Source organism: Flavobacterium orientale, assembly GCF_014638005.1.
Classification (GTDB): domain Bacteria; phylum Bacteroidota; class Bacteroidia; order Flavobacteriales; family Flavobacteriaceae; genus Flavobacterium; species Flavobacterium orientale.
The window spans coordinates 115,344-161,735 of record NZ_BMFG01000008.1 but is presented as its reverse complement, the minus strand read 5'-3'; the positions used below and the strand labels follow the sequence as shown (position 1 = coordinate 161,735).

The window sequence follows — 46,392 nt, the reverse complement described above, 5'->3', positions numbered from 1 at the left end:
GTGATGCTATCCCAGCAGCAGTTACTTTAACAGCAACTGACAACTGTGGCGATGCTACTGTAACGTTTAATGAATCAGTAGTAGCAGGACAATGTTTAGGATCATCAGTGATAACTAGAACATGGACGGCAACTGACTCATGTGGAAACATAACAACACACGTTCAAACCATAACAGTAGAAGACACCACTGCACCTGTATTCGTTGGAGATTTACCACAGAATGCAACAGTTCAGTGTGATGCTATCCCAGCAGCAGTTACTTTAACAGCAACTGACAACTGTGGCGATGCTACTGTAACGTTTAATGAATCAGTAGTAGCAGGACAATGTTTAGGATCATCAGTGATAACTAGAACATGGACAGCAACTGACTCATGTGGCAATGCAGTATCTCATGTACAAGTAATAACAGTAGAAGACACCACTGTACCTGTATTCGTTGGAGATTTACCACAGAATGCGACAGTTCAGTGTGATGCTATCCCAGCAGCAGTTACTTTAACAGCAACTGACAACTGTGGCGATGCTACTGTAACGTTTAATGAATCAGTAGTAGCAGGACAATGTTTAGGATCATCAGTGATAACTAGAACATGGACAGCAACTGACTCATGTGGCAATGCAGTATCTCATGTACAAGTAATAACAGTAGAAGACACCACTGCACCTGTATTCGTTGGAGATTTACCAGTTGAAGAATTGACTGTAAGTTGTGATGCCATCCCAACTCCAGAAGTCTTAACAGCAGTTGATTCATGTGGTACAGCAACAGTAACAATTAGTGAGGCTATTCAAGATGGTAAATGTCCTACAACATATACTTTGATAAGAACTTGGACAGCAACAGATGAATGTGGAAATTCAGTTTCTCACACTCAAAGCATAAATGTTTTTGACAATACAGCACCAACTTTTGTTGAAGCTTTACCAGAAAATGAAACAACCGATTGTGATTCAATACCATTACCAGTAGTATTAACTGCAATAGATAATTGTGGAGAAACAAGCGTTTTCTTTGAAGAATCAATTGTAAATGGCTCATGTGAAGGTGAATATCAAATAATCAGAACTTGGTTGGCAATTGATACTTGTGGAAACTCAGTAACACATACTCAAGAGATAACTGTAGAGGACAACTCAGCACCAGTGCCGGTTACTCAGTTTGAGTCTGTAATAAATGTAAGTTGTGATCAAATTCCTGTTATGCCGGAATTAGAGTTCACAGATACATGTTCAACAGAAGTAGATGTAGTGTTTACTGAAGAAACTATCAATCAAACTCAAAATAGTTATACAATTGTTAGAAGTTGGTTAGTTTCTGATTCATGTGGTAATTCTGAAACTTACACGCAAACAGTTAATGTAACAGTAGTTAGTCCTATTGAAACTTTAAACAGCGAACTGTGTATTGAAGATGATGCTATTGACTTATTCTCTTTACTTGAACAAGGCATAGAACAAAACGGAACATGGGTTGATGTTGATGGTTCAGGTGGATTACAAGGAAACATTTTTGATCCTACATTAGTAAGTCAAACAGGAGATTACAAACTACAGTATGTGATTTCAGATAGTGTTTGTCCTAGAATTATTGAGATAACTATGAATGTTAATGATCTTTGTGTAGTTTTACCTTGTCAACCGATTGAAGTATTTAACGCAATGTCTCCAAATGGAGATGGATTAAACGATGTATTCTATATTGAGAACATTGATAATAATGAGTGTTATACAGATAACACTGTGGAAATTTATAACCGTTGGGGCGTGTTAGTGTTTGAAACTCGTGGCTATGATAATACAACCAGAGTTTTCAGAGGAGTATCTGAAGGAAGAGCAACTTTAAATAAGTCTGCTGAATTACCAACAGGAACCTATTTCTATATCATTCAATATAAAACTGTTGAAGGATCAACAGTGAATAAAGAAGGATGGTTATACCTAACTAGATAAATATAATTCCTGAGGGTTGAAAAATACCCTCGGGTTTCTAAAAAATAAATTAAATGAAAACAAAAATTTTATTTTTCGCTTTGATGTTTAGTGGTTTTGTTAGCTTTGCTCAACAAGATGCCCAATACACACAGTACATGTATAATACCATTAATGTCAATCCGGCCTATGCTGGATCGAGAGGAGTAATGAGTATTTTCGGATTACACAGAACGCAATGGGTTGGTTTAGATGGGGCTCCTGTTACAAACGCAGCCTCCTTAAATACACCAATTGGAAATAGTAGACTAGGACTTGGATTATCTTTTGTTAATGACCGCATCGGTCCAACTGATGAAAATACAATTTCTGCGGATGTTTCCTATACAATAAACACATCTGAAACTTTTAAACTGTCTTTTGGATTGAAAGGAACGGCTAATCTTTTTAACTTAGATGTGAATAAACTTAATCCACAAGATCAAGGAGATCCTCAATTTCAAAACTTGAGAAATAACTTTACACCGAATATAGGTGCCGGTGTTTATTTACATTCTGATAAGTTATATTTTGGATTGTCCGTTCCTCATATTTTTGAGATGACAAGATATGATGATAATTCAGTAGCAATTAACAAAGAGAGAAAGAACTTCTATTTAATTGGTGGTTATGTTTTTGATTTGTCACCTGATGTAAAATTTAAACCTGCTTTTTTAACAAAAGCTATTGAAGGTGCACCTCTGCAAGTTGATGTTTCCGGAAACTTCTTAATCAATGAAAAATTTGTTTTAGGAGCAGCTTACAGATGGGATGCCGCTTTCAGTGGGATGGCTGGTTTTCAAGTATCCGACCAAATCTTCATAGGATATGGTTATGATAGAGAAACCACAAGCTTAAGACGTTTTAATTCCGGTTCTCATGAGGTGTTTTTGAGATTTGAATTATTCAAAAATTACAGTAAAATTGTTTCACCTAGATTCTTTTAATACAGCATAGTTATGAAATTAAAACTTACCTATATAGTCCTATTGAGTATTTGCTCAATTAATCTATATGCTCAGCAAAAAGGCAGAATTAACAGAGCCGAAAAGAATTATGAAAAATTTGCCTATATCAACGCAATTAATACGTATGAGCGTATTGTTGAAAAGGGATATACGTCTCCTGATATTCTTAAAAAATTAGGAAACTCTTATTATTTCAATGCTGAATTAGAGCAGTCAGAAAAATGGTACGGACAATTGTTTGCAATGACAGAAGAAGTAGAACCTGAATATTTTTTCAGATATGCTCAATCATTAAAAGCGGTTGGAAATTATACAAAAGCTGATGAGATGATGCTTAAATTTAAAACAGCTAGTGCTGATGATAAAAGAGGTAATCTAGCTAAAGAGCAAAAAAATTATTTAGAGGTTATCAAAAGTAATTCAGGACGTTATAATATTGATAATGCAGGAATCAATTCGGAATATTCTGATTATGGACCAGCTTTCTTTAATGATAAAGTTGTGTTCACTTCGGCTAGAGATACCGGAAACTTTGCAAAAAGAAAACACACTTGGACTGATCAGTACTTTACAAGATTATATGCTGCAGAATTAGGTGAAGATGGTTCTTTATCTGGTGCTGAAAAGTATGCCAATGAATTGCGAACAAAGTTTCATGAATCTACTCCTGTTTTCACAAAAGACAGTAGCACGGTTTATTTCACTAGAAATAATTTTCTAAACGGAAAAAAAGGTTTTGATGGAGATAAAAATACGCTTCTAAAAATTTACAGAGCAACTTTTAAAGATGGAAAATGGTCTGATGTAATTGCTTTACCTTTTAATAGTGATTCTTATCAAACAGCACATCCGGCTCTTAGTCCTGACGAAAAAACATTGTATTTTGCTTCAGATATGCCTGGAACTTTAGGTTTGTCTGATATCTTTAAAGTAGCAATTAATGACGATGGCACTTTTGGTGAACCTGTTAATCTTGGCCCAACTATTAATACAGAAGGTAGAGAGACATTCCCATTTATTTCAGCTAAAAATGAATTATATTTTGCATCTGACGGTCATCCCGGACTTGGAGGTTTAGATATTTTTGCAGCTCGAATTGAAGAAGATAATTCAATAAAATATGTTTTGAATGTTGGTGAACCTGCAAATACTCCAAAAGATGATTTTGCTTATATCATTAATTCTGAAACAAAAAAAGGTTTTCTATCTTCAAACAGACCCGGTGGAGTAGGGAGTGATGATATTTATAAATTCACTGAAACTAAAGAATTGGTATTTGTATGCGAACACTTATTGTCAGGTTTAATTACTGATGAAGAATTAGTAGCTCTTCCAAATACAAAAGTTACTTTACTTGATAATGAATTCAATGTAATGAAAGAAGTAATGAGTGACAGCGAAGGAAAATTTGATTTTGGCGAAGTAGAATGTGATAAAAAATACTATGTCAGAGCAGAAAGTGAAGACTTTGTAACGCAAGAATTACCTGTAACAATTCCAAACGAATCAGGAAAAACTCATGTTGACATCAAGTTAGAAAGAAAAACTTGTATAATGAAAGAGGGTGACGATTTGGCTAATTGTTTTAAAATTAATTTGATTTATTTTGATTTAGACAAATGGAACATTCGTCCAGATGCGGCTGTTGATTTAGCTAAGATATTAGACGTGTTAAACGAAAATCCAACAATGAAAATTGATATTCGTTCACATACAGATAGTCGTGCTTCACACAAGTATAACGAAAAACTTTCAGATCGTAGAGCAAAATCTACTATTGATTGGTTAGTTAAAAACGGAATTGATAAATCACGTTTAACCGGTAAAGGTTATGGTGAAACACAATTAGTAAACAAATGTGCTGATGGTGTAAAATGTTCAGAAGAAGATCACCAAATGAACAGACGAAGCGAATTCATCATTACAGAATTATAAAAGATTTTTAAAATTTATAAAAAAGGTAATCAGAAATGGTTACCTTTTTTTATGTTTATATCAAACAAAGTAACATCATAAAATAACTAAAGAAATCATTATAACAACGTTTTATAGTTTGACGATTTCATATAAACTTTACTTTAAAAAATGCATTACTTGTTTAATAAAAACATAAAGGCTTGTTGCTGAAGAACTATTTTACATTGAAATAACATAGTTAGAATAAATCGATTGATCTATTTATAGGATTTGAATGTTGTATAGAATTATATTTTATAAACCAGAATAGAGTTTAGAATGGTAAGATCATACGGTTCATTTTAAACAATAAAATAAAGAATTATTATCAAAATCAAATTGAAATAATAATGTATGAGAAGATTACTTTGTTTTTTTATACAAAATTATCAAGAGTTATTAATGAGTTGTTGTAGCTTAATCAATATACGAATCATGTATATAAAATAATCATAGAAATAAAAAAGACCACAAATGTGGTCTTTTAGTAGGTTAGGTAAAATCGGGGTAAATTTACCTTTTCATAAAAATATTAGTGTAGTATTTTCTTCCGTTAGCCGGATTAATTTTTATTGAAATTCCAAAGTGAGTATAATCACCTTCAATGTTTTCTTTGTGACCATCACTATTTAACCATGCGTTTAGAGCTGCATTATTAGTGTTATAGTTATAGGCTAAATTTTCACTTACTCTCACTGCTCCTAAAACTTGTTTGATGTTGTTTGAACGTGATTCAAAATAATAATGACCAACAACATCGTTTTCAATCATGTAATCATTGTGCTCTCCAGATTTATAAGAGATATGATCAATTGGTGCCAATTCAGGCAATCCAACACTAGCTCTATAATCATTTATTCGAGCCATCATATCGAGTTCAATATCGTTGTAAGCATAATTTTCAACTTTTAAGTTTTCTGAACTTTCAGCTGAATCTTCAGTTGAACATGACACTAAAGTGAACATAATTGCAATTGGCAACAATGCTCTAAACATTTTTGCTTTCATAGTAGTAGGTTAAGTTTTAAAGTAGATGTGGGGCAAATACCTTTATTGTTATTATATTATGAACGTATTCCTGATTTGGTTGTTCAATATTACCACTATGTCGTTAAAGTGCCAAATAAAATCGATGAAATGCACAAAAAAAATAATTACATAAATTTTTACTTACAAATTAAGGTGCTAAACGATCAATTTTCCAATTAAAATCATTTTGAAGTTGATAACGAATTCTATCATGAAGTCGGTTAGGTCGTCCTTGCCAAAATTCTACTTCTTGAGGACGTACCAAAAAGCCACCCCAATTTTTGGGTCTAACTATTTCATTTATAGTGACTTTGGCTTCTAAATCTTTTAATTGTTCTTCTAAAAATTGTCGTGACGGAATGATTTGACTTTGTGGAGAAACAATAGCACCTAATTTACTTCCAGTCGGACGGCTGTCAAAATAACCATCTGAAATGCTATCGGCTGTTTTTTCAGCAATACCTTTAATTATGACTTGTCTTTCCATGGATGCCCAAAAAAAAGACAGACAAATGTTTGGATTTGAAAGTATGGCTTTTCCCTTTTCTGAATCATAATTGGTATAAAAAATAAAACCTTCTTCATTAAATTTTTTCAGCAAAACCACGCGTGACTTAGGGAAGCCATCCAAACCAATTGTAGCTACTGTCATGGCATTTACTTCTTCTATAGAGCCAAACTCTTCTGTTTCATAAAACCACCTGTGAAACAAGTTTATTGGATCTTCCGGAATCTCGCTTTCAATTAATTGACTTTTCTCGTAGGATTTTCGATAATTGCTTAAATCTTTCATTTTTTATAGCATAAAGTTTCAATTGGCTAAGTTACTAAGATTTCATTTAGATTCTAAATCTTACTTAAATTACGATTTTTGGACCTAATTTAATTGAATCTTAACCTACTGTAAACTATTGTTTCATATTAAAATTTTTTTTGAGAAAATAAAGTGTACCTTTGCACCCTGAAAAAAATACAGATGGAATCAATTAGAAACATTGCAATTATTGCTCACGTTGACCACGGTAAGACTACTTTGGTTGACAAAATTATGTATCACTGTCAACTTTTTCGTGAAAACGAAAACACTGGTGATTTAATATTAGATAACAACGACTTGGAGCGTGAACGTGGAATTACGATTACTTCTAAGAATGTTTCTGTAGTTTATAAAGGTACAAAAATCAACATTATAGACACTCCGGGTCACGCCGATTTTGGTGGTGAAGTAGAGCGTGTATTGAATATGGCAGACGGTGTTTGCTTGTTAGTAGATGCTTTTGAAGGACCAATGCCACAAACGCGTTTTGTATTGCAAAAAGCAATTGACTTAGGATTAAAACCATGTGTGGTTATTAATAAAGTAGATAAAGAAAACTGTACTCCTGAAGAAGTACACGAAAAAGTATTCGACTTAATGTTTGAATTAGGTGCTCAAGAATGGCAGTTGGATTTTCCAACCGTTTATGGTTCAGCTAAGAACAATTGGATGTCTGATCATTGGGAAAATGTAACGGATAATGTTGAAGCATTATTGGATATGGTTGTTGAAAATGTACCGGCTCCTAAAGTATCAGAAGGAACTCCTCAAATGTTAATTACTTCTTTAGATTTCTCTTCATTCACCGGTCGTATCGCGATTGGTCGTTTAGAAAGAGGTGTTTTAAAAGAAGGAATGCCAATTTCTTTGGTAAAAAGAGATGGTAAAGTACTTAAATCCAGAATTAAAGAAATACACACTTTTGAAGGTCTTGGACGTAAAAAAGTAACAGAAGTAATCGCCGGAGATATTTGTGCTATTGTAGGTGTGGAAGGATTTGAAATTGGAGATACTATCGCTGATTTCGAAAATCCGGAAGCGTTGCAAACTATCGCAATCGATGAGCCTACAATGAGTATGTTGTTTACAATTAATGACTCTCCTTTCTTTGGAAAAGAAGGTAAATTTGTAACTTCTCGTCATATTAGAGATCGTTTAACAAAAGAATTAGAGAAAAACTTAGCGATGAAGTTAGGTGAAACTGATTCAGCTGATAAGTTTATGGTTTTTGGTCGTGGAGTACTTCACTTATCTGTTCTTATTGAAACCATGAGGAGAGAAGGGTATGAGTTGCAAATTGGTCAACCACAAGTTATCATCAAAGAAATTGATGGTCAAAAATGTGAGCCAATTGAGGAATTAACAATTGATTTACCGGAAACTCTTTCAGGTAGAGCGGTTGAGTTCGTTACTCAACGTAAAGGTGAAATGCTTTCTATGGAGACAAAAGGTGAGCGTATGATTGTAAAATTCAACATCCCATCACGTGGAATTATTGGATTGCGTAACCAATTGTTAACAGCAACTGCCGGAGAAGCCATTATGGCTCACCGTTTCATTGGATACGAACCTTTCAAAGGAGAAATTGCCGGACGTAACAAAGGTTCGTTAATTTCTATGGAAAAAGGAAAAGCTATTCCTTACTCTATTGATAAATTGCAAGATCGTGGTAAGTTTTTTGTTGAACCAAATACCGAAATTTATGAAGGTCAGGTAATTGGAGAAAACTCTCGTGGTGATGATATGAGTGTAAACGTAACCAAAGAGAAAAAACAATCTAACGTCCGTTCATCCGGAAATGATGAAAAAGCAAGAATTATTCCACCGATTATTTTCTCTTTGGAAGAAGCTTTAGAATACATTCAAAAAGATGAGTATGTTGAGGTTACTCCAAAATCTATTCGTTTAAGAAAAATTTATTTGACAGAAACCGATAGAAAAAGATTTAAAATCTAAGTTAATTTTATAAGATAGTAAAAAGCCCATTCATGAACTGAATGGGCTTTTTTTATTTTCGTAATAAAAAAGTAAACGGATGAATTAGTCGTTCTCGCCAAGCATTTTCAGAATGATCGGCACCTTCAAATTCTAAAGTAATCCAGCTTTCTGTAGTGAAGTTATTAGATAACATCATTTCATCTACTTTCTTTTGTAACGGAGGATAAAGTGCATCTAAAGTTGCTGTGCCATAATCAAAGTAAATTCTATTTTCATTAGGATCAGGAAGCGAATTTTCTAAATAAGCAAATAATGCTTGAGGAACCGGATTGTTTTCCATTCCAAAAATTCCAGGCCAATGCGTCGATATACAAGCAGCCGCTCCAAAAACTTCAGGATATTCACAAATTGCATAAAGTGAAATTAAACCACCCATACTGGAACCGGCAATAAAAGTGTTGTCTTTGTCTTTTAATGTTTTGTATTTAGAATCAATCATTGGTTTTAATTCTGTGACAATAAATTTTAAATAATTATCAGAAACAGGTCTTAAATGATTTTCAATTCTATTATTTTCTCTTAAATTTTGATTTACAATTTCTAACTCTTCCTGTGTCAAATTTTCAAATGGTTTTTGAGGAAAATATTCAGCGTGTCTGTTGGATGTATTCCATATTCCAACAACTATAACTTCTTTGATAAAACCTTCACTAATTAAACTTTCAATAGCTTCATCAACTCCCCATTCTTGTTTGTTCCAAGTTGTTGTGTCATCAAAAAGCATTTGACCATCATGCATATAAAGAACAGCATAGTTTTTTTTAGTGGAGTAATTTTCCGGTAACCAAACATCAATATTTCTTTCAGGAACATATTTTGATTTAAAGTTTTTGATGCGTTCCACTTTTCCAGAGGCTACTTTTACCTCTTGTCCAAATAGACTTGAAAATGCTACTAAAAGCAATAGTAAAATCTTATTTTTCATAACTAACGTTTTAAGCTAAAATGTCCTTTTGCAATTCTGCCATCTTCTAATTCAATAACATACCAATAATCTGTTGAAGGCAAAGGTTGCCCGTTGTAAATACCATCCCAACCTGAACTCAAAGCAGTTAATTGTTTTACTAATTTTCCATAGCGATCATAAATATATAAAATGGAATTTTTATTAAACTGATCGCTAACTCCTTTAATGTTCCATGTATCATTATAACCATCACCATTTGGAGTAAAAAATTTAGGGATTCCAAGAACCGAAATAACTCTTGTCACAATACCACAATCATTTATATCTTTTATAAAAACAGTATAAATGCCTGGTGCAACATTTGTAAATACGTTAGATTCTTGATATGGTCCGTCAATAGAAGTCAGGCTGTATACATAATCACCGGTTCCAGAAACTAATATGGTCACTGAGTTAATATCAACTAAATCTATTATTTGAATTTCTTCGATGATGGCTGGTTCAGACGGTAAAACAATAATATTTCTTTCTTGGATACACCCAAAAGGTGAAGTCACAATTATAGTATAAATTCCGTTTTCAGTTATGTTTAAAGTGGGACGAGTTCCACCAGTAATTGGTGACGTATTATAAAACCATTGGTAGGTAAAACTTTGTGGATTTCCACTAAGTAAACCGGCATTTATAGTTGTTTGTGTATCCTTACATAAGCGTATGGTTGTGTCTGGTGCTAATTGAGGTAATGGATGTACTGTAAACGTAATTGGTGTTGAAGCTGGACAATTTGTGTTTAAAGGATTTGTTACAACAGCAGTAATTGTTTGCGTATTGGTGATAAATGGATTTGGTAGCGGACTCGATAGTGGTTGTCCTGAACTATCAAAATAACTGACATCCATTCCAGTTTGATTTCCTAGTAATGTTGTTTGAATGTTAGTTGTGTTAAATCCAAAAAAACCATCTTCTGTACCATCAGTATCACATGAAGCAGAAATAGTAACCGGAAAAGCAATTGGTCTGATATCAACTGTAAATTGTAATTCTGTTTCGTCAAAACAAGGTCCGTCAGAAGCTTGAGTTGCTGTATTTGTCATTCGAACGGTTACGATTTGACTTGGAGATACAAATGGATTTGGTAATTCATTTAAGTAAGTAGTGCCAAAACTATCAGTAAAAGTAAATGAAATTGAAGCTTGATTTTGACCATTCAAAAGTGATGAATTTAAATTACTTGTGTCGAATGCAAACAAACCATCTTGGTTGTCATCACAAACTTTAAATTCAGGTAGCGTAGGAGCAAGCGGAAGAGCTTCGACCGTTAGTTCGATATATGGCCCTAAACCAAAACAGGCATTATCTAAATTGCTTTCAACACGAACCCAAATTTGCTGAAAGTTCGGAAATCCAATATTTCTGTAATTTGAAGGATCAATTGCTAAATCATCACCATTAGTATTTGTTTCTGCCAATGCATCAGCTAATGTTTTATAATATTTAATGGTAAATGGAGTTGTAGCAGGTAATAATGCTGAAATTTCGGCAGTAACATTACTAAAATCAAACTGAGAAACACCATCTCTATCATCATTTTGAGCATCGATAAAATCATCACATTTTACAAAAGTTCTTAGAAAAGAGGATGGTATTTGTGTTGCTGACACAAAAACATTTAATTGACCAACTCTAAAACACCCGTCTTGATTTACTACTCTTACCCAAACGGTTGAGTTTCCGGTTACATAAGCAATTGGATCGTTTATTAAGAAAGTATTATCATCATTTATTGCAGCAATTTCATTGGTGAAATAAGTAAAAGTTTCATTAGCAAAATTTGATGAAATCTCATTTTCTTTTTGTCTTAAATTCACAGCAGAAATTCCGTCGGTATCATCATCACATTGTACTAAATTGACAGGAGAGTTTATGGTTGGTAATGGATAAATTGTTAGAATACCTCCTTCTGAAATTAATCCACAACTGTTTCCGTTTCTATTTAAAATAATACGATACAAATTGCCATTCATTTCATTGGTCACATTATTGATTTGTAAACTAACAGTTGTTACACCTGAGTAGTTCACATTGTTCGTTAAATCAGTCCATGTAGTTGCATCCGTACTCACTTGCCATTGATAGGAATCAGAGAGTGTGGCTTCGATTGTAAAACTTGTATTTTGCAATTCACAAACAAAAACATCTTGAGGCTGGGTCGTAATTTCTATTGGAGCTCCAATCAAATAATCAGAATTTGGCGATATATAGCCGCCATTGTTTAAAACAACACCATTTGCATTTACTACAATTGGGTTTGTTCCTAATCGGCCATTATTATCAGAATCTAAAAAACCGGCTTCAATAACATCAAAACAAAGATCACCGTCACTGTCTAATGACAAATAGTTCAAAACACCATCATTGTCCGTGTCTTGAGGTGTGTAATTTAAGATGCCACTATCTGCAAAAGTTTCTATTGCATTAAAAAGACCATTGATTCCAAAAGTTGCAGTTAATCCATCAATTCTTCCGTCATTATTCACATCCAATAAAGGTAATCCTGTTTCAACAAGGTCATAAATACCATCATTATCACTATCTAAATCTAAATAATCAGGAACACCGTCACCATCAGAATCTATGGGTAAATTTGCTTCTTCAAAAGCATCGCTCATCCCATTTCCGTTTGTATCTACACCATCATATGGAACAAAGCCAATTCCTTGTGATTCGATAACATCAGGAATACCATCATTATCACTATCTAAATCAATTTGATCTGGAATTCCATCGGCATCAGAATCTTTTGGAACACAAGTTGCAATCAATTGTAGTGTCGATTTTGAAGGTTCATCAGTTAAATTTTTATGCGTAATTGAAATAAACTCGGTCAAATAAGTCTGTATTTTAAAAGTAGCAGTTCCCGGAGTTAAAAAACTTCCACTATTCAATCTAAAACGCAATTCAAAGGTTGAAAATCCGGTCACGTTATTTTCAAAAATTCCATCATAATTGGTATCAATTAATAATTGACCATCCGGATCTAAAACAGTAAGCGTATGATTTGTTGGTACTTGGATTGTATATTCAACATCACTACTGAAAAACGCATTGTTTGTAATCAAATCAGGATATTGTAGAGCTACACTTAAAGGTTGAGCAAAAGTTACATTGTAAGTTACAGAATTCTCTTTTATTGGAGCTGTTTCGGTAGTTATTAATCCATCTGATGTACCTGTAAAAGGTGTAATTGCTGTTTCTGTTCCATTTGTAGTTACAAGTCCATTGTAAGAATTGAAATAGGAATTAACAACAAGAGCATTAGAAGAACTTGTCAAATCTAAACTAGCATCTCCAAAAGATTCAACACAATTTGAAATACCATCATTATCGTTATCAATATCTATATTGTCATTTACACCATCATTATCCATATCATTCGGACAGGCACTGACAGGTATTTTATCAGAAATCAATTCTTCCAAACCACAGTTAGAAATGGCGGCTTTTAAATAATAATAACCTGGTTGAGTAGGTGTATAAGAAGAATTTGTTGCACCATCTATAATTGCATCATTATAATACCATTGGTAACTATCAAAAGGAGAAAGTGAATTTACAGTTAAATTGATGTTTGGAATACAGTTTTCTGCAGCGACACTTAACCTGTTAAATGTGATTTCCGGACGAAAAGTAAATCCTGAATAAAAACCACCATAAGTAGCAGCTCCACTGGAACCATAATATGATAAATAAAGTTCATCAGTTGAAAAAACAGAAACATTACCGCCCAAACCGTTAATTTTATAAGTAACATATTCCGGATTTCCATCTACAAAAAATGGACCTTGAGCAAAAATGCTTTGTGGTAAATTATCGTAGGTGTAAGTAATCCCATTGATAATAAATTCCAATGTAGCACCGGTTTTAGTAACTAAATTTACGCCACTGTTTTCTGTAAAAGACAAGCCACCTATGTTGTCTAAAAATGGAATATTATTTATTATTTTTGGGGTTTGACAACTCAATGGTGGTACAAAATAAAGCTCTTGATTAGCCTGCGTACTTCCTCCAACTCCTTGATATGCAAAAACATTTTTTGAAGTTTGAACATATAGATTATCATTTGCACTAAATGAATTTCCATCTAAAATCAAATAGTCTCCGGCATTGATTATAAAATCGGGAGTTCCAATATTATTATTCAAAAAAACCTGTGTGTTATCTTCATGTGCAACAATTAAAGGTCGTTCTGTTACTGTTTCTCCAAAACCTTTTATAAAAATATATTGATTTCCTGTTCGTTCTGCAGATACAATTTGATCAAAACCTAAATCAATATTGTTGTCATTGTTTCCATTAGTTCCTGCATATGAACCGCAATTAACCGCAATAGGTTTATCAGAACTTACTAAGGAACCAATTAATCCATCCCGATTTGCGTTAGTGGGTCCGTCAACAGCCATTACAAAAGTTTCACCACGATTTAATATAATTGCATTCGGATTGTTACCGGCAAAAGCATTGTTTATTAATGAAACTCCAGGTTTAATATCACTGAAATTTATGGTTGTGTTATTCTCAGTTGCCAAAATGGAAACAAAAGTATAGTGATTTAATGTTATTCCCGAAATTCCAGTATTTACGAAAGCACCTATTCTAAATTGTGTTCCTAAAGCAGCAAGTCCTTTTGAAACCAAACCACCAGCTTGAAAATTTTGTGGAGTAGCAGTTAAACGAACTGCAACATATACTTGATCTTCTGCTTCAATAACATACCCTTTGTTGTCAAGAATAGTATTAACCAACCCTTTACTGACATGAAGCTGAGAATCTGTGCCAAAGCCAATTGATAATATGTATGGATTGTCTCTTGAAACGGTTCCATTAATTGTATTACCACCTAATACTGTAATGGTGAAATTTACAGGAGTTAAGTTAGGACATGAAATATATAAGAATTGATTCTGAGCCGGTTGACCATCAGAACCTGATAATGGTGGGATATAATGCGTTTTGCTAAATTGAGCAAACACAGAAAATCCCATCAAAAGAAAAAGTATAGCAATTTTTTTCATCTTGTTTTTGAAAGGATATCAAAGATACTAAATTATCTTATAAGACTGAAGTGACTTTTTATTAAACCACCATCTTCAAATTGTAAAACAAACCAATAATCAGAGGCGGGAAGTGATTGGCCATTAAAAGTACCATCCCAAAAAGGAATTCTTGTGGTTAATTCTATCAACAACTTTCCATAACGATCAAAAATATAAAGTTTGGATTTATTCAAATCTAAAAATTGTATTTGCCAAATGTCATTGTAACTATCACCGTTTGGAGTAAAGAACTTTGGGTAATCTAAGATTCTAATTTGTTGAAAATCAACGCCACATTCATTTTGGTCTTTAACATAAACAGTGTATAATCCTGGCAATAAATTAGTAAATAGTGAAGAATTTTGATAAATAACTCCATCTAAAGAATAGCTGTCTGTTGTAGCTCCCGAGATAATTTGTAAACTATTATTGCCACCATTGAAATCGTTTACTGTAACACTAATTATTTCAGGTGATTGAGATGCTGTTACTATAAATATTTTATCAGCAGAACATCCACTTGAGTTGGTAATGCTAACTGTATAGCTCCCCGGATTGTTTATTTGTATAGAATTTGTTGTTGCTCCGGTATTCCATAAATAAGTGAAATTGCCGACCGGTGCTGTTAATAGCAAATTTCCACCATCACAAATAGTTTTATCTTCCGAAGCAAAAGCACCTTGAAAAGAAATGATTTGAATGTTAATTGTTACTATATCATAACAGCTTGAACCTGAATTTACTCTAGCATAAATGATTTGATTAAATGGAGTGCTGTTAGTATAATTTGTTGCTAAAGCATTTGTTTGATTTAAAGCATTTGCTATACTATCATAATAAGCCACACTTAATCCTGAAGGTTGTCCATTTAATAGAGTTGGAGTAATTGATGCACCTAAATTGAAAGTGGTAATTCCGTCAGAAGTTCCGTCAGAATCACAAATTGTGAAGGGTTGCGGCGTTGCAATTGAATCTGTAGAAATGTTTAGAGTTATCGGAACTGTAGTTTTACAAGAATAGTTATTAAATACACTAGCATAAATTGTAGTTGCAATGGAATTATAAGCAGAAGTGTTTTGTATACTGTTTGTGAAATTTTGAGCGTCAAGTAGTGAAGGATAAAAAATTGTTACGGCTTGTGGATTGTTATTTGTTATCGTAGGAATTAATTGGTTTAAATTAAATGTGGTAGTTCCATCACCATCGGGATCGCATTCTTGAATTGAAGCAGGATTTGCATCAGGTAAATTTGAATATTCTACAACTACTTCTCCTCTTGCGATACAAGTAGAACTTTGTAAGGTGACTTCAACCGAATAAATTCCGGAATCTGTAACTGTATATAAAGGTTGTGTTGCATTTGCAATCACAATTCCATTTTTAAACCATTGATAGGTGTTGTTTCCTGCTTGAGTACCATCCAATTCATAGGTTTCTCCTGAGCAAACAGGATTTGAAGTGGCAAAAAGGCGATCGGGACCTAAATCAATTTCTACTTTAAAACTTCCACCACCTAAAAAAATAGCAGAATCATAAAATTGATTTCCTTGATCAGCAACAACCAATTTTATATGATATAAAACTCCGGGTGTTACAGTTGCTTCTGCTTTTAAAACTTTGGTTTGCCCGTTGTAATTTGTAGGATGATCTGTGCCGTTAAAGGCATCAAAATATTGTGGATTAGCTTGTGGACAAATAGTTCCCGGTCCTCTGACAGTCGTGATTTTTACAGGAACATTAGTACCCGGAACTACGGCCAAATTTTGATATTGATTTGATGAACCAACTTCTCTCAATAAAAAAGCAAAACCATCTGAGAAATTACACTGATTACTATTTGGGTTTGACAAATATTGCTCTGAAGAGAAAACATATTCAAAACTTACCTTTGTAGCCAATGGAAGAAAATCAAATTCTAAAACCGTTGCGTTTATGGTATTTGATTCTCCAATTGCTTGTTCCAAATCGCCATCACCTAACCATGTTGTGGGACCTTCGCTTAATAAAGAATTATTTGGACCAATTGCCGAAACAGCTCTTCCGGTGGCGAGAATTACACCATTGGCAAATGGAAATGCATTGGAAACATTCGTAAAATAACCATAACTTGTTCCGTTTTGTGAAGTGTCCCATCCAGAAACAGAAATATTGGAAACATTGGCACAAGGACTGTTAATTAAAACATTTTCAACCAATTGGTTGGCAGTATAACTATCATCTACTGTAATAGATTGAGCAAATGAAGTGAGATAACTACCGATAATAAATAGCGATAAATTTATTTTTTTGGATATAATCATAGCATCGGCAAAGATACTATAAATCTCGTTTTTGTAGAATTTTATATGATAAAATTATAAAAATTAAAATCCAAATGGAGACGATGATACAAGGTATAAATTGCACACTATAATCTCTGGAAATTGCTTCTCCACCAACAGTTGTTTCAATATTTTTAATAATGTTCAATCGGGTAAAAGGTTCTCTAATCAAATTACTCATTGACTCCAAAGGCAAAAATTGACTGAATGTCTCTGATTTATTAAGTTTGGCAAAAACATTCCATTTTAAGATGGCTTCAACAATGTTCCAAACAAATAAAAATCCTAAAGCAAATGCAGATCGTTTGACCAAAATTCCTAAGAATAAACAAAAACTAAAAAAACCAACCAATTTTAAAAAATAAGCAACTAAATAGGAGGTGTCTTTAAAAATAATGTCAGCTTCATTGTATGAAGAAAAATTCAAACCTAAAATCAAATTCAAAACAAACATAAAAACAGTGGAAGCTAAAGCAAAAGCAACAACAGTGTAAAATTTGGAAAGAATGAATTCTTTTTTACTCAATCCGTCAATTAAGTTTTGTTTTAAAGTGCCATACGAATATTCGTTGGCCATCATCGAAACAATTACAATAGCAAGAAAAAGTTTTAATATAGAGGCCATGTAAGTATTAAAATGCCAGATAAAAGGAAAATTAAACAAACCCATATCGGCTAATCTGAAATCTATTCCAATAAATTTAAAATTGATAGAAGCAAGTAATGCCACAAAAGAGAGTAATATGAAATAGGCTATAGTTAAAATTCTACTGGCTCTATTTTTCCAAATTTTTTGAAATTCTATATGTAATAATCGTATCATAAGTTGAAATTTTAAAGAGAAAATGAATTGGAATTAGTTTTTTGTTAAGGCTAAAAATTGTTCTTCTAAACTAAATTTTCGTTTAACAAGATGATTCAATACAATTCCTTTTTGAAACAAATACGTGTTTAATTCTGAGGCTTCCATTGGTGTTTTAAGAAAAACTAAAACTTTTCCCTCTTCAATAGTAATTTTTTCAACAGCTGATAATTGTGAAAGTGTCTCTGATAATTGATTTAAATTAGAAGCTTCGAGTTCAAAAAAACCTTCGTTAGACATTATTCCATCAACTTTTCCGGAATAAAGCATTTTTCCTTTTTGTAAAACCAAAACATGCGAACACACTTTTTCTACTTCATCCAATAAATGAGAAGCTAACAAAATAGTTGTGCCATTCGAAGCAATTAATTTGATGATATCTCTAATTTGTCTGATTCCTTGAGGATCTAAACCATTGGTAGGTTCGTCTAAAATGAGAATTTCAGGATCGTTTAATAACGCTGAAGCAATAGCCAAACGTTGTTTCATTCCCAATGAAAAAGTTTTGAATTTGCTATTCTTTCTATCAAGCAAACCAACAACTTCTAATTTTTCATCGATTTTGTTTTCTGAAATTTCCTTGATGTGGCAAACCAATTTTAGGTTTTCATAAGCACTCATGTAAGGGTAAAAATTGGGACGTTCAATTATAGCTCCCACTTTTTTTAAGGCTTCATGTGTTTCAAGTTTGCCACCAAACCATTTGTATTCACCAGAAGTTTTATTGACAACATTGAGGATAATTCCTAATGTGGTAGATTTTCCACTGCCGTTCGGGCCTAAAATTCCATAAACATTTCCTTTTTTTATTTCTAAAGATAAATTGTTTACAGCATGTAAAACACCAAATTTTTTATTGAGATTGGTTATAGTAAGAATCGTTTCCAATAGTATATTTTTTGTAGTTATTAAGTAAGACATCTAAACTACAAAATTGTTACTAAGAAAATGGATTTTTTTAAGAATTGACTAAATGTCTTCGTTGAAATAATAATGACAAAGTAGCATTAATCTCTTTCAATTCTGGAGTAAGTTGAATTAATCGACCTCTCGTATCTTCTGTCATTTGTTTACCACAACATTTACAGGAATATTCACTAAAATGATTAGTCACTTTTCTAGTTTCCTGATAACGATGACCAATTATCGTACAAATGAAATTTTTTGATTGCGTTTGTTGGTTTGTTTGACTAGTTTTCATAATGCTTTATATTTGAGGTGCTTAAAGATATAAAAGCATAGATAAAAAGCATTAAAAAATCGATGAAATACAAAAAATATATAAAAATATAATATAAATCTTATATAATATTAAATCTTGTCCTGCAAACTTTTAATCTCATCCCTAAACTTTGCGGCTTCAATAAAGTTAAGTTCTTTTGCAGCTTTTTCCATCATTTTTCGTAAATCACGAATTTTCTTTTCGATTTCCGGTTTGGTGAGGTATAAATTTTCAGGTTCTGCAGCTTTCAAGATTTTGTCTTCATAATATTGAGTGGAAACCGAATTACCACTCAATGCATTACCCAAACTTTTGTTCAAGGCTTTTGGAAATAAACCATGAAGTGTATTATAAGCAATTTGCTTTTCGCGACGGTAATTGGTTTCATCAATAGTTTTTTGCATACTATTCGTGATTTTATCGGCATACATGATTGCTTTTCCGTTTACGTTTCGTGCAGCTCTACCAACAGTTTGCGTAAGCGAGCGATGACTACGAAGAAAGCCTTCTTTGTCAGCATCCAAAATCGCAACTAAAGAAACTTCGGGTAAGTCCAATCCTTCACGGAGTAAATTCACACCAATTAAAACATCAAACAAACCTTTACGTAAATCTTGCATGATTTCCACGCGTTCGAGGGTGTCAACATCAGAATGAATATAACGGCATCGGATGGAAACTTTGGTTAAATATTTTGTCAGTTCTTCCGCCATTCGTTTGGTTAACGTGGTGACTAGAACACGTTCATCGGCTTCGCAACGAAGTTGGATTTCTTCGATTAAATCGTCAATTTGGTTTAAACTGGGACGAATTTCTATGATGGGATCTAATAAACCGGTTGGACGAATAACTTGTTCTACATAAATTCCTTCGCTTTTCTGTAATTCATAATCAGCCGGAGTTGCAGAAACGTAGATGACTTGGTTTTGCAAGGCTTCAAATTCTTCAAACTTTAACGGACGGTTATCCATTGCAGCAGGTAGTCGGAATCCGAATTCAACGAGGTTTTCTTTACGGCTTCGATCGCCACCATACATGGCATGAACTTGTGAAATGGTAACGTGACTTTCATCAACAACCATTAAAAAATCATCCGGAAAATAATCTAACAAACAGAAAGGACGAGTTCCGGGTTGACGACCGTCTAAATAACGTGAATAATTTTCAATGCCCGAACAATAGCCTAATTCGCGAATCATCTCTAAATCGAAATTCGTTCGTTCTTCCAAACGTTTAGCTTCTAAATGTTTGCCAATCTCTTTGAAATAATCCACTTGTTTGACCAAATCTTGTTGTATTTCCCATATCGCACCTTGCAACACATCAGGAGAAGTCACAAACATATTGGCGGGATAAATATTTAATTTAGAATATCTTTCGATTACTTTGGATGTTTTCGTGTCGAATGCTTCAATTTCTTCTATTTCATCTCCAAAGAAATGTACACGAAACGGATCATCGGCATAACTTGGAAAAATTTCAACAATATCACCTTTGATTCTGAATGTTCCCGGAGTAAATTCAGCTTCAGTTCGTGAATATAAACTTTGAACTAATCGATGCAATAGTTTAGTTCTAGAAATAATTTCACCTCGATCAATCGAAATGACATTTTTTTGAAATTCGACTGGATTTCCGATACCATACAAACACGAAACGGAAGCAACGACCAACACATCTCTGCGACCGGAAAGTAGGGCAGAAGTGGTGCTGAGACGAAGTTTTTCTAATTCTTCGTTGATGGATAAATCTTTTTCTATATACGTTCCCGTAACCGGAATATAGGCTTCAGGTTGATAATAATCATAATACGAAACAAAATACTGCACCGAATTATTCGGAAAAAATTGCTTGAATTCCGAATATAATTGTGCCGCAAGTGTTTTGTTGTGTGCTAAAACTAAGGTTGGTTTTTCAACTTTTTCAATAACGTTGGCAACAGTAAATGTCTTTCCCGAACCGGTAACACCCAATAAGGTTTGGTACTTTTCTCCATTCAAGATGCCGTTGGCTAATTTGTCAATGGCTTGTGGTTGATCGCCGGTAGGTATATAATCTGAGATGACTTGGAATTTCATTGTTGAGTTGCTGAGAGGCTGATTTACTGAGTTGCTAAGTTAAGAAAAGTAAAAATAATATATCATTCAAGCTTATTAAAACTTCCAATCTTTCTGTTGATTTTCGCTTAAAAACGTCCAAGCAACTAGACGACTTATTTTTTGTCCTTGATTCATTTCGATGGTTTTGATGGTGGCTGCTTCTACTTTGTTGAGTGTTTTATAAATGCTTTTTAAATGGTCTTTTTTTGAAACTAAAGTTGTAAACCAAAAACATTGTTTGGGATATTTTACACTTTCATAAATCATTTGGGTGATAAAGGCTAGTTCGCCTCCTTCACACCAAAGTTCATTGCTTTGTCCACCAAAATTCAATATGGGATTTATTGTTTTTTGATTCGTCAAATTAGACACTTTTCGTGTTGCACTTTTTGCAGCTTCTTCTTTAGAATCGTGAAAAGGCGGGTTGCAAATGGTAAACGCAAATTTATCTTCGGGTTGAATAATATCTTTAAAAATAAATCTTGAATTGACTTGTTGTTGTAAGCTGATTACTTCGTTTAAATGCGGATTATTTTCAATAATGGAAATACAATTTTCAAGAGCATTAACATCAATATCTGTTGCTACAAAACTCCAATCATACTCGGCATTCCCTAAAATAGGATAGATGCAGTTGGCTCCAACACCAATATCTAAACCCATAATAGCATTTCCTGTTGGGATACTATTCTGATTGACTTCGGCCAACAAATCAGCAATATGATGAATGTAATCTGCTCTTCCGGGAATTGGCGGACAAAGATAATCTTGGGGCAATTCCCAATCTAAAATGTCGTAATAGGTTTTGAGTAAGGCTTTATTCAATGTTTTAACTGATATCGGATTACTGAAATCTATAGTTTCAATTCCATGCTCGTTGTTAAAAATATATGATTTTAATTCCGGTGTTTTTTGGATTAATACATCAAATTCATAACGAGAACGGTGCTTGTTTCGAGGATGTAACGTTGATTTTTCTGATCTGGAAATATTTTTCAAAATAGGAGTTGGTGTAAAATATAAATTTACACAATTTTAATTAATTTAAGGTTTTTAATCCCAACATTCCATCAAAATCAAATCGCCTTCTTCATGTTCGATTGTGACAATTCCATCTTGGGAAACGTGATTACTGCTACCAGTTCGATAACCAATTGTCAGTGAATCATTTTTTAGAGGATAAAATAAATTTTGAGAATGAATACCATAAACAGCCCCAATTGGAATTAGTGAAATGACCGTATTTTTTGGATACCATTTTTCATATTTTTTGGGAAGAAGAAATATTTTGGAATGATTATCAAATAAAACAATTTTCAACTTATTTCTAAATTTCACTATCGATGTGATATTGGTAATCGTATGATCGGCTCTTTTTCCTGTTGCCCAAACGACATTTACGGCGGGAAAATTTCGTTCAACTAAATAATCAAACGCTTTTTCTAAATCGGTTTTATTCTGGTCGGGTGTGTGGATAATTTCAAGCGGATATTGAATTTGTTTGTAATAATCGGCATCAAAATCTCGATCAAAATCACCTAACAAAACATCTACTTTAATGCCTAATTCAATCACACGGCTAATAGCTGAATCTAGGACAATAACCAATGGCGACCATTCTAATAATTGACCCAATAGTTCTTCGCTACAGGAAGCTCCGTTGGCAATGATTAGTGCAGGTTCCTGATCGTCTTTGATGATGTGGTGTGATGACATGGTTTAATTTATTGAATATTGAAAGATAAAGAACACAGATTTAAAAAATTTAAAAAATCTATAAAATAAAAAACTGATTCATTTTAAAAATTCTTGCCCCTATTTTATTAATTTCTCAAATTTTTAAAATCTGTGTTCTAAAGAGCTATTTGATTTATTAAATAAAACTATTTTAATCACTGAATAACATATTCCTTCACTTCCGTTTCTCCCAATCTAAAATATCCCAAAGCAAAATTTTCAAATTCAGTTTGGTTTACAATATTTCCGCGAACTGTTGAAGTTGGTGTACTAAAAGGTCCAGCACTAGTGGTTCCAACTTGAGCCAACAAAATATTCATATAATTATAATATTGTTGAGAAACACCACTCATCGCAAAAGTAACTGTATCATTTGGTTTAAACTCATCACTAAAATAAAGACCAAACATTTCGTTGTTTTGAAAAAAACGATCTTCCAAAACACCATATTCAGGAATAACTTTATAGGGGTCTAATATACTCAAAAAGTAAAAGTTAGTTTCATCCGGAATGTCATTAAAAAAGAACTTAACTTCTGTTGCGTTTGCTAGAGGTCCTGCATCGTTTTGTTGCTCAATTCGAGTTACAGATGGCGTTGCTAAAAGTCTTTCAGTTGATGTATAAATTTGACCTTCATGTTCAATTGTTAGCGTATAAATTTCATCAACCACCGGGATAAAATTGGTACAAACATAAAGTCCGGGTTGTTCAATTTCTATAAAATTAAAAACAGTCCCTAAACTATTTGTTACCGTAACAAAAGCATTACTAACTGCAGGAATCTCATTGTTGAAATAACCTGTTGTTGTAGAAAGTCGTATTACTTGAATGTTACCGGGTGTTTCTTTAATCCAGTTAATTGAAGCTTCAACAACCAAACGAGGAGGTGCTGTTTGAAGATTTACATCAATCACTTCTTCACAGCTTGAAAAAGCAATCAATAAAAACGAAAAAAGTACTATTTGAATTTTTTTCATAGCTTAAAATTTAAAATTATAAGTAGCACTCGGAACAATTCCAAAAATGGATAATCGGATGGCTTCATTTCTAGCCGTTTCATCATTTTGTCTAAAAGTAATGGAAGCAGCATTTTGACGATTATAAATATTATAAAATCCAAAAACCCATTCACCTTGCCACTTTCTGTTTTTGTTTTTTGAAGGTGTCAAAGTAGCTGAAACATCCAAACGATGATAGGTTGGTAATCTACTGTCATTTCTACTGGTAAAGTTAGGTACTGTAATTCCTAAATATTCATATTGACCATTTGGGAAAGTAACAGGTTGACCGGTTTGTAATGAAAAATTAGCTCCAAAACGCCATTTCTCATTGAGTTTATAGTTTCCAACTACAGAAATATCGTTTAGTTTGTCAAATCCGGTTTTATACCAATCGCCATTATTAATCCCGGTCTCTTCTGGTGTTCTACCAACAACTTGTTGTTCTGTTCTTGCAATGGTATAGGCTAACCATCCGTTGAATCGACCCACATTTTTTCTGAATAAAATTTCCATTCCATAAGCTCGTCCGCGTCCGTTTAAAACGACACGTTCAATAGCTTCGTTGGCAATCAAATTCGCACCATCAATATAATCCACTCTGTCTTTTATATTCTTATAATACGTTTCTACTTCTAAAGAATAGGTGTCGTCTTTAAAATTTTGAAAATAGCCAATTGCATATTGATCCAATAATTGTGGTTTTAAAAAGTTATCGCTTGGAGCCCAAACATCAAGCGGAGTAGGAGATTGCGTATTTGAAATCAGATGCAAATACTGACTCATTCGATTATAACTCGCTTTTACCGATTGATTATCGTTTATGGCATAAGAAATACTGAAACGAGGTTCCCAATTATCAAATTGAGCTATGGTTTGATTCTTACCGTAGGAGATAGTTCCTATAGCTTCTGCACTTTCATAAATTTGAAAAGTAGGGTTGAAGGTAACCGCTTGATTGTTTTCGTAAACATTTAACGTTTGTTCACCTAATCGTAAAAAATTACTGTAACGAATACCATAAGAAACAGCAATTTTTTCTGAAATTTGGTGTTCAGCATCAATGTAAAGTGCTGATTCAAAAGCATATTTTTTATCCAATTGATCTGCATTGATTCCTGAATCAGGACGGCTTGGTTCAATTTTTCCAGGATTGAATGTGTAATAAATAGCATTAGCACCGTAGGTCAATTTTAATTTGTCATTCAAATAATGTTTGAAGTCATATCTAAAATTGTAATTTTTGATACCGCTATTCCATTCAAAACCAACAAAATCTAGTTCCAAACCATAATAATAATCAGAATAAATGAATGACATGTTGCTGAATAATTTATCTGAAAATAAGTGATTCCATCGTAAGTTTAGCACCGCATTACCATAAGTATTTACAAAAGTATTGCTCAAGCTAAACACATCGCGACCAAAATATCCTGAAAAATAAATGTTATTGTTATCATTAATTTTATAACTCAACTTTGTATTCAAATCATAAAAATAAGCTGTATTGTCGATGTCAGTTAATTTTAAAAATAAATGAGCATAGGTGCCTCTTCCTGCAACTAAAAAAGAACCTTTGTCTTTCACTATAGGTCCTTCGGCTAAAATTCTACTGGAAATTAATCCGATTCCACCATTCATGTGAAATTCTTTGCTGTTTCCTTCTTTTTGATAAATATCCAAAACAGAAGAAAGTCTCCCGCCGTATCGAGCCGGAATTCCACCTTTATATAATTTTAAATCTTTAATAGCATCCGGATTAAAAACCGAAAATAAACCAAACAAATGGGATGAATTGTAAATCGTAGCTTCGTCTAACAATATCAAATTTTGGTCAGCTCCACCACCACGAACATTAAAACCGGATTGTCCTTCTCCGGCACTAGTAACACCTGGAAGCGTAAGCAATGACTTCAAAATATCAACTTCACCCATTAAAACCGGCATTTCTTTTATTTCTTGAATGGAAAGTTTGTTGACACTCATTTCTGCTTTCTTGATTTCTGATCTTAATTTTCGGTCAGAAACAATTACTTCATTCAGTTGTTGTGCAGTTTCAATTAATGCAAAATTTTTACGAATATTTTTATCCAAAACCAAAGTTTCTGTAATAGTTTGAAAACCCAAATAACTGATTTGAATCTCATAGGTTCCTGCTGGAAGTGACAAGGAGAAAAAGCCATATTCATTAGTTGTAGCACCTGTTTTGAGATCGGTTACAATTAGGTTAACGCCATACAAAGTTTCATTACTTCGTTGGTCTGTTATTGTTCCACTTAAGGTGAATTTTTCTTGTGCACAAAGTTCAAACAATGTGATAAAAAGAAGCAAAAAAGTCAGACTGATTTTCTTGAGAAACATAAACTACATTTTACAACAAATTTGATGAAATTTTTTCAGAAAATTTATACATCAGTTGTTAAAGTACGGTTAATAAAAAACCTGACAATTTGTGTTAATTGTCAGGTTTTCAGAGTAACCAATTTTTTATTTTACGGTTTCAACCAATCGGATAAACTCGGCTCTATAACCATCTTCATCGTTGGAAAGTCCTTTTTTTGCTAAGGTTTTGATGGCTTCACTTTCTTTGTTTACCACTAATTTTGAATCTCTTAATTTTAATCCAAACCAAGCTACAGCTGATGAAAATTTAAAATCATCTGATGAATTTTCTATTAGAATTGATTTGTTTTCAATCACCTGAACCATTTCAATACTTTTTTCGCCATCCGGTTTTTTGTATCGGAATTTGATGGTGGCTAATTCATTACCAAAAACGGTTGAAGAATTTTCGGTTTTAGAATATTTCAGTTCAATAGGTTCTTTAAAAAAGTCACTTTTCACATTGGTCGGAATAATTTCATACAAAGCCGTAACGGTGTGACCGCTACCTAATTCGCCGGCATCAATGGTATCATTCACAAAATCTTCGTCTTTTAATTTTCGGTTTTCATAACCAATCAATCGATAGGCTTGGACGTGTTGCGGATTGAATTCGATTTGAATTTTCACATCTTTTGCGATGGCAAACATTGACCCTTTGAATTCTTTTCCTAAAAATCGATTGGCTTCTTGAATATTATCGATGTAAGCATAATTTCCGTTTCCTTTGTTGGCAATGGTTTCCATTTTGCTGTCTTTGTAATTACCCATTCCGTAACCCAAACACGTTAGGAAAACACCGCTTTTTCTTTTTTCTTCAATTAAGGTTTGCATGTCTTTATCAGATGAGGCACCTACGTTGAAATCGCCGTCAGTAGCCAAAATTACTCGGTTGTTTCCGCTTTTTACAAAGTTTTCCTGAGCAATTTTATACGCTAATTCAATTCCTGCACCACCAGCAGTACTTCCTCCGGCTTGTAAATTTTCTAATGCATCGATGATGGTCTTTTTATCGTCGCCAGAAGTAGGAGGTAAAACCATTCCGGCTGCTCCGGCATAAACCACGATTGAAACTTTGTCTTTTTTACGAAGTTGTTCTACCAAAATTTTCATTGATTGTTTCAATAATGGCAATTTATTTTGATCGTTCATTGAACCCGAAACATCAATTAGAAAAACTAAGTTGGAAGGCGGTAAATTATCGTTTGGAATATTTCTGCCTTGCAAGCCAACTTTCAATACTTTATGATTACTATTCCAAGGACAATCGCTATATTCCGTATGAATTGAAAACGGATGTTCATTGGTTGGTTCTTTATAATTGTATTTAAAAAAGTTAACCATTTCTTCCACCCGAACAGCATCTTTTGGCACAGTTTGTCCGTTGTTGATAAAACGGCGAATGTTGGTGTACGAAGCATTGTCAACATCAATAGAAAAAGTTGAAAGCGGTGCTGTAGTCGGACTCTCAAAAGCGTTTTCTTCAAAGGATTCATACGATTCGTCTTGCGTTGGATCATTGATTGGCCATTGATTTGGTGCTTGTTTTTGAGCTTCTTCTAATTCTTTTAGTTTCTTTTTGAGTTGCCTTTTGGAGAGTTTTTCGGAATTTCCTTTTTTAGTCTTGATTACTATTACACCATTGTTCCCTCGATTGCCGTAAACTGAGTTGGCTGAAGCGTCTTTTAAAATTGTAATATCTTGTATGTCATTTGGACTAAGCATTTGCATTTCTTTTTGGGAAATGGGTTTACCGTCTAAAATGATTAAGGGTTCAATGTTAGATTTTAAAGAAGGAACTCCTCTTATTCTTATATTATTTTGTGGATTATTTTGAGCAATTTGAACACCACTAACATAACCGGACAATGTTGAACTTGCAGAATTAGAAGGATAAGATTTTTTTTCTTTATTTCTTTTACTGTTTTTAATCATATCGTTTGAGCTTACCGTTGCTATAGAACTTACTGTTGTTGTTTTAGAAGTTGTTCGATAACCAAGTAACGCAACTTCTTGAAGTGATTCAGTATCATCTGCTAACGCAATATTGAAATTAGTAGAAGTATCAATCTTAGCTGTTTGCGTTTTCATTCCAATAAAGCTAAACTCCAATGTTTCACCTTTTTTTGCTTTTATCGCAAATTTGCCATCATAATCGGATTGAGTTCCATTTAAAGTTCCCCTAACCAAAACAGTAACTCCTGGCAATGGAAGATTATAATTATCCATTACAACACCTGTAATCATTAGTTCTCCGGTTAGTTTATTTATTTCTTCACTTGAAATTTTTACGGTTGGAATTTCTTTAGAAACAAGTTTATTTTTTTCTTCATCTAAAGCAATCAAATCATTCAATTTAATCAAGCTATCGTTAAAAACAGAAACCACTTGATGTTCTTTTTTAATAGCGTTTTTTAGGATTGATTCTTTTGAAATTGTTTCAGCATTTGAATTCTTTTCAGATTTAACTTCAGTAGAAACAACCACTTTTTCTTGTGTTTTTTCAATATTTAAAGGAGAAACATTTTGAATTGTATCCTTATTTTCAATCACAATCGGATTCTCATTTTTAATCACTTCTTTATCCGATTTCAAAAATTGATAACCAATAGAAACAAACAATAGGAGTGAAGCGGCAATTGCCCATTTTTTCCAAAGAATGATTACTTTTTTATCTTCTTTTTTATCTAATTTCTCTTCCACACGTGCCCAGACTTTTTCCATTCCAGGAAATGAATTCGATTCGGCATTTTTTGCCGCTTGTTTCATTTTATCGTATAATTTATCTTGATTTTCCATAACTATTTTGCCTTTTGATAATAAAAATTGTTCACTAACTCTTTCAATTTGGTTTTTGAAGCGTTCAATTGTGATTTTGAAGTACCTTCTGAAATGCCTAATTGCAGTGCAATTTCCTTGTGAGAATACCCTTCGATAACAAACAGATTAAAGATGGCTTTGCATCCGTCGGGAATCAATTGAAGCAGGTTGAGTAAGTCTTCTTCTTCCAAATCAGTAATTTCGTCCGTTGTAGGTTGCGAGGATAATTTGACATCATCTAAGTACAAATTAAAATTCACATTTTTCCGCAACGTCAGTAAACACTGATTGACTGTGATTTTTCGAGCCCAAGCTTCAAATGCGTGGTCTTCTTTTAATTGATCAATTTTGGTGAAAATAGTGTAGAATGCATCGGCCAAAGCTTCTTCTATTTCTTCCTCTTTTTTGAGATACCGTTTGCATAACTGATACAATTTGGGTCCCATGTGCTCATACACCTTCCGCTGAGCGTCTCGGTGCATTTTTTTGCAGGCTTGAATGATATTTTTTTCCATCACAATTGGTTTGCTTTCTTATAAAGAGCACAATAGTTGGCAAAAGGTTGGGAAGAACCTAAAACTTTTTTCAATTTTATAAATTTAGGGTTTAAAATGAAACAAAAAAAGACAACCGGTTAGGATTGTCTTTTTATAATGAGAAAATATATTTTTTAATTCAACTTCGCCAAAACTGCATTCAAGGTTGAACTCGGACGCATCGCTTTTTCTAATAATTTAAAATCAGGTTTGTAATAACCACCGATTTCTTGCTTTTTGCCTTGCGAACCAATCAATTCTTCATTGATTTTAGCTTCATTTTCAGTTAATTCTTTAGCAATAGGAGTGAAGAGGTTTTTTAATTCTTCATCTTTATTTTGTTCTGCTAATGCTTGAGCCCAATAGAATGCCAAGTAAAAATGTGAACCTCGATTATCGATTTGACCTACTTTTCGAGCTGGAGATTTATCGGTTTCTAAGAATTTTTCAGTTGCTGCATCTAATGTTTCTGAAAGAACCAACGCTTTTGAATTATTCAACGACTGCCCTAAATGTTCTAACGAAACGCCAAGAGCTAAGAATTCGCCTAATGAATCCCAACGCAAATAACCTTCTTCAATAAATTGTTCTACATGTTTTGGAGCAGAACCACCGGCACCGGTTTCAAATAATCCACCGCCATTCATTAACGGAACAATTGATAACATTTTAGCTGAAGTACCAACCTCTAAAATCGGAAACAAATCAGTTAAGTAATCACGTAAAACGTTTCCGGTTACAGAGATGGTGTCTAATCCTTTGATGATTCTTTCTAAGGTGAAAGTAGTCGCATCAATTGGATTTAGAATACGAATATCTAATCCGCTTGTATCGTGATTTTTTAAATATAAATTTACTCTTTCGATAATTTGTCTGTCGTGAGCTCGGTTTTCATCCAACCAAAAAACAGCCGGAGTGTTGGATAATCTTGAACGGTTTACGGCTAATTTTACCCAATCTTGAATAGGTGCATCTTTCACTTGACACATTCTGAAGATATCGCCTTTTTCGGCTGCTTGTTGCATCAAAACAGCACCTTCACCATTAATCACTTTCACAGTTCCATAATCATCCATTTGGAAGGTTTTGTCGTGCGAACCATATTCTTCCGCAGCTTGTGCCATCAAACCAACATTGGGAACACTTCCCATGGTTTTTGGATCAAAAGCTCCGTGTTTTTTACAAAAATCAATAGTAGCGGTATAAACTCCGGCATAACATCTATCCGGAATAATCGCTTTAGTATCTTGAGATTTTCCTGCGGCATTCCACATTTGTCCGGAAGTTCGAATCATCGCCGGCATTGAAGCATCCACAATCACATCTGAAGGAACGTGAAGATTGGTAATTCCTTTATCAGAATTTACCATTGCAATAGCTGGTCCTTTTGCCATAGCTTCCGTTAAAGCAGCTTCAACTTCCGCTTGTTTTGGATGACCGGAAATTTTATCATACACATCACCCAAACCATTTTTAGTGTTTACGCCTAATTCTTTAAATAAATCGGCAAATTTTTCAAAAACATCTGCAAAGAAAACATCCACAATAGCTCCAAAAATAATGGGGTCGGAAACTTTCATCATTGTAGCTTTTAAATGCACCGAAAACAAAACATTTTTGGCTTTTGCATCTTCAATTTCATTGGCAATGAATTGTTTTAATGATTTCAAGTTCATCACAGAACTATCAATGATTTCACCTGCTTTTAAAGGCGTAGTGTCCTTTAATATTTTAGTTGAACCGTCTTTTGATTCGAAAACAATTTTGAAAGTAGTTGCTTCAGGTATCGAAACCGATTGCTCACTACCATAAAAATCACCACCGGTCATATGAGCAACGTGCGTTTTAGAATCGGCACTCCAAGCCCCCATACTGTGAGGATGTTTACGAGCGTAGTTTTTAACTGCTTTTGGAGCACGACGATCTGAATTTCCTTCACGAAGAACCGGATTTACTGCCGAACCTAATACTTTTGCAAACTTGGCTTTGATGGTTTTCTCTTCTTCAGTTTGTGGGTTTTCAACAAAATCAGGAATGGCATATCCTAATTTTTGTAGTTCAGCAATCGCCTCTTTTAATTGAGGAACAGAAGCGGAAATATTAGGAAGTTTGATAATATTAGCTTCAGGAGTTGTTGCTAGTTGACCTAATTCGGCTAAATCATTATTAATGCGTTGGTCTTGTTTTAAATAGTCAGCAAAATTAGCAATAATTCTTCCGGCTAAAGAAATATCTCGGGTTTCTACTGAAATGGCTGCAGGAGCAGTAAAGGCTTTTACAATAGGTAAAAAAGAATGAGTGGCAAGCATAGGAGCTTCATCCGTAATTGTATAAATAATTTTGGATTTTGACATGATGTGTTTGTTTGTTTTTGTTTGTAAGCTTTTCTGAAAAAATCAGGATTACAAAGATAAGAAAATCATAACTATTTAAAGAATTCTGTTGTTACGAAAACGATTGAATTAAAGATATAATAATCTGAGCCTTAAAAAATAGCAATTTGACAATTTAAACTACTTTTTTTGATAATAGTTAAATTTTTGATTGTTCAAATTAGATTTTAATTTAAGCATTTAAATAAAAAAATCCCGTTAAGAATTTCAAAACGGGATTTTTTATGATTAGAAAGTTGATTATCTTCTTCTTTCTTTGATTTTTGCTTTTTTACCTGTAAGATCTCTGAAGTAGAAAATACGAGCTCTTCTAACTTTACCTCTTTGGTTAACTTCTACTTTTTGAAGTGCAGGCATGTTTACAGGGAAAATTCTTTCCACACCAACAGCTCCTGACATTTTACGGATAGTGAACGTTTCTGTTGCACCTGATCCTCTACGTTGAATTACAACTCCTTTAAAGAACTGGGTTCTAGTTTTTTCACCCTCTTTAATTTCATAATAAACAGTGATAGTATCACCTGCTCCGAATTCCGGAAAGTCTTTTTTTGTAACAAATTCGTCTTGAACGAATTTCATTAAATCTGCCATAACAATTAAGTTAAAATAGTGATTATCAGAGCAACATACACGATTCTCGTCAGAGGTTGGTCCAAATGTGGGTGCAAATTTACAATTTATTTTGAAATCAACATTAAATCGGAAGTTTTTTTAATCAAAATATTTAGGATTGTGTTTTTTAATTATTAAAAGGGATTGAAAATTAACTAAAAAACTTATAGTTTCATTTTGCTTTTTGGTAAATGAATACTATTGAAATAGTTTGATTAAAAAAAATTATTGATATAATTTGAGATATTTGAAGCAGCATTGTCATTAATAAAATTGATAAAACCGCTTCCAATAATAGCTCCTTTTTGATGTTTTGTTGCTTGTTGAAAAGTTTTTTTGTCTGAAATTCCAAATCCAATTATTTGCGAATTTTTTAAATTCATAGAAGCAATTCGTTCGAAATAATCTTCCTGAATTTCATTGAATCCAATTTGATTTCCGGTTACACTTGACGAACTCACCATATAAATAAAACTGTTTGAAATGGCGTCAATTTTTAAAATTCGTTCGTCCGAAGTTTGTGGTGTGATTAAAAAAATGTTCTTTAAGTCGTATGTTTCAAATAGTTCTTTATAATCCGATTCATAGATTTCCAAAGGCAAATCAGGAATAATTAACCCGTCAATCCCAACTTCTTGACATTTTTGACAGAAATTCTCCAATCCAAATTGCATTATCGGATTAAAATAACCCATGATAATAAGCGGAGTTTTAACCTTTTCACGAATTTTTATTAGTTGTTCAAAAAGTAGTTTAGTTGTCATTCCGTTTTGTAATGCTTTTGTGGAACTCGCTTGTATAGTTGGACCATCGGCTATGGGATCACTGAAAGGCAATCCGATTTCAATCATATCAACGCCACTTTTTTCTAATTCAGAAATGATTTTGGTTGTGTCATCTAAATTTGGATAACCCGCTGTAAAATAGATGGATAAGATTTTTTTGTCTTCTTGAAGTTTTGAATTTATTCGATTCATTTCTAGCGTAAATTAAAATAATCAATATAGGTGCTCAAATCTTTATCACCGCGACCGGAAAGATTAATCACCACTATATTATTAGGTTCAAATTGTTTTTTGTTTAAAACGGCAAAGGCGTGAGCGGTTTCAATCGCCGGAATAATGCCTTCTGTTTGTGATAATTCCCAGCCGGACTGCATTGCTTCATCATCGGTTATCGCAATAAATTCGGCTCGTTTTGTTTGATGCAGATGGGAGTGTAGCGGACCAACGCCCGGATAATCCAAACCTGCGGAAATTGAGTAAGGTTCCGTGATTTGTCCATCGTTCGATTGCATCAAAAGTGTTTTGCTACCATGAATGATACCCATTTTTCCTAAAATTGATGTCGCCGCACTTTCACCGGATTCAACTCCTTTTCCGGCTGCTTCAACCGCAATTAGGTTGACATTTTCATCTTCCAAAAAATGGTAAAAAGCTCCGGCAGCGTTGCTTCCGCCACCGACACACGCAATAACGTAGTCGGGAAATTCCGTTCCTTCTTTTTCTTCTAATTGAGCTTTGATTTCCTCAGAAATTACGGCTTGAAAACGTGCCACCATATCCGGATAGGGATGAGGTCCAACCACAGAACCAATAATGTAGTAGGTGTTTTCAGGATTGTTAATCCAATCGCGAATGGCTTCGTTGGTAGCATCTTTCAAGGTTTTTGAACCGGAAGTGGCTGGTCTGACTTCCGCTCCAAGCATTTTCATTCTGGCCACGTTCGGAGCTTGACGTTTAATGTCGATTTCGCCCATATAAATTACACATTCCAAACCCATTAAAGCACAAACAGTGGCTGTGGCAACGCCGTGTTGCCCTGCACCAGTCTCGGCAATGATTCGGGTTTTTCCTAATCGTTTGGCAATCAATATTTGGCCAATCGTATTATTGATTTTATGAGCTCCGGTGTGGCATAGATCTTCTCTTTTCAGATATATTTTAGTGTTGTACTGTTCGGATAAACGCTTGGCAAAATAGAGTGGAGTAGGACGACCTACGTAATCCACCAGCAATTCCATAAATTCTTTTTTAAAGCTTGGTTCTGCAGTGATTTTTAAATAGTTCAATCGAAGTTCTTCGATATTAGGATACAGCATTTCCGGAATAAACGCCCCACCAAATTCGCCATAAAATCCTTTTTCATCTACTTGATAATTCATCGCATTTGATTTAATTTTTCTTGAAATTCTTTAATTTTTTGTTTGTTTTTGATACCGGGTTCCTCTTCAAATTGACTATTAATGTCAATAGCAAAACAATTTTTTGCTGCTTTAGATTGAAGAAATTTTTCCAGTTTTGGCCAATCGTTTAAGCTAATTCCTCCACTTAAAAAGAATGGAATATCTTCGTTATAATCATTTAAAATTTCCCATTCAAATGTTGTTCCGTTGCCGCCAGGAAGTTCACCTTTTGTATCAAAAATAAAATAATCAACACAATCTTTGTTATAATTCAATTCATTAAAATTCAATTCATTGTCTATTTTTATTGATTTAATTACTTTAATATTCGTTTTTCTTATTTCTGTACAGAAATCAGGCGATTCATTACCGTGTAATTGCACAAGGTTTAGTTTATGTGCAATAACTTTATCAACAATATCATTATAATCAGCATCAACAAAAATCCCAACTTTGAGAATATCGTCCGGAATATTTTCAATGATCTCTTCGCAAAAACGTATGGAATCTTTCCAAAAAATAAATCCCAAAAAATCAGGTTGCAATTCACTGATGGAAAGTGTGTTTTCCTGATTGTTCATCCCACAAATTTTTAATTTCATAGCTTCATATTTTTAATAAATTCTTTCATCTCATTTTCAGGATTTTTACTTTTCATAAAATATTCACCCATTAAAAATCCTTTAAATCCGTATTCTTTTAATTCTAAAATCGATTCAGAGGCATCAATTCCACTTTCGGAAATCTTAATAAAATCACTCGGAATATGTTCTGCTAATTGTTTGCTATAATCTAAATCAACTTCAAATGTTTTTAAGTTTCTGTTGTTTACACCAATTAAATCTAAACTTGAAAGGATTGATTTTTGAAGTTCTTCTTGGTTGTGAACTTCTAATAATACTTCTAATTTAAGTGACTTTGCCAATTCAGATAAATTTTTGATTTCCTCTCGAGTTAAAACAGCTGCAATCAACAAAATTACATCTGCTCCAAAAGCTTTGGCTTCAATGATTTGGAATTCATCTACCATAAAATCCTTTCGCAAAAGCGGTAAATTGGTGCTGGCTCTTGCTAAAATTAAATCGTCCAAAGAACCGCCAAAATACTGATTATCAGTTAGAATAGAAATTCCTGATGCACCGCCATTTTCATAACCTTTTACAATTTCTTCTACCGAGTTAGATTGATTGATGACTGATTTGGAAGGTGATCGGCGTTTATGTTCAGCAATTATTCCACTTGAACTATTCGATAAATGATGAACCAACGAACTCGTTTTTCGTTCAAACAAAACCGATTGTTCCAATTGTTTTATTGGAATGATTGATTTTTTCAACGCTACTTCTCGTTTTTTTGAAGCAATTATTTGATCTAAAATGTTCATTATCGACTGAGATTTTGAAGTGTTTTTAATTTTTCTAGAGCTTTTCCGCTTATCAAGCTTTCTTTTGCAATCGCCAAACTTTCATCAAGTGATATTTTCTTCATCATTGAAATTGCCAAGGCAGCATTCGCAAGAACCACATCATTTTGCATTTGAGTTCCGTTTCCGGATAGAATTGTCATGAAAATTTTCGCTGCTTCTTCAACGGTTTCACCACCTTTAATTTGATGCAAAGTGACCGATTTGGTATTAAAATCTTCCGGTTTTAGAATTTTCTCCGATGAATTTGAAATAATTTTGACATTTCCGGTCAGCGAAACTTCATCAAAACCTTCTAGATCGTATAAAATAGAAAAATTGGTTGTAGTATTTTGATACAAATAAGCATACATCCGAGCCAATTCCAAACTAAAAACGCCTACCAATTGATTTTTTGGAAAAGACGGATTTACCATTGGACCGAGCATATTGAAGAATGTTTTTACGCCTAATTCTTTTCGAATTGGCCCTACATTTTTCATCGCCGGATGAAATAACGGAGCGTGAAGAATGGCAATATTGGCTTCTGCCAAGCATTTTTCGAGATAATCTTGCTGATTGCTGAATTTTACACCTAAATTTTCCATCACATTGCTTGAACCGGAAATGGATGAAACACCATAATTTCCGTGCTTTGCGACTTTAATTCCCGCTCCGGCAACTACGAAGGAAGCTAAAGTAGAAATGTTGAACGTATCTTTTCCATCGCCACCGGTTCCGCACAAATCGATGGTTTCATAGTTTGAAAAATCGATTGGAATACAAAGTTCCAATAATGCCTCCCGAAAACCGGTTAACTCTTCGATGGTAATGCTTCGCATCATATAAACTGTCATAAAAGCCGCCATTTGACTCGCATTGTATTGTCCGGACGAAAGGTTAATCAGTACGTTTCTCGCCTCTTCTTTCGTCAGCGTTTTGTGATTGATTAACTGATTGAGTATGTTTTTCATAGTTTTTTAGTGATTAGTGAAAAGTAATTGGTAATTAGTCAAGCTTCAACAGACAACTGAGAACCGACAACAGATGACGGACTAACTCTCCAACCAATTCTCTAATATCTTCTTCCCATTAGGCGTTAAAATGCTTTCCGGATGGTATTGAACCCCTTTTACATCTAATGTTTTATGTCGGATTGACATAATTTCACCGTTTTCATCCACGGAAGTGATTTCTAAATCTTCCGGAAAATCATCGGGATTAATGACCCAAGAATGGTACCGACCTACTTCAAATTCAGTTGGTAAATTATTGAAAAGTGAATCTTCTTTGGTTATTTTTACTTTAGAAGCCACGCCATGATAGACTTTTTCGAGGTTGATTAAACTTCCACCGAAAACTTCGCCAATGGCTTGCTGACCCAAACAAATGCCTAGAATACTTTTGCTTGAAGCATATTTTTTGATAACATTCAATAATAAACCGGCTTCTTCTGGAATTCCGGGACCGGGCGAAAGGAGAATTTTGTCGAATTTTTCCAGTTCATTCAACTCAAATTCATCGTTTCTAAAAACGGTAACTTCGGCATTCAAATCTTCTAAATAGTGCACCAAATTGTAGGTAAAACTATCGTAGTTGTCGATAATGATAATTTTTTTCATCGAAATTATATTTTTTGTGCCATTTCTAAGGCTTTGTTTAACGCATTTAATTTGTTGTAGACTTCTTGCATTTCGTTTTCTTCGGAAGAACTTTCTACAATTCCGGCTCCAGCTTGATAGTGCAATTGATGGTTTTTACTCATAAAAGTTCGAATCAGAATTGCGTGATTGAAATTACCACTAAAATCCATAAAACCAATGGCTCCACCGTAAAAACTTCGGTTGGTGTTTTCGATTTTTTCAATTAGTTGCATCGCTTTATGTTTTGGAGCTCCGGTTAAAGTTCCTGCAGGAAATGTGGAAGCCACTAAATCCATTGTTTTAGCTTCCGGTTTTAGCTTTCCAATGACTTTTGAAACCAAGTGAATGACGTGCGAAAAGAACTGAATTTCTTTGTATTTCTCAATTTTTACTTGATTGCAATTTCGACTTAAATCGTTTCTAGCCAAATCGACTAACATCACGTGTTCACTGTTTTCCTTGACATCTTCGGCTAATTTTTTGGCTTGGATGGCATCGTTTTCATCATTTCCGGTTCTTTTGAAAGTTCCGGCGATGGGATGAATTTCTGCTTCACCGTTTTTTACAATCAAATGAGCTTCGGGCGATGATCCAAATAGTTTAAAATCACCATAATCAAAATAGAATAAATAGGGTGAAGGGTTGATGTTTCGAAGAGCTCGATAGACATTGAATTCATCTCCTTTGAAAACTTGCGAAAATCTTCTCGACAAAACCAACTGAAAAACATCACCACGATGACAGTGTTTTTTGGCTAAAGTAACTTGTTCTTTAAAATTTTCATCGGTTAAATTAGAAACCGTTTCTCCCACTTTCGAAAAGGAAAAAGAAGCAAAATTTTTCACTTGGAGCAATTGCTCCATTTCATCAATATTAGAATAATCAGAAATGCTATGGCAAAAAAGAAACGCTTCGTTGTTAAAATGATTGATAGCGATAACGTTTTGGTAAATAGCATAATACATTTCGGGTATAACAATCGAATCATCCTTTTTTGAAATTTCAATTTTTTCAAAATAACGAATGGCTTCATAACTTGTAAATCCAAATAATCCGTTGTAAGCAAATTTTAAATTCGGACCATTTACTGAAAATTTTTGCATAAAGTTTGAAATTTCATTCGTAATAGAAGTTTCTTTTTTTATAGGATGATTTTCAGAACTTCCATCCGGAAAATGAGTTATAATGACATTATTTTCAACCTTAAAACTCGCAATTGGATTACAACATATATAGGATAAACTATTGTCGCTGGTGTGATAATCGGAACTTTCTAACAATATACTGTTAGGAAATTTATCCCGAATTTTTAAGTAAACACTCACCGGCGTGATGGTGTCGGCTAAAACCGATTTATACGTAGTATTTAAATTGTATTGCTTCATATTTGATTGAATTAAAAAGAAAAAGGGCTTGTCGTGATTGACAAGCCCTTTTAAATATTTTGAAAAATATAACTATAGGTAGCTAGCTCACGACGACTGACGTAAGTTGTTCCACCACCAAGCTGTATTTAAAAATGTGTTCATGTTTTAATTTGAATCACAAATGTAGCGATGTAATTTGAATAACCAAACGATTTGTTTAAAATTATCAATTTTTATGATTTGTTTAGGCAAAAAAAATCCTGACACTTTAGCATCAGGATTTAGCAATTTTTCCCATATGTTTTTTTTTAGAAAAACAAAGTAACAGTCAATTCAAAATCGTCGCTAATAGCTGCATCACCAATTCCGCTGAAGATAGAGCTTGATTTGTATTCAATTCCGTATTTTGTTCTATCCACCATAAATGTAGTTCTAACTCTTTCATCAGTAACAGCCAATTCAAAAGTAATAGGTTGTGTGATGTTTTTAATTGTAAGATCAGCAGTTATGGTATAAGTACCATTTCCTTGATCAGCAATTTTTTTAAACTCCAGTTTTGCTGTTGAATGTTTAGCAACACCAAAGAAATCATCAGCTTTTAAATGACCTTCTAATTTTTCTTTTCCTTTTCCGGCTTCTAAATCTAAAACTGTGATAGAGTTCATATCTACTTCAAAGGAACCACCTTTTAATTTTTTTCCGTCAAAAACTAAAGTTCCTGAATTAAAATTGATTGTACCATTGTGAGCTCCGGTTACTTTTTTACCAACCCAAGCAATATTACTTTTCTCAACGTTGATTTTTTTGTTTTGAGCTGCTACTGTTACAGTAGAAAATACAGCTACTAATGCAATTGCGATAGTTTTTAAATTTTTCATTGTTTATTTAATTTTAGTTTATAGTTTATAATGTTGTAAATAATTCTTCTTTTGGTTTTCTTACTTTGTTGTAATGTTGAGTTGCGTCTTCTTCATGTCTATATCCAATGGTCGCAATCAAAGAAGCATTTAAGCCCATTTCATTGAAACCTAAAAGGTCATTAACTTTTTCAGGTTCAAAACCTTCCATTGGTGTTACATCAATTTTTAATTCAGCTGCGGCATTCAATAAATTTCCTAAAGCTAAATACGTTTGTTTTGATGTCCAATTGTTCCTGTCATCTTCTGCTAAAGCATTGATTTTCATTTTCATAAAATCAGCATAACCTTTTACACTCTCAACAGGAATTCCTCTTGTATTGGCTAAATTAGCGATATAATTATCAATTTCAGCTTCTCCAAAGTTAGTAATATTTGCGAAAACTAACACTTCTGAAGCATCAACAATTTGAGATTGACCCCAAGCTAGTGGTTGAAGTTGTGCTCTAAGTTCAGGGTTTTCAATAATAAAAATTCGGTAAGGCTGTAATCCATAAGAAGATGTGCTCAATTGAATTGCCTCTTTTAAGGTTTCGAAATCTTGTTGAGAAATTTTTTTGGTAGCATCAAATTTTTTGGTAGCATAACGCCATTTTTGGCTTTCTATAAAATTATTCATAGCAATTTTTGGTTATAAAGTTCTGTATTTTTCTAATAATATGTTCAAATTTTCTAATTCAGTTGAAGTCAAATTTTTTGCAAACAAATTTTCATGAGCTTCAATTTTAGGATCTAATTCTGATAAAAGTTGTAGTCCTTTTTCAGTAATAGTGATTTCCATTTTACGACGATTGACTTCGCAAACTTCTCGAATAACTAATCCTTTCAAAAGTAATTTATCTACCAATCGGGTAGTGTTGCTGGTTTTTGCAATCATTCGTTCTTGAATGACACACATGTTTGCAGGTTTCCCTTTTTGACCTCTTAAAATTCGCAATACATTAAATTGTTCTGAAGACAAGTCGGATGATTTCAAAAGTTCATTGAATTTATCTGCAATTACATTTTGTGAATACATAATATTTAACACAGTTCGCTTTTCAATCGAAAGTGCAGAATTTGATTTTATTATTTCTTCTATCTTCATTTGTAATTACAAAATTTGTAGGTACAAATGTATAGTAATATTTTAATTGTATATACAAATGTCTATTAAATTTTTGTTAAAGATTTATTGTTGTGAAATTTTACTACTTATTTTTATAGAAAATTATACTTCATGATACTCAATTTTTATAAGTTTATAGTGCTGTTAGTAACATTACTACTTACAATGTTGGTTTCAGCTCAAAAGGTAGTGAGTAAACCATTACTTACTTATGAAAAAGAAGGAATCAAATTAAACTCTTATAATTATAGTGGTATCGAACATTTGTTTCATCAAAAGAATGACACGACTTATGTTGTCAATTTTTGGGCAACTTGGTGTTTGCCGTGTGTTGAAGAATTGCCTCATTTTGAAAAATTGAATCAAAAATACAAAGACGGAAAATTTAAAATGATTTTAGTGAGTTTGGATTTTCCAAAAATGGCAGAGAGTAGGGTTATTCCATTTATCAAAAGAAAAGATTTAAAAGCAGAAGTGGTTTTGTTAAACGATCCTGACGCAAACAGTTGGATTGAAAAAGTAAACAAAGATTGGTCAGGAGCTATTCCTGCAACAATTATTTTTAGAAATGAAAAGCGAAAGTTTTTTGAAAAAGCATTTACAGAAACGGAATTAGAAAACGAAATTAAATCCTTATTAAATTAAAAAATTATGAAAAAATTAAAATTAGCTTTATTGTTATTTGTGGCTGTTGTGGCAGCTTCGTTTACTCTGGTAACTTCTGAGAAAGGATATGAAATTGGCTCAATTGCTACAGATTTTACTTTGAAAAATATTGATAATCAGATAGTTTCTTTACGAGATATGAAAGATGCTAAAGGTTATATCGTGATTTTTACCTGTAATCATTGCCCGTATGCAGTAGCATATGAAGATAGAATTATTGCATTGGATAAAAAATACAAAAAATTAGGCTATCCTGTGATTGCTATAAATCCTAACAATCCGGAAAAACAAAAAGAAGACAGTTTTGAAAAAATGCAAGTTCGAGCCAAAGAAAAAGGGTTTACTTTTCCTTATTTATTTGATGAAGGTCAGAAAATTTATCCACAATATGGAGCTACGAAAACGCCTCACGTTTATATTTTAGAAAAAACCAATAAAGGAAATGTAGTAAAATACATTGGAGCTATTGATGACAATCACGCTGACGAATCAGCTGTTAAAGAAAAATATGTCGAAAATGCAGTAAATGCTTTGCTAAACAATAAAGAAGTAAGCGTAAAAACAACTAAAGCTATTGGTTGTTCGATAAAAGTTTAATAATTTGCTGAGAGGCTGAGAGGCTGAGTGAATGAGTTTTTCTCAGCTACTCAGCAACTCAGAATCTCAGTAACTCAAAATAATGAATTTACAACAAGAAAAATGGTGGGTAGATGCCCAAAGCGATGATAACGCTATTATTTTAGACGTGAGAACACCTGAAGAATTTGAACGAGGAGTTATTCCAAAAGCAATAAACATTGATATTTACAAAGGTCAGGGTTTTATCTATATGTTAGAAGAATTGGATAAATCAAAATCCTATTATGTGTATTGTCATGCCGGAAGCAGAAGTGCAAAAGCTTGCCAAGTCATGCAACAATTAGGTTTCGAAAAAACATACAACCTTTCAGGAGGCATTTCAGAATGGGATGGGCCGGTCGTTGAACCGAACTAATTGAAATTTTAATCCCACTTTCAATATTTTTTTATTATTTTTAGGCAACTAAAAAACCAAACACTTTTGTAATTATGAAAAAAAATATTGGAAATACGGACCGTTTCGTTAGAATTATTTTTGGTATTATTTTACTGATTCTATTCATGTCAGGAGCTCTAATTGAAAATCAAACTTTAAAATGGATAGTTTTAGCACTAAGCGTAATTTTAATTGTAACCTCTTTCACAACATTTTGTCCGCTTTATGCGTTGCTAGGAAAAAGCACTTGTGAAGTCAAGAAAAAGAAATAAATACAAAGTTAAAAGTAATAAGCCACGTAAAAGCGTGGTTTTTTTATTTCAATTTCGTTCAAAAGATTCATTTCGATTTCCTAATTTAGCGAAACTATTAAACTGCATAAAATGATAAGTGAAATTCAATTTCAAAAGGAATTACTAGGAATTATTGAAAACGGTATACGAGAAGATATTGGAGAAGGCGATCACAGTTCCTTGGCTTGTATTCCTGAAAATGCTTTAGGAAAAGCCAAATTATTAGTAAAAGAAGATGGGATTATTGCCGGTGTTGCATTTGCCAAAATGATTTTTCACTATGTAGATGCTACTTTAGAAATTGAAACTTTTATAGAAGATGGAAATGAAGTAAAATATGGTGATGTTGTTTTTCATGTGAGTGGAAGTTCGCAATCTATTTTGAAAGCAGAGCGTTTGGTTTTAAATTCGATGCAACGCATGAGTGCCATTGCTACAAAAACAAAAAAATATGTTGACTTGTTGCAAGGTACAACTACAAAAATATTGGATACTCGAAAAACGACTCCCGGTTTTAGAGCTGCTGAAAAATGGGCTGTAAAAATTGGAGGTGGCGAAAATCATAGGTTTGCATTGTATGACATGATTATGTTAAAAGACAATCACAATGATTTTGCCGGAGGAATTGCGAAAGCTATTCAAAAAACAAAAGATTATTTAGCGACTAAAAATTTAGAGTTGAAAATTATTGTTGAAGCCAGAAATCTAAAAGAGGTAGAAGAAATTCTTGAAAGTGGAGGCGTTTATAGAATCTTGTTAGATAATTTTGATTTTGAAACGACCAAAAAAGCGGTACAACTTATAGGAAACAAATGCTTAACTGAAAGTTCGGGTAATATCAATGAAAAAACAATTAGAAATTATGCAGCATGTGGCGTAAATTACATTTCTTCGGGAGCCTTGACGCATTCAGTTTATAATATGGACTTGAGTTTAAAAGCAATCTAGTATGTCTATTGAAATTGAAGAAAAACTTGATAAAATACCGGTTTTAAAACACATCGTACGTTTTATTAAAAAGATAAAATTACCGTGGTTAGAGGGTTTGTCTTTTTATGATTTAATGGAATTGTATTTTTTAGGAATTATAAAAGGAGCTTTTTCCTATCGTGCCGGTGCCATTGCTTTTAGTTTTTTCATGGCTTTATTTCCGTTTGCTTTATTCATTTTAAACTTGATTCCTTTTATTCCAATTGAAGGATTTCAAGATGATTTTTTGAAATTTGTTGAAGACGGAGTTCCTCCAAATACCTATGAAGCAATTAAAAGCATAATTGACGATATTTTAAACAACAGTTATCAAGGATTGCTTTCTTCGGGTTTTATATTATCAATTTTTTTAATGTCAAATGGAATTAATGCCATTTTGGGAGGTTTTGAAACATCGTATCATATCACTATTTCCAGAAGTTTTTTTCGTCAATATTTTATAGCTCTTGCCATGTCATTGCTTTTTTCATTACTGCTGATTGTTACAGTGGCAGCAATTTTAATTTCTGAGGTATTCATACAAAGTATTCAATTTCACGAAGTTGTAGAGGGAAATATTTCCTTGATTCAGCTCACTCGTTATGGATTTGTTATTATTATGATTTTAATCACAACCTCATTGTTATACAAATATGGAGCAAAAGAAACATCTAATATATCTTTTATAAGTATTGGCTCAGTTTTTACAACAATATTAATACTTTTATCCTCCTATGTTTTTGGAATTTATGTGGTGAAATTTGCAAAGTATAATGAACTTTATGGATCCATCGGAACCTTGTTAATTTTGATGTTTTATATCTGGATTAACTGCATGATTTTGTTACTTGGATTTGAATTGAATGCTTCTATCAATAAATTAAAGCGAAAAAATCTTTTTGATTAAGCTATAACAATAGTTTATCTGCCCATTAAAAATTGAATTATGCCTTATTATGTTGAAGTCATTCTACCGCTAGCATTAAACAAAACCTTTACCTATTTAGTATCGGAAACAGAATTTCATTTCATACAACCCGGAATGCGAATTGCCGTTCCGTTTGGGAAAAGCAAAATCTTTACAGCTATTGCACTTGAACTTCATCAAAATCCACCATCGTTATATGAAGCAAAAGAAATCCATCAAATTTTAGACGAAAAACCTATTGTAAACCAATGGCAGTTAAAGCATTGGCAATGGATTGCAACCTATTATATGTGTTCGATTGGCGAAGTTTTCAGAGCGGCATTGCCTTCAACATTACTTTTAGAAAGCGAAACAATACTCTCAGCAAAACAAGAGATAGTTGTAGATGATTTATCACTTTCAGATGATGAGTTTCTTATTTTTGAAGCTCTTCAACATCAAAGCTCTTTAAAGATAAATGATGTAATTGCTATTTTAAACAAAAAAAATGTTTTTCCGATTATTCAAAAATTAATCGATAAAAACATATTGTTGCTTCAGGAAGAAATTCAGGAAGTATACAAACCAAAGTTAGTGCGATATATTCGAATACATCAAAATTATGCATCAAATGAAGCTTTGAGCGATTTATTAAATGTTATAAAAGCAAAAAAGCAAAGTGAATTATTATTAGGATTTTTTCAATTGCAAGCAGTAGAAAGAAAGCCGATTTCAGTAAAACAATTACTCGAATTTACTTCAGTTTCTTCAGCGGTTTTGAAAGTTTTGATTGACAAAGCAATTTTTGAAGAATACCATTTGATCGAAGACAGAACAGATTTTAAAACAGATGCAATGGATTCCGAATTAATTTTAAGTGAAGCTCAACAGAAGGCTTTATTGGAAATTAAAAAGCAACTAACTCAAAAAGATATTTGTTTGCTTCATGGCGTCACCTCAAGCGGGAAAACCGAAATTTACAGCAAACTGATTCAAGAATCTTTAGACACCGGCAAGCAAATTTTATTTTTGTTGCCCGAAATTGCATTAACAACTCAATTGCTTTCAAGACTACGAAAGTTTTTCGGAAATAAAGTTGCCGTTTTTCATTCAAAATACAGTAACAATGAAAGGGTGGAGGTTTGGAATCAAGTTTTAGAAAATTCACCAAAAGCCCAAGTTGTGATAGGGGCCCGA

General features: G+C 33.2%; 38 protein-coding genes (1 of these 38 cut by a window edge). 11 read left to right on the top strand and 27 right to left on the bottom strand.

The window, feature by feature from the left end; all coding sequences use genetic code 11:
- From IEV15_RS11280 to IEV15_RS11270, 3 genes are all read left to right on the top strand, one after another.
- Positions 1-1,955: T9SS type B sorting domain-containing protein (locus IEV15_RS11280; protein WP_188362630.1), on the top strand; the 1,955-nt coding region annotated here is incomplete at its 5' end.
- Between the two features lie 53 nt (positions 1,956-2,008).
- Positions 2,009-2,920, top strand: coding sequence for a PorP/SprF family type IX secretion system membrane protein (locus tag IEV15_RS11275; protein ID WP_188362629.1), 912 nt, complete (start codon positions 2,009-2,011; stop codon positions 2,918-2,920).
- 12 nt (positions 2,921-2,932) lie between these two features.
- Positions 2,933-4,876: an OmpA family protein gene (locus IEV15_RS11270; RefSeq protein WP_188362628.1), complete on the top strand. Its 1,944-nt coding sequence runs from the start codon at positions 2,933-2,935 to the stop codon at positions 4,874-4,876.
- A gap of 534 nt (positions 4,877-5,410) precedes the next feature.
- Here the strand turns inward: IEV15_RS11270 and IEV15_RS11265 are convergent.
- On the bottom strand, positions 5,411-5,905 hold the full coding sequence (locus IEV15_RS11265; RefSeq protein WP_188362627.1) for a CAP domain-containing protein: 495 nt from the start codon (positions 5,903-5,905) through the stop codon (positions 5,411-5,413).
- A gap of 169 nt (positions 5,906-6,074) precedes the next feature.
- A complete protein-coding gene (gene pdxH, locus IEV15_RS11260) occupies positions 6,075-6,719 on the bottom strand; it encodes a pyridoxamine 5'-phosphate oxidase (RefSeq protein ID WP_188362626.1) in 645 nt (214 codons plus the stop codon).
- A gap of 183 nt (positions 6,720-6,902) precedes the next feature.
- Between pdxH and typA the strand changes: the two genes are divergently transcribed.
- Entirely contained in the window at positions 6,903-8,699 is a 1,797-nt protein-coding gene (gene typA, locus IEV15_RS11255; RefSeq protein ID WP_188362625.1) for a translational GTPase TypA, read from the top strand.
- A 52-nt stretch (positions 8,700-8,751) separates the two neighbouring features.
- Here typA and IEV15_RS11250 read toward each other — a convergent pair whose 3' ends face one another.
- The 25 genes from IEV15_RS11250 to IEV15_RS11130 form a co-directional block, all read right to left on the bottom strand.
- Positions 8,752-9,666: an alpha/beta hydrolase gene (locus tag IEV15_RS11250; RefSeq protein WP_188362624.1), complete on the bottom strand. Its 915-nt coding sequence runs from the start codon at positions 9,664-9,666 to the stop codon at positions 8,752-8,754.
- 2 nt (positions 9,667-9,668) lie between these two features.
- Positions 9,669-14,720, bottom strand: a complete 5,052-nt coding sequence (locus tag IEV15_RS11245; protein ID WP_188362623.1) for an FIDD domain-containing protein — start codon at positions 14,718-14,720, stop codon at positions 9,669-9,671.
- Positions 14,721-14,752: 32 nt separating this feature from the next.
- Complete coding sequence (locus IEV15_RS11240) at positions 14,753-17,041, bottom strand: T9SS type B sorting domain-containing protein (protein ID WP_188362622.1); 2,289 nt, start codon at positions 17,039-17,041, stop codon at positions 14,753-14,755.
- Positions 17,042-17,057: 16 nt separating this feature from the next.
- Positions 17,058-17,885: an ABC transporter permease gene (locus tag IEV15_RS11235; protein WP_188362621.1), complete on the bottom strand. Its 828-nt coding sequence runs from the start codon at positions 17,883-17,885 to the stop codon at positions 17,058-17,060.
- Positions 17,886-17,918: 33 nt separating this feature from the next.
- Complete coding sequence (locus IEV15_RS11230; protein ID WP_188362620.1) at positions 17,919-18,812, bottom strand: ABC transporter ATP-binding protein; 894 nt, start codon at positions 18,810-18,812, stop codon at positions 17,919-17,921.
- Between the two features lie 70 nt (positions 18,813-18,882).
- Positions 18,883-19,125, bottom strand: a complete 243-nt coding sequence (locus IEV15_RS11225; protein WP_188362619.1) for a DUF1660 family phage protein — start codon at positions 19,123-19,125, stop codon at positions 18,883-18,885.
- Positions 19,126-19,235: 110 nt separating this feature from the next.
- Complete coding sequence (gene uvrB / locus IEV15_RS11220; RefSeq protein WP_188362618.1) at positions 19,236-21,224, bottom strand: excinuclease ABC subunit UvrB; 1,989 nt, start codon at positions 21,222-21,224, stop codon at positions 19,236-19,238.
- A gap of 75 nt (positions 21,225-21,299) precedes the next feature.
- Positions 21,300-22,244 carry a 23S rRNA (adenine(1618)-N(6))-methyltransferase RlmF gene (gene rlmF / locus IEV15_RS11215; protein ID WP_188362617.1) on the bottom strand — a complete coding sequence of 315 codons (945 nt, stop codon included), beginning with the start codon at positions 22,242-22,244 and terminating at the stop codon, positions 21,300-21,302.
- A 54-nt stretch (positions 22,245-22,298) separates the two neighbouring features.
- Positions 22,299-22,961 (bottom strand): thiamine diphosphokinase, encoded by a 663-nt coding sequence (locus IEV15_RS11210; protein WP_188362616.1) that lies wholly within the window; start codon positions 22,959-22,961, stop codon positions 22,299-22,301.
- A gap of 176 nt (positions 22,962-23,137) precedes the next feature.
- Positions 23,138-23,959, bottom strand: coding sequence for a DUF4249 domain-containing protein (locus IEV15_RS11205; RefSeq protein ID WP_188362615.1), 822 nt, complete (start codon positions 23,957-23,959; stop codon positions 23,138-23,140).
- A gap of 3 nt (positions 23,960-23,962) precedes the next feature.
- Entirely contained in the window at positions 23,963-26,341 is a 2,379-nt protein-coding gene (locus tag IEV15_RS11200) for a TonB-dependent receptor (protein ID WP_188362614.1), read from the bottom strand.
- A gap of 126 nt (positions 26,342-26,467) precedes the next feature.
- On the bottom strand, positions 26,468-29,161 hold the full coding sequence (locus IEV15_RS11195) for a VWA domain-containing protein (protein ID WP_308418849.1): 2,694 nt from the start codon (positions 29,159-29,161) through the stop codon (positions 26,468-26,470).
- A gap of 2 nt (positions 29,162-29,163) precedes the next feature.
- Positions 29,164-29,664, bottom strand: a complete 501-nt coding sequence (locus tag IEV15_RS11190; RefSeq protein WP_188362635.1) for an RNA polymerase sigma factor — start codon at positions 29,662-29,664, stop codon at positions 29,164-29,166.
- A 188-nt stretch (positions 29,665-29,852) separates the two neighbouring features.
- A complete protein-coding gene (locus IEV15_RS11185; protein ID WP_188362634.1) occupies positions 29,853-32,075 on the bottom strand; it encodes an NADP-dependent isocitrate dehydrogenase in 2,223 nt (740 codons plus the stop codon).
- Between the two features lie 276 nt (positions 32,076-32,351).
- Complete coding sequence (gene rplS / locus IEV15_RS11180; RefSeq protein WP_188362613.1) at positions 32,352-32,702, bottom strand: 50S ribosomal protein L19; 351 nt, start codon at positions 32,700-32,702, stop codon at positions 32,352-32,354.
- Between the two features lie 236 nt (positions 32,703-32,938).
- On the bottom strand, positions 32,939-33,700 hold the full coding sequence (gene trpA / locus IEV15_RS11175) for a tryptophan synthase subunit alpha (RefSeq protein ID WP_188362612.1): 762 nt from the start codon (positions 33,698-33,700) through the stop codon (positions 32,939-32,941).
- Between the two features lie 2 nt (positions 33,701-33,702).
- Positions 33,703-34,887, bottom strand: a complete 1,185-nt coding sequence (trpB, locus tag IEV15_RS11170) for a tryptophan synthase subunit beta (RefSeq protein ID WP_188362611.1) — start codon at positions 34,885-34,887, stop codon at positions 33,703-33,705.
- Positions 34,884-35,510: a phosphoribosylanthranilate isomerase gene (locus IEV15_RS11165; RefSeq protein WP_229734145.1), complete on the bottom strand. Its 627-nt coding sequence runs from the start codon at positions 35,508-35,510 to the stop codon at positions 34,884-34,886. Before IEV15_RS11165 ends, trpB begins: the two co-directional genes overlap by 4 nt.
- Positions 35,507-36,292 (bottom strand): indole-3-glycerol phosphate synthase TrpC, encoded by a 786-nt coding sequence (gene trpC, locus IEV15_RS11160; RefSeq protein WP_188362610.1) that lies wholly within the window; start codon positions 36,290-36,292, stop codon positions 35,507-35,509. Before trpC ends, IEV15_RS11165 begins: the two co-directional genes overlap by 4 nt.
- Positions 36,292-37,284: an anthranilate phosphoribosyltransferase gene (gene trpD / locus IEV15_RS11155; RefSeq protein WP_188362609.1), complete on the bottom strand. Its 993-nt coding sequence runs from the start codon at positions 37,282-37,284 to the stop codon at positions 36,292-36,294. The genes trpC and trpD overlap by 1 nt, the downstream gene beginning before the upstream one ends.
- Positions 37,285-37,365: 81 nt before the next feature.
- Positions 37,366-37,932 (bottom strand): anthranilate synthase component II, encoded by a 567-nt coding sequence (locus IEV15_RS11150; protein ID WP_188362608.1) that lies wholly within the window; start codon positions 37,930-37,932, stop codon positions 37,366-37,368.
- Positions 37,933-37,937: 5 nt separating this feature from the next.
- Positions 37,938-39,338 carry an anthranilate synthase component I family protein gene (locus IEV15_RS11145; protein ID WP_188362607.1) on the bottom strand — a complete coding sequence of 467 codons (1,401 nt, stop codon included), beginning with the start codon at positions 39,336-39,338 and terminating at the stop codon, positions 37,938-37,940.
- A 290-nt stretch (positions 39,339-39,628) separates the two neighbouring features.
- Entirely contained in the window at positions 39,629-40,198 is a 570-nt protein-coding gene (locus IEV15_RS11140; protein WP_188362606.1) for a YceI family protein, read from the bottom strand.
- Between the two features lie 25 nt (positions 40,199-40,223).
- Positions 40,224-40,856 carry an NAD(P)H-dependent oxidoreductase gene (locus IEV15_RS11135; protein WP_188362605.1) on the bottom strand — a complete coding sequence of 211 codons (633 nt, stop codon included), beginning with the start codon at positions 40,854-40,856 and terminating at the stop codon, positions 40,224-40,226.
- 12 nt (positions 40,857-40,868) lie between these two features.
- Positions 40,869-41,324 (bottom strand): MarR family winged helix-turn-helix transcriptional regulator, encoded by a 456-nt coding sequence (locus IEV15_RS11130; RefSeq protein ID WP_188362604.1) that lies wholly within the window; start codon positions 41,322-41,324, stop codon positions 40,869-40,871.
- A 132-nt stretch (positions 41,325-41,456) separates the two neighbouring features.
- Here IEV15_RS11130 and IEV15_RS11125 point away from each other — a divergent pair, with 132 nt between their 5' ends.
- From IEV15_RS11125 to priA, 7 genes are all read left to right on the top strand, one after another.
- Complete coding sequence (locus tag IEV15_RS11125; protein ID WP_188362603.1) at positions 41,457-41,990, top strand: TlpA disulfide reductase family protein; 534 nt, start codon at positions 41,457-41,459, stop codon at positions 41,988-41,990.
- 6 nt (positions 41,991-41,996) lie between these two features.
- Complete coding sequence (locus tag IEV15_RS11120) at positions 41,997-42,608, top strand: thioredoxin family protein (RefSeq protein ID WP_188362602.1); 612 nt, start codon at positions 41,997-41,999, stop codon at positions 42,606-42,608.
- Positions 42,609-42,690: 82 nt separating this feature from the next.
- The gene (locus IEV15_RS11115) at positions 42,691-43,005 is read left to right on the top strand and encodes a rhodanese-like domain-containing protein (protein ID WP_188362601.1); all 315 of its coding nucleotides are present in this window, start codon (positions 42,691-42,693) and stop codon (positions 43,003-43,005) included.
- Positions 43,006-43,079: 74 nt separating this feature from the next.
- Positions 43,080-43,298, top strand: a complete 219-nt coding sequence (locus IEV15_RS11110; RefSeq protein ID WP_188362600.1) for a YgaP family membrane protein — start codon at positions 43,080-43,082, stop codon at positions 43,296-43,298.
- A gap of 111 nt (positions 43,299-43,409) precedes the next feature.
- Positions 43,410-44,267 carry a carboxylating nicotinate-nucleotide diphosphorylase gene (nadC, locus tag IEV15_RS11105; protein WP_188362599.1) on the top strand — a complete coding sequence of 286 codons (858 nt, stop codon included), beginning with the start codon at positions 43,410-43,412 and terminating at the stop codon, positions 44,265-44,267.
- A gap of 1 nt (position 44,268) precedes the next feature.
- Entirely contained in the window at positions 44,269-45,195 is a 927-nt protein-coding gene (locus IEV15_RS11100; RefSeq protein ID WP_188362598.1) for a YihY/virulence factor BrkB family protein, read from the top strand.
- A gap of 39 nt (positions 45,196-45,234) precedes the next feature.
- Positions 45,235-46,392: the 5' portion of a replication restart helicase PriA gene (gene priA / locus IEV15_RS11095; RefSeq protein WP_188362597.1), read on the top strand. Its footprint extends 1,293 nt past the window's final position; the window shows 1,158 of its 2,451 coding nt (coding positions 1-1,158); its start codon is at positions 45,235-45,237; its stop codon lies off the right edge, out of view.

Excerpts from the sequence above, each read along its gene's own strand:
- trpD (WP_188362609.1), bottom strand. The coding sequence starts at position 37,284 with ATGAAAAACATACTCAATCAGTTAATCAATCACAAAACGCTGACGAAA.
- IEV15_RS11135 (WP_188362605.1), bottom strand. The coding sequence starts at position 40,856 with ATGAATAATTTTATAGAAAGCCAAAAATGGCGTTATGCTACCAAAAAA.
- IEV15_RS11270 (WP_188362628.1), top strand. The coding sequence starts at position 2,933 with ATGAAATTAAAACTTACCTATATAGTCCTATTGAGTATTTGCTCAATT.
- IEV15_RS11210 (WP_188362616.1), bottom strand. The coding sequence starts at position 22,961 with ATGTCATCACACCACATCATCAAAGACGATCAGGAACCTGCACTAATC.
- IEV15_RS11225 (WP_188362619.1), bottom strand. The coding sequence starts at position 19,125 with ATGAAAACTAGTCAAACAAACCAACAAACGCAATCAAAAAATTTCATT.
- IEV15_RS11245 (WP_188362623.1), bottom strand. The coding sequence starts at position 14,720 with ATGAAAAAAATTGCTATACTTTTTCTTTTGATGGGATTTTCTGTGTTT.
- IEV15_RS11145 (WP_188362607.1), bottom strand. The coding sequence starts at position 39,338 with ATGAAGCAATACAATTTAAATACTACGTATAAATCGGTTTTAGCCGAC.
- IEV15_RS11265 (WP_188362627.1), bottom strand. The coding sequence starts at position 5,905 with ATGAAAGCAAAAATGTTTAGAGCATTGTTGCCAATTGCAATTATGTTC.
- trpC (WP_188362610.1), bottom strand. The coding sequence starts at position 36,292 with ATGAACATTTTAGATCAAATAATTGCTTCAAAAAAACGAGAAGTAGCG.
- IEV15_RS11140 (WP_188362606.1), bottom strand. The coding sequence starts at position 40,198 with ATGAAAAATTTAAAAACTATCGCAATTGCATTAGTAGCTGTATTTTCT.
- IEV15_RS11200 (WP_188362614.1), bottom strand. The coding sequence starts at position 26,341 with ATGTTTCTCAAGAAAATCAGTCTGACTTTTTTGCTTCTTTTTATCACA.
- trpA (WP_188362612.1), bottom strand. The coding sequence starts at position 33,700 with ATGAATCGAATAAATTCAAAACTTCAAGAAGACAAAAAAATCTTATCC.
- IEV15_RS11120 (WP_188362602.1), top strand. The coding sequence starts at position 41,997 with ATGAAAAAATTAAAATTAGCTTTATTGTTATTTGTGGCTGTTGTGGCA.
- pdxH (WP_188362626.1), bottom strand. The coding sequence starts at position 6,719 with ATGAAAGATTTAAGCAATTATCGAAAATCCTACGAGAAAAGTCAATTA.
- typA (WP_188362625.1), top strand. The coding sequence starts at position 6,903 with ATGGAATCAATTAGAAACATTGCAATTATTGCTCACGTTGACCACGGT.
- IEV15_RS11110 (WP_188362600.1), top strand. The coding sequence starts at position 43,080 with ATGAAAAAAAATATTGGAAATACGGACCGTTTCGTTAGAATTATTTTT.
- IEV15_RS11165 (WP_229734145.1), bottom strand. The coding sequence starts at position 35,510 with ATGAAATTAAAAATTTGTGGGATGAACAATCAGGAAAACACACTTTCC.
- IEV15_RS11100 (WP_188362598.1), top strand. The coding sequence starts at position 44,269 with ATGTCTATTGAAATTGAAGAAAAACTTGATAAAATACCGGTTTTAAAA.
- IEV15_RS11150 (WP_188362608.1), bottom strand. The coding sequence starts at position 37,932 with ATGAAAAAAATTATCATTATCGACAACTACGATAGTTTTACCTACAAT.
- rplS (WP_188362613.1), bottom strand. The coding sequence starts at position 32,702 with ATGGCAGATTTAATGAAATTCGTTCAAGACGAATTTGTTACAAAAAAA.
- IEV15_RS11205 (WP_188362615.1), bottom strand. The coding sequence starts at position 23,959 with ATGAAAAAAATTCAAATAGTACTTTTTTCGTTTTTATTGATTGCTTTT.
- trpB (WP_188362611.1), bottom strand. The coding sequence starts at position 34,887 with ATGAATTATCAAGTAGATGAAAAAGGATTTTATGGCGAATTTGGTGGG.
- IEV15_RS11115 (WP_188362601.1), top strand. The coding sequence starts at position 42,691 with ATGAATTTACAACAAGAAAAATGGTGGGTAGATGCCCAAAGCGATGAT.
- IEV15_RS11235 (WP_188362621.1), bottom strand. The coding sequence starts at position 17,885 with ATGATACGATTATTACATATAGAATTTCAAAAAATTTGGAAAAATAGA.
- IEV15_RS11130 (WP_188362604.1), bottom strand. The coding sequence starts at position 41,324 with ATGAAGATAGAAGAAATAATAAAATCAAATTCTGCACTTTCGATTGAA.
- IEV15_RS11250 (WP_188362624.1), bottom strand. The coding sequence starts at position 9,666 with ATGAAAAATAAGATTTTACTATTGCTTTTAGTAGCATTTTCAAGTCTA.
- IEV15_RS11275 (WP_188362629.1), top strand. The coding sequence starts at position 2,009 with ATGAAAACAAAAATTTTATTTTTCGCTTTGATGTTTAGTGGTTTTGTT.
- IEV15_RS11240 (WP_188362622.1), bottom strand. The coding sequence starts at position 17,041 with ATGATTATATCCAAAAAAATAAATTTATCGCTATTTATTATCGGTAGT.
- nadC (WP_188362599.1), top strand. The coding sequence starts at position 43,410 with ATGATAAGTGAAATTCAATTTCAAAAGGAATTACTAGGAATTATTGAA.
- IEV15_RS11190 (WP_188362635.1), bottom strand. The coding sequence starts at position 29,664 with ATGCACCGAGACGCTCAGCGGAAGGTGTATGAGCACATGGGACCCAAA.
- IEV15_RS11125 (WP_188362603.1), top strand. The coding sequence starts at position 41,457 with ATGATACTCAATTTTTATAAGTTTATAGTGCTGTTAGTAACATTACTA.
- IEV15_RS11195 (WP_308418849.1), bottom strand. The coding sequence starts at position 29,161 with ATGGAAAATCAAGATAAATTATACGATAAAATGAAACAAGCGGCAAAA.
- uvrB (WP_188362618.1), bottom strand. The coding sequence starts at position 21,224 with ATGAAATTCCAAGTCATCTCAGATTATATACCTACCGGCGATCAACCA.